The organism is Pseudosporangium ferrugineum, from assembly GCF_003002065.1.
Lineage (GTDB): Bacteria > Actinomycetota > Actinomycetes > Mycobacteriales > Micromonosporaceae > Actinoplanes > Actinoplanes ferrugineus_A.
Window position 1 is genome coordinate 1 of sequence record NZ_PVZG01000019.1, and the last position, 55,146, is coordinate 55,146.

The 55,146-nt window shown below is 74.8% G+C and carries 53 protein-coding genes and 1 pseudogene; 30 read left to right on the top strand and 24 right to left on the bottom strand.

Translation table 11 applies throughout. The features are described 5' to 3' along the window. Positions 1–298 precede the first annotated feature (298 nt). Together CLV70_RS30715 and CLV70_RS41370 are read left to right on the top strand one after the other, a co-directional pair. A complete protein-coding gene (locus CLV70_RS30715; RefSeq protein WP_106130123.1) occupies positions 299–676 on the top strand; it encodes a VOC family protein in 378 nt (125 codons plus the stop codon). Positions 677–700: 24 nt separating this feature from the next. Next, positions 701–955 carry a nuclear transport factor 2 family protein gene (locus tag CLV70_RS41370; protein WP_245908560.1) on the top strand — a complete coding sequence of 85 codons (255 nt, stop codon included), beginning with the start codon at positions 701–703 and terminating at the stop codon, positions 953–955. A 228-nt stretch (positions 956–1,183) separates the two neighbouring features. On the opposite strand, the gene CLV70_RS30725 is transcribed toward CLV70_RS41370, so the two are convergent. Then, the gene (locus CLV70_RS30725; protein WP_106130124.1) at positions 1,184–1,573 is read right to left on the bottom strand and encodes a winged helix-turn-helix transcriptional regulator; all 390 of its coding nucleotides are present in this window, start codon (positions 1,571–1,573) and stop codon (positions 1,184–1,186) included. Between the two features lie 58 nt (positions 1,574–1,631). Further along, positions 1,632–3,014 carry an amidohydrolase family protein gene (locus CLV70_RS30730; RefSeq protein ID WP_106130125.1) on the bottom strand — a complete coding sequence of 461 codons (1,383 nt, stop codon included), beginning with the start codon at positions 3,012–3,014 and terminating at the stop codon, positions 1,632–1,634. A gap of 63 nt (positions 3,015–3,077) precedes the next feature. On the opposite strand from CLV70_RS30730, the gene CLV70_RS30735 reads away from it, so the two are divergent. Next, positions 3,078–3,665: a TetR-like C-terminal domain-containing protein gene (locus CLV70_RS30735; protein WP_106130126.1), complete on the top strand. Its 588-nt coding sequence runs from the start codon at positions 3,078–3,080 to the stop codon at positions 3,663–3,665. Positions 3,666–3,829: 164 nt separating this feature from the next. After that, positions 3,830–4,294, top strand: coding sequence for a DIP1984 family protein (locus CLV70_RS30740; RefSeq protein ID WP_106130127.1), 465 nt, complete (start codon positions 3,830–3,832; stop codon positions 4,292–4,294). A 245-nt stretch (positions 4,295–4,539) separates the two neighbouring features. On the opposite strand, the gene CLV70_RS30745 is transcribed toward CLV70_RS30740, so the two are convergent. Further along, on the bottom strand, positions 4,540–5,538 hold the full coding sequence (locus tag CLV70_RS30745) for a GlxA family transcriptional regulator (protein ID WP_106130128.1): 999 nt from the start codon (positions 5,536–5,538) through the stop codon (positions 4,540–4,542). A 70-nt stretch (positions 5,539–5,608) separates the two neighbouring features. Between CLV70_RS30745 and CLV70_RS30750 the strand changes: the two genes are divergently transcribed. Beyond that, on the top strand, positions 5,609–6,295 hold the full coding sequence (locus CLV70_RS30750) for a DJ-1/PfpI family protein (protein WP_106130129.1): 687 nt from the start codon (positions 5,609–5,611) through the stop codon (positions 6,293–6,295). A 15-nt stretch (positions 6,296–6,310) separates the two neighbouring features. On the opposite strand, the gene CLV70_RS30755 is transcribed toward CLV70_RS30750, so the two are convergent. The 6 genes from CLV70_RS30755 to CLV70_RS30780 form a co-directional block, all read right to left on the bottom strand. Continuing rightward, positions 6,311–7,615, bottom strand: a complete 1,305-nt coding sequence (locus CLV70_RS30755; protein ID WP_106130130.1) for an enolase C-terminal domain-like protein — start codon at positions 7,613–7,615, stop codon at positions 6,311–6,313. Positions 7,616–7,658: 43 nt separating this feature from the next. Then, positions 7,659–8,540, bottom strand: coding sequence for an LLM class F420-dependent oxidoreductase (locus CLV70_RS30760; RefSeq protein WP_106130131.1), 882 nt, complete (start codon positions 8,538–8,540; stop codon positions 7,659–7,661). Positions 8,541–8,566: 26 nt separating this feature from the next. Further along, the gene (locus CLV70_RS30765; protein WP_106130132.1) at positions 8,567–9,127 is read right to left on the bottom strand and encodes a hypothetical protein; all 561 of its coding nucleotides are present in this window, start codon (positions 9,125–9,127) and stop codon (positions 8,567–8,569) included. 66 nt (positions 9,128–9,193) lie between these two features. Beyond that, positions 9,194–9,859, bottom strand: coding sequence for a DUF309 domain-containing protein (locus tag CLV70_RS30770; protein WP_106130133.1), 666 nt, complete (start codon positions 9,857–9,859; stop codon positions 9,194–9,196). Then, positions 9,856–12,117: a putative bifunctional diguanylate cyclase/phosphodiesterase gene (locus tag CLV70_RS30775; RefSeq protein ID WP_106130134.1), complete on the bottom strand. Its 2,262-nt coding sequence runs from the start codon at positions 12,115–12,117 to the stop codon at positions 9,856–9,858. The genes CLV70_RS30770 and CLV70_RS30775 overlap by 4 nt, the downstream gene beginning before the upstream one ends. Before the next feature lie 38 nt (positions 12,118–12,155). Beyond that, entirely contained in the window at positions 12,156–13,580 is a 1,425-nt protein-coding gene (locus CLV70_RS30780; RefSeq protein ID WP_106130135.1) for a pyridoxal phosphate-dependent decarboxylase family protein, read from the bottom strand. A gap of 45 nt (positions 13,581–13,625) precedes the next feature. On the opposite strand from CLV70_RS30780, the gene CLV70_RS30785 reads away from it, so the two are divergent. Continuing rightward, on the top strand, positions 13,626–14,459 hold the full coding sequence (locus tag CLV70_RS30785) for a patatin-like phospholipase family protein (protein WP_106130232.1): 834 nt from the start codon (positions 13,626–13,628) through the stop codon (positions 14,457–14,459). 8 nt (positions 14,460–14,467) lie between these two features. Here the strand turns inward: CLV70_RS30785 and CLV70_RS30790 are convergent, their stop codons facing one another. Beyond that, on the bottom strand, positions 14,468–14,986 hold the full coding sequence (locus CLV70_RS30790) for a DUF2231 domain-containing protein (protein ID WP_106130136.1): 519 nt from the start codon (positions 14,984–14,986) through the stop codon (positions 14,468–14,470). Between the two features lie 111 nt (positions 14,987–15,097). Between CLV70_RS30790 and CLV70_RS30795 the strand changes: the two genes are divergently transcribed. From CLV70_RS30795 to CLV70_RS30825, 7 genes are all read left to right on the top strand, one after another. Further along, on the top strand, positions 15,098–15,775 hold the full coding sequence (locus CLV70_RS30795; RefSeq protein WP_106130137.1) for a response regulator transcription factor: 678 nt from the start codon (positions 15,098–15,100) through the stop codon (positions 15,773–15,775). Next, positions 15,772–16,998 (top strand): sensor histidine kinase, encoded by a 1,227-nt coding sequence (locus tag CLV70_RS30800; protein ID WP_106130138.1) that lies wholly within the window; start codon positions 15,772–15,774, stop codon positions 16,996–16,998. Before CLV70_RS30795 ends, CLV70_RS30800 begins: the two co-directional genes overlap by 4 nt. Positions 16,999–17,022: 24 nt before the next feature. After that, on the top strand, positions 17,023–17,817 hold the full coding sequence (locus tag CLV70_RS30805; protein WP_106130139.1) for an SDR family oxidoreductase: 795 nt from the start codon (positions 17,023–17,025) through the stop codon (positions 17,815–17,817). Between the two features lie 28 nt (positions 17,818–17,845). Then, positions 17,846–19,009 carry a PIN domain-containing protein gene (locus CLV70_RS30810; RefSeq protein WP_106130140.1) on the top strand — a complete coding sequence of 388 codons (1,164 nt, stop codon included), beginning with the start codon at positions 17,846–17,848 and terminating at the stop codon, positions 19,007–19,009. A 122-nt stretch (positions 19,010–19,131) separates the two neighbouring features. Next, positions 19,132–20,391, top strand: a complete 1,260-nt coding sequence (locus CLV70_RS41840; protein WP_106130141.1) for an ABC transporter ATP-binding protein — start codon at positions 19,132–19,134, stop codon at positions 20,389–20,391. 26 nt (positions 20,392–20,417) lie between these two features. Beyond that, complete coding sequence (locus CLV70_RS30820; RefSeq protein ID WP_106130142.1) at positions 20,418–20,966, top strand: universal stress protein; 549 nt, start codon at positions 20,418–20,420, stop codon at positions 20,964–20,966. A 23-nt stretch (positions 20,967–20,989) separates the two neighbouring features. Then, positions 20,990–22,474, top strand: a complete 1,485-nt coding sequence (locus tag CLV70_RS30825; protein WP_106130143.1) for a carboxylate-amine ligase — start codon at positions 20,990–20,992, stop codon at positions 22,472–22,474. A 224-nt stretch (positions 22,475–22,698) separates the two neighbouring features. Here CLV70_RS30825 and CLV70_RS30830 read toward each other — a convergent pair whose 3' ends face one another. The 4 genes from CLV70_RS30830 to CLV70_RS30845 form a co-directional block, all read right to left on the bottom strand. Next, positions 22,699–23,592 carry a class I fructose-bisphosphate aldolase gene (locus tag CLV70_RS30830; protein ID WP_106130144.1) on the bottom strand — a complete coding sequence of 298 codons (894 nt, stop codon included), beginning with the start codon at positions 23,590–23,592 and terminating at the stop codon, positions 22,699–22,701. A 76-nt stretch (positions 23,593–23,668) separates the two neighbouring features. After that, entirely contained in the window at positions 23,669–24,472 is an 804-nt protein-coding gene (locus CLV70_RS30835; RefSeq protein ID WP_106130145.1) for an NADH-quinone oxidoreductase subunit B family protein, read from the bottom strand. Beyond that, positions 24,472–25,326: an FAD/NAD(P)-binding protein gene (locus CLV70_RS30840; RefSeq protein ID WP_106130146.1), complete on the bottom strand. Its 855-nt coding sequence runs from the start codon at positions 25,324–25,326 to the stop codon at positions 24,472–24,474. The genes CLV70_RS30835 and CLV70_RS30840 overlap by 1 nt, the downstream gene beginning before the upstream one ends. Beyond that, a complete protein-coding gene (locus tag CLV70_RS30845) occupies positions 25,326–26,465 on the bottom strand; it encodes a 4Fe-4S dicluster domain-containing protein (RefSeq protein ID WP_106130147.1) in 1,140 nt (379 codons plus the stop codon). Before CLV70_RS30845 ends, CLV70_RS30840 begins: the two co-directional genes overlap by 1 nt. Positions 26,466–26,672: 207 nt before the next feature. On the opposite strand from CLV70_RS30845, the gene CLV70_RS30850 reads away from it, so the two are divergent. From CLV70_RS30850 to CLV70_RS30885, 8 genes are all read left to right on the top strand, one after another. Beyond that, complete coding sequence (locus CLV70_RS30850; RefSeq protein ID WP_106130148.1) at positions 26,673–27,173, top strand: cyclic nucleotide-binding domain-containing protein; 501 nt, start codon at positions 26,673–26,675, stop codon at positions 27,171–27,173. Beyond that, the gene (locus CLV70_RS30855; RefSeq protein WP_106130149.1) at positions 27,170–28,468 is read left to right on the top strand and encodes a Ni/Fe hydrogenase subunit alpha; all 1,299 of its coding nucleotides are present in this window, start codon (positions 27,170–27,172) and stop codon (positions 28,466–28,468) included. Before CLV70_RS30850 ends, CLV70_RS30855 begins: the two co-directional genes overlap by 4 nt. Positions 28,469–28,470: 2 nt before the next feature. Beyond that, positions 28,471–28,953: a hydrogenase maturation protease gene (locus tag CLV70_RS30860; protein ID WP_106130150.1), complete on the top strand. Its 483-nt coding sequence runs from the start codon at positions 28,471–28,473 to the stop codon at positions 28,951–28,953. Then, positions 28,950–31,265: a carbamoyltransferase HypF gene (hypF, locus tag CLV70_RS30865; RefSeq protein ID WP_106130151.1), complete on the top strand. Its 2,316-nt coding sequence runs from the start codon at positions 28,950–28,952 to the stop codon at positions 31,263–31,265. Before CLV70_RS30860 ends, hypF begins: the two co-directional genes overlap by 4 nt. 5 nt (positions 31,266–31,270) lie before the next feature. Continuing rightward, positions 31,271–31,528: a HypC/HybG/HupF family hydrogenase formation chaperone gene (locus CLV70_RS30870; protein WP_106130152.1), complete on the top strand. Its 258-nt coding sequence runs from the start codon at positions 31,271–31,273 to the stop codon at positions 31,526–31,528. After that, positions 31,525–32,640 (top strand): hydrogenase formation protein HypD, encoded by a 1,116-nt coding sequence (hypD, locus tag CLV70_RS30875; protein ID WP_106130153.1) that lies wholly within the window; start codon positions 31,525–31,527, stop codon positions 32,638–32,640. The genes CLV70_RS30870 and hypD overlap by 4 nt, the downstream gene beginning before the upstream one ends. Next, the gene (gene hypE, locus CLV70_RS30880) at positions 32,637–33,698 is read left to right on the top strand and encodes a hydrogenase expression/formation protein HypE (RefSeq protein WP_106130154.1); all 1,062 of its coding nucleotides are present in this window, start codon (positions 32,637–32,639) and stop codon (positions 33,696–33,698) included. The genes hypD and hypE overlap by 4 nt, the downstream gene beginning before the upstream one ends. 88 nt (positions 33,699–33,786) lie before the next feature. Beyond that, positions 33,787–34,062 (top strand): hypothetical protein, encoded by a 276-nt coding sequence (locus CLV70_RS30885; protein WP_106130155.1) that lies wholly within the window; start codon positions 33,787–33,789, stop codon positions 34,060–34,062. 9 nt (positions 34,063–34,071) lie between these two features. Here CLV70_RS30885 and CLV70_RS30890 read toward each other — a convergent pair whose 3' ends face one another. The 6 genes from CLV70_RS30890 to CLV70_RS30915 form a co-directional block, all read right to left on the bottom strand. After that, positions 34,072–34,563: a universal stress protein gene (locus tag CLV70_RS30890; protein WP_106130156.1), complete on the bottom strand. Its 492-nt coding sequence runs from the start codon at positions 34,561–34,563 to the stop codon at positions 34,072–34,074. Between the two features lie 63 nt (positions 34,564–34,626). Further along, entirely contained in the window at positions 34,627–35,928 is a 1,302-nt protein-coding gene (locus tag CLV70_RS30895; RefSeq protein ID WP_146164215.1) for a GAF domain-containing protein, read from the bottom strand. Positions 35,929–36,018: 90 nt separating this feature from the next. Then, on the bottom strand, positions 36,019–36,819 hold the full coding sequence (locus CLV70_RS30900) for a sigma 54 modulation/S30EA ribosomal C-terminal domain-containing protein (RefSeq protein WP_146164216.1): 801 nt from the start codon (positions 36,817–36,819) through the stop codon (positions 36,019–36,021). A gap of 79 nt (positions 36,820–36,898) precedes the next feature. After that, complete coding sequence (locus tag CLV70_RS30905) at positions 36,899–37,474, bottom strand: universal stress protein (RefSeq protein ID WP_106130159.1); 576 nt, start codon at positions 37,472–37,474, stop codon at positions 36,899–36,901. A gap of 79 nt (positions 37,475–37,553) precedes the next feature. Beyond that, a complete protein-coding gene (locus tag CLV70_RS30910; protein ID WP_106130160.1) occupies positions 37,554–37,976 on the bottom strand; it encodes a YkvA family protein in 423 nt (140 codons plus the stop codon). A 70-nt stretch (positions 37,977–38,046) separates the two neighbouring features. Next, entirely contained in the window at positions 38,047–38,940 is an 894-nt protein-coding gene (locus CLV70_RS30915; RefSeq protein ID WP_106130161.1) for an AraC family transcriptional regulator, read from the bottom strand. Between the two features lie 120 nt (positions 38,941–39,060). On the opposite strand from CLV70_RS30915, the gene CLV70_RS40550 reads away from it, so the two are divergent. Next, a complete protein-coding gene (locus CLV70_RS40550) occupies positions 39,061–40,125 on the top strand; it encodes a hypothetical protein (RefSeq protein ID WP_106130162.1) in 1,065 nt (354 codons plus the stop codon). Here CLV70_RS40550 and CLV70_RS30925 read toward each other — a convergent pair. After that, complete coding sequence (locus tag CLV70_RS30925; protein WP_106130163.1) at positions 40,110–41,303, bottom strand: aminotransferase class V-fold PLP-dependent enzyme; 1,194 nt, start codon at positions 41,301–41,303, stop codon at positions 40,110–40,112. The genes CLV70_RS40550 and CLV70_RS30925 overlap by 16 nt on opposite strands. A 49-nt stretch (positions 41,304–41,352) precedes the next feature. Here CLV70_RS30925 and CLV70_RS30930 point away from each other — a divergent pair, with 49 nt between their 5' ends. Continuing rightward, entirely contained in the window at positions 41,353–42,900 is a 1,548-nt protein-coding gene (locus CLV70_RS30930) for an FAD-dependent oxidoreductase (RefSeq protein WP_211303952.1), read from the top strand. After that, entirely contained in the window at positions 42,897–43,247 is a 351-nt protein-coding gene (locus CLV70_RS30935; protein ID WP_106130165.1) for a 4Fe-4S dicluster domain-containing protein, read from the top strand. The genes CLV70_RS30930 and CLV70_RS30935 overlap by 4 nt, the downstream gene beginning before the upstream one ends. Here the strand turns inward: CLV70_RS30935 and CLV70_RS30940 are convergent. From CLV70_RS30940 to CLV70_RS30950, 3 genes and pseudogenes are all read right to left on the bottom strand, one after another. Next, positions 43,234–43,992, bottom strand: a pseudogene (locus CLV70_RS30940) (ABC transporter ATP-binding protein). The gene CLV70_RS30935 and the pseudogene CLV70_RS30940 overlap by 14 nt on opposite strands. Further along, complete coding sequence (locus tag CLV70_RS30945; RefSeq protein WP_106130166.1) at positions 43,965–44,786, bottom strand: ABC transporter permease; 822 nt, start codon at positions 44,784–44,786, stop codon at positions 43,965–43,967. The pseudogene CLV70_RS30940 and the gene CLV70_RS30945 overlap by 28 nt, the downstream one beginning before the upstream one ends. After that, a complete protein-coding gene (locus tag CLV70_RS30950) occupies positions 44,783–45,724 on the bottom strand; it encodes an aliphatic sulfonate ABC transporter substrate-binding protein (RefSeq protein WP_106130167.1) in 942 nt (313 codons plus the stop codon). The genes CLV70_RS30945 and CLV70_RS30950 overlap by 4 nt, the downstream gene beginning before the upstream one ends. Positions 45,725–45,770: 46 nt before the next feature. Between CLV70_RS30950 and CLV70_RS30955 the strand changes: the two genes are divergently transcribed. The 6 genes from CLV70_RS30955 (at position 45,771) to CLV70_RS30980 (ending at position 55,102) form a co-directional block, all read left to right on the top strand. Continuing rightward, on the top strand, positions 45,771–46,961 hold the full coding sequence (locus CLV70_RS30955; protein WP_106130168.1) for an LLM class flavin-dependent oxidoreductase: 1,191 nt from the start codon (positions 45,771–45,773) through the stop codon (positions 46,959–46,961). After that, the gene (locus tag CLV70_RS30960) at positions 46,918–48,258 is read left to right on the top strand and encodes an MBL fold metallo-hydrolase (RefSeq protein WP_106130169.1); all 1,341 of its coding nucleotides are present in this window, start codon (positions 46,918–46,920) and stop codon (positions 48,256–48,258) included. The genes CLV70_RS30955 and CLV70_RS30960 overlap by 44 nt, the downstream gene beginning before the upstream one ends. Positions 48,259–48,528: 270 nt before the next feature. Beyond that, entirely contained in the window at positions 48,529–50,766 is a 2,238-nt protein-coding gene (locus tag CLV70_RS30965) for a discoidin domain-containing protein (protein ID WP_106130170.1), read from the top strand. A gap of 73 nt (positions 50,767–50,839) precedes the next feature. Further along, entirely contained in the window at positions 50,840–51,922 is a 1,083-nt protein-coding gene (locus CLV70_RS30970) for a M20 family metallopeptidase (protein ID WP_106130171.1), read from the top strand. A gap of 68 nt (positions 51,923–51,990) precedes the next feature. Further along, a complete protein-coding gene (locus tag CLV70_RS30975; protein ID WP_106130172.1) occupies positions 51,991–52,896 on the top strand; it encodes a hypothetical protein in 906 nt (301 codons plus the stop codon). A gap of 55 nt (positions 52,897–52,951) precedes the next feature. Beyond that, entirely contained in the window at positions 52,952–55,102 is a 2,151-nt protein-coding gene (locus tag CLV70_RS30980; protein ID WP_106130173.1) for a tetratricopeptide repeat protein, read from the top strand. Positions 55,103–55,146 lie beyond the last annotated feature (44 nt).

Below are 55,146 nucleotides of genomic sequence, written 5' to 3' on the forward strand. Positions count from 1 at the left end.
ATTCGATGCCTCAAGCGGTATGTCGCCCGTGAGCTCTACCAACTCATCACCACAAACGATCTTGAACTCGCCGCTTGACATCCATAGGAGCATCCTCCGCGCCGTCCCGCGCCGGCCCCGCGCCGCCTGAGCCCCACGCGCCGCCTCGCGCTGCTTGAGCGCCACGCGCCGCCTCGCGCTGCTTGAGCCCCGCGCCGCCTGCCCCCCGGCGGCCCGGTCCTCGCGTGGGGCGGTCGCCGGTCAGGAACGTAGGTGATTGCGGTCAGGGACTGACCGCAATTGCGGGCAGGCTGACCGTATGACAGCGACCTGGAAGATCGAACTCATCCCCGTGCCGGTCACCGATGTGGACCGGGCCAAGGCGTTCTACGAGCGGATCGGCTTTCACGCCGACCACGACCACCGGGTGCGCGACGGCCTGCGGTTCGTGCAGCTCACCCCGCCCGGATCGGCCTGCTCGATCGTGATCGGCGAGGGGGTGACCGACAAGGTGCCGGGCAGCCAGCGGATCCAGGTCGTGGTGGCCGACGCCGCGGCCGCGCGCGCCGGCCTGCGGGAGGCCGGCGTCGACGCCTCCGACGTCGACGAGCAGCCGTGGGGCCGGTTCGTCCACTTCCGGGACCCCGACGGCAACGGCTGGGCCCTGCAGGCGATCGGGTCCCGGCCGAACGGCTGACCGGCTTCCCCGTACGCTGGCGGGGTGATCGATTTTCGCCGTGCGGTGGAAGCACGGGACCCCGACGCCATCGCCGCGACCCTGGCCGACGACGTGGTGTTCCGCAGTCCGGTGGCGTTCAAGCCCTACCCCGGCAAGCCGATCACCGCGGCGATCCTGCGCGGCGTCCTGCGGGTGTTCGAGGACTTCCGGTACGTCCGGGAGCTCGGCGGCGACGGCGGACGCGACCACGCGCTGGTCTTCGAGGCGCGGATCGGGGACGTCGCCGTCGAGGGCTGACTTCCTGCACCTCGACGAGAACGGCCTGATCGACGAGTTCACCGTGATGGTCCGCCCGCTGTCCGCCGCGCAGGCCCTGGCCGGGGCGATGGCCGCCCAGTTCGACCGGATCCAGCAGGAAGCCGTCCCCGGCCGGTAGGCCGCCGTGGTGGTCACCGGCCGCCCGGGTGACGAGCCACTCGCCCGTCTCCCCGTCCGGGGCATGCCGGCGACCGTGGCGAAATCCCGTCAGCCGGCGTCCTCGTCGAAGCGGCGGCGGGCGCCCTCGATGGCGGCGAGGTAGCGGTGCGTCCAGCCGCACATCGCGTCGACCGTGGCCTGCAGCGCCCGGCCCGGCTCGGTGAGGGAGTATTCGACGCGGGGCGGCACGGTCGGGTAGACCTTGCGTTCCACGAGGCCGTAGCGCTCGAGCATGCGCAGGTTCTGGGTGAGCATCTTGTGGCTGATGCCCTCGACCTGCGGGCGCAGCTCGCTGAAGCGCAGGGTGCGGTCGCCCAGCGCCTCGATGATCAGGAGCGCCCACTTGTTGGCGACATCCGAGAAGATCTCCCGCGCCAGGGAGTCGGCGCGCCGCAGGTCCGCGTCCTCCGGTGAGCCCGTGTACTGCTTCGTCGCCATCGAGCTCCGATCTCCCTGCCTCACCGACCTCACGAGAGTAGCGGCGATCGGGCGCGGGTCAGCGGCGTCCGGCCTCCTCCTTCCACGCGGTCAGCGTCGCGCCGTCGTGGTACCGGCCGCCGCGGACCACCCCGCCCACGGCGTGCAACCCGGCCACCGAGACGGTCGGGTCGCGGTCGAGCAGGACGAGGTCGGCCTCCTTGCCGGCCTCGACCGTGCCGGCGTCCCGCTCGCGGTGCAGGAAGCGGGCGGGGTCGCTGGTGGCGGCCCGCAGGATCCGCAGCGGGCTCAGCCCCGCCTCGGCGAGCAGGTCGAACTCGTCGTGCAGGGAGGCGCCGGCGACGACCCAGGCCGCGCCGACCGCGTCGGTGCCGGCCAGCAGCGGGGCGCCCTCCTCGTCGAGGATCCGTACGAGGCGCAGCTGAAGGGCGAACTGCTCGGCGAAGACGGCGCGGCGGCGTTCGTCGAACTTGCGGCGGAAGGCGGCGGCCGCGGCGGCCCAGGTCCTCCGCTCCTTCGCGGTGACGTAGCGCAGGTCGGGGTCGGCGGCGAACGCCGGGTCGTCGCAGAGCTGCTGGCCCCGGAGCCGGATCAGCGTCGGGCAGTTCCAGGTGTCGTTCGCGGCGAACTCGCGGGCCAGCTCGCGGGCCCTGCCCTCGTCGAAGCCGGCGATCGCGTCGCGGGTGGCGTCCAGGGTGGCGGAGCTGGTCAGCTGGGCCGGGTTGACCACGAGTCGCTGGAGCATCCGGTCGGCCACCCGGCCGGCGAACGGGATCCGGAACGGTGGCGCCGGGATCGGGCCGCGCCCCGGGGCCGGCTGTTCCTCGTGGCAGGAGCACCCGGCCAGCACGCCGAGTCCGGGGCCGAGGTGCTCGATCGACCGGAATCCGGCCGCCGAGGCCGCGCGGACGTCGATCCCGGCCGGCAGGTGGCCCGCCACCGGCAGGGACAGGCGGTCGGCCTCCGCCTGGACGGCGGCGTACACCTCGGGGGTGATCAGGGCCGCCTTGACGAAGTCGGCGCCGTCGCGCGCCTGGCGGCGTACCTCCGCCGCCGCCGTGCCGGGCCGGCCGGCGTTCAGCGGGGTGAGCACCGGGCCGGGGGTGGCGAGCAGGCGCGGCGTACGGTCGTCGTCCGCCGCCCGCCGGCGCCGGCGCAGCAGCCCGGGGGTGCCGCTCATCTGCCGGTATCCGGTGATCCCGAAGGCGAGCATCAGCCGCAGCTCCGGGGTGGGATCGCCCAGGTTGAGCGGATGCGCGTGCATGTCGGCGTACCCGGGCACGACGAAACGCCCCCGCCCGTCGACGTCCGGCGCCTCCCCGGCCGGCCCGCTCGTGGCACCGATCCCGGCGATCCGCCCGCCGTCGATGTGGACGTCCTGGTGCGGGGTGACCGAGCCGTCGCGGGGGTCGACGACGGCGACGTCGCAGATGCGGTACATCGGGGTACCTCCGAAAATAGTGAACAGATTTGTTCACTATAGACGGCCCGTCAGAATGGGGTCGTGAGCCCGCCACCCGCCACCCGCCGTCGCGGCCCCGCGCTGACCGAGGCGATCTACCTCGCCACGCTGGACCAGCTCGGCCGCACCGGCTTCGCCGAGCTGTCCTTCGACCGGATCGCGACGGCGGCCGGCACCGGCAAGGCGGCCCTCTACCGCCGCTGGTCCGGCCCGGACGCGCTGGTGCTGGCCGCGCTGACCGATCCGGCGACCGGCTTCGGGCAACCACCCACCCCACCGGGTACGGGCTCCCTGCGCGCCGACCTGATCACGCTGCTGAGCGGGTTCGTCCGCGCCCTCGGCGAGCCGCGCGGGCGGGCGCTGCGGCCGCTGATGGCGTACCGGCACCAGCATCCGGAGCTGTTCGCGCAGGTGTGGGAGTCGGTGGTCCGGCCGGCCCACGAGGTGCTGATGGAGGTGCTGCGCGAGGCGGCGGCGCGGGGCGAGGCCGACCCGGCGCGGGTCACCTGGCGCAGCGCCGAGGTCGGGCCGCGGATGCTGCTCGTGGAGGCGTGGCGCGCGGACTCGATCGGCGACGACGAGGTGATCGCCGTGGTCGACGAGATCCTCGTCCCGCTGGTCGCGCCCTGAGCCGCGTCGCGCCCTGAGCCGCGTCGCGCCCTGAGCCGCGGTGCGGCCGGGGCGGCGGTGCGGCCGGTGCGGCGTCGCGGCAGGGGCCGGCGTCGCGGCCGGGGCGGCGGTGGCGTGCGGAAAATCGGGGGCGGGGGCGATCTTGGGTGGCCATACTGGTGCGCATGAAACTTGCCGAGGCTCTCGCGTTGCGCGCCGATGCGTCCCGGCGCGTCGAGCAGTTGCGTTCCCGGATCACCGGCAGCGCGCGCTATCAGGAGGGTGAGGCGCCGGCCGAGGACGCCGCGTCGCTGGTGGGCGAGGCGGCCGAGGTGCTCGACCAGCTGGAGACGCTGATCCGGCGGATCAACCGGACGAACGCCGCCACCCCGGCCGAGGGCGGCACCCTCACCGACGCGCTCGCCCGGCGCGACGTGCTGCGGCTGCGGCACAGCCTGATCACCTCGGCGGCCGACGCGGCCGCCGGCGACGGTCAGCGGGGCTACCGGCAGCTGCGGTCCGAGCTGAAGATGATCCCGGCGCTGCCGGTGGCCGACCTGCGCCGCCGGGCCGACGACCTGGCCCGGCAGGTGCGGGAGGTCGACACGCTGATCCAGCGGCTGAACTGGGAGACCGAGCTGATCGACTGAGGGATGCGGAGCAGGTAGCCGACGTGGAGGCGTGCACGAACCCGAGGGCCGGCGGGTGATCCGGCCCACTCGTGGCGCGCCGGGGGCAGGCGCGGGGGTTCGATTCCCCGACGCACAACGCATGCCCAGCACAGGACACAGGTGACGGCGCACGGGGCACGGCACACCACCGGGTGCAGATCCACGTCGGCGAGGGCGGGTAAGGGGAACTCCGCATCCCTCGGGCGCGCCGGTGCCGGATTCGGTCACCCGTGCGGGGAGACGCGGGCCGGCTTGGGGGTCCGGGACGAGAAGGTGCGGCGGTAGTCGGTCGGGGTGGTGCCTGTCGCGAGCCGGAAGTGGTGGCGGAAGTTCGCCGGGGTGCCCAGGCCGCAGGCCCGGCCGATGTGGTCGATGCCGGCGTCGGTCGTCTCGAGCAGTTCGCGGGCGCGGCTGATCCGGGCGGCCGTGAGCCACTTGACCGGGCTGACCCCGAGCTGGGCGGTGAACCGCCGGGCGAACGTACGCTCGGCGACCGCGGCGTGCGCGGCCAGCTCGGCGACCGTCAGCGGGGTGTCGAGGCGGCGCAGCGCCCACTCCAGGGTCGCGCTCAGCTCGGTGCGGTCCGGCGGCGCGGGCGGGTGGGGAACGTACTGGGCCTGGCCGCCCTCGCGGTGCGGCGCGGCCACGATGCCGCGGGCGATCGCCGTGGCCGTGGCCGCGCCGCAGTCCCGGCGCAGCAGGTGCAGGCAGAGGTCGATGCCGCTGGCCACCCCGGCCGAGGTGAGCAGGGAGCCGGCGTCGACGTAGAGCACGCCGGGGTCCACCTCGATGCGCGGATGCCGGCGGGCCAGCTCGTCGGTGAGCAGCCAGTGGGTGGTCGCGCGCTTGCCGTCGAGCAGGCCGGTGGAGGCCAGGGCGAACGCGCCCGTGCAGATCGTGGCGATCCGCGCGCCCCGGGAGTGCGCCTCGAGCAGCGCGTCCCGTACGTCCGGGGTGGCGTCCGGCGGGGTGTCCCGCTCCGAGCCCCGGTGGGCCGGCACGATCACCGTGTCCGCCGTGACGACCTCGTCGAGGCCGTGGGGCGCGGTGAGCGACCAGCCGTAGAGGGTCTCGACCGGCCCGGCGGACCGGCCGCACAGGATGACGTCGTAGCGGCGGTCGTGGAGGCCGAAGGTCTGGAACGGCATGCCGACCTCCATCGGCTGCACACCGTCGAGGGCGAGCACCGCGACGCGATGGCGCCGCCGGGACGAACCGGTCATGGCTGAATTTTATCGATGAGGGGCATTCCTGCTACTCGTCGCGGCGGGGCGGGCCGCGAAGGATGGGGGCATGACTGATACCCGGCCCTACCGCATCACCGTGCTCCTGTTCGACGGCGTCGAGGAGTTGGACTTCATCGGTCCGTGGGAGACGCTCCGGATCTGGCAGACGGTGGCGACCCGTCCGGTCAGCGTGCGTACGGCTAGCCTCGACGGGGCGCCCGTACGCTGCGCCCTGGGGTTGAGGGTCACCCCGGACGGCGCGATCGACGACGAGCCCCTGCCCGACCTCGTCGTGCACCCCGGCGGCCCGGGCATCGACAGGCTCCACGCCGACCGGGCCCATCTGGCCCGGATGCGGGCCCTCGCGGAGCACGGCACCGTGATGACCTCGGTCTGCAACGGCGCGATGGTCTACGCCGCGGCCGGGTTGCTCGACGGCCGGGCCGCCACCTCCCACTGGCTCGTCCTCGACGAGCTGGCCGCGCGGCACCCGGAGGTCGAGGTCGTCCGCGACCGGCGCTGGGTGGACACCGGCCCGGTGGTGACCAGCGCGGGCATCACCGCCGGCATCGACGTGGCACTGCACCTGATCGACCGGCTGGAGAACACCGGCACGGCCCGGGCGGTGGCCGGCGTGCTCGAGCACCCGTGGGACCCGCGGGTGGACCGCGTCGCGGCGACCAGCCCGGAGAACCGCCGGCACGCGCTCACCACCATCGTCCCGCTGATGCAGGCGGCCCGCCGGACCGATTGACCGGCTCGGCCAGGGTCACCCCGGCTTCCCGGAGCGGGCCCACACCGGCCCGTCCGGGAACCGGAACTCCGCGACGGACGCGGGCCGCATGGTGGCGCTGTAACCGGGCTCCCGCGGCAGGACGTAGCGACCGCCGCGGGTGCGTACCGGATCGGTGAAGTGCTCGTGCAGGTGGTCCACGTACTCGACCATGCGGCCGTCCAGGCTGGTGCCGACCCGCAGGTAGTCGAAGGCGAACAGGTGCTGCACCAGCTCGCACAGGCCGACCCCGCCGGCGTGCGGGCAGACCGGTACGCCGTACTTCGCCGCCAGCAGCAGCTCGGCGAGCACCTCGGGGATGCCGCCGACCCGGCAGGCGTCGATCTGCACGACGCGGACCGCCCCGGCCTGGAGCAGCTGCTTGACGATGACGCGGTTGGCCGCGACCTCGCCGGTGACGACCCGGATCGGCGCGACCGCCCGCTGGATGCGCGCGTGACCGAGCACGTCGTCGGGGTGCGTCGGCTCCTCGATCCAGTACGGGTCCGCCTCGGCCAGCGCGGCCGTCCGGGCGATCGCCTCGTCGACCTCCCACACCTGGTTGGCGTCCATCATCAGCAGCGCGTCCGGCCCGATCTCGGCGCGGATGATCCGGGCCCGGCGCAGGTCGTCGGCCGGCTCCCCGCCCACCTTCATCTTCATCGCCCGCCAGCCGTCCGCGTACGCCGACCGGGCCAGCTCGCGCACCTTGTCGTCGGGGTAACCGAGCCAGCCCACGCTGGTCGTGTACGACGGCAGCCCGTCCCGCTCGAGCTCGGCGCGCCGCGCGTCCAGCCCGTCGCGGCCCCGGTCGAGGATCGCCGCCGCGTCGGCCGGGGTGAGCGCGTCGGTGATGTGGCGGAAGTCGACGCAGCCGACCAGCTTGCCGGTGGGCAGGTCGGCGAGCAGTTGCCACAGCGGCTTGCCGGCCTCCTTGGCGTGCAGGTCCCAGACCGCGTTCACCACCGCGCCGGTGGCCAGGTGGATGACGCCCTTCTCGGGGCCGAGCCAGCGCAGCTGGACGTCCGCGCTGAGCGAGCGGGCGAAACCCACCGGGTCGGCCCACAGGTCGGCGAGCGGCCGGCCCTCGACGTGGTGGGCCAGCGCGCGGACGGCGGCGCAGGTCAGCTCGTTGCCGCGCCCGTTGGTGAAGGTGAATCCGGCGCCGGTCAGCGGGCCGTCGGTGGCGAGCTCGACGTACGTGGCCGAGTAGTCGCCGCGGTTGACGGCGTCCGAGCCGTCGCCGGCCGCCGCGGTGGGGAAGCGCACGTCGTGTACCCGTACGCCGGTGATCCGGGTCATCGACAGAAATCTAGACACGTCGATGACCCGGCGTCAACGCCGCTCAGGCGAACTGGGGGATGACCTCACTGGCGAAGCGCAGCATCGGCTCGTGGTCGTACGCCACCCGCGGCACGTACACGATCACGTAGTCGGCCCCGGCCTCGACCATGCGCTCGACGCGCCCGATCGTGTCGGCGGTGGACTCGTTCAGGTCGAGCTCGAGCCCGGTCGACTTGATGATCCGGTCGTAGTCGCGGCCCAGGGCGTCGCAGTGCCCGCGCAGCACGCCGAGCTTGCGGCGGATCAGGTCGGGGTCGCCGCCGCCCACGTTGCAGGCGTCGGCGTACTGGGCGACCAGCTTGAGGGTCACCTTCTCGCCGCCGCCGCCGAGCCAGAACGAGGGGTGCGGCTTGCGGACGCCCTTCGGCTCGTTGATCGGCCCGTCGATGGAGTAGTGGCGGCCGGTGAACACCGGCCGCTCCTCGGTCCACATCCTGTGCACGATCTCGACGGCCTCGCGGAACTCGCCCATCCGCTGCGGGACTTCCGTCCACTCGTAGCCGTACGCCTTCCACTCGTGCTCGTACCAGCCGGCGCCGAGCCCGGCGTACAGCCGCCCGTGGCTCGCGACGTCGACCGTGGAGGCGATCTTGGCGTAGAGGGAGGGCTGCCGGTAGCCGTTGCAGCCCACCATCTGCCCGATGTTGATCCGGCTGGTGTCGCGGGCCAGCGTCGACGTCACGGTCCAGCACTCGAAGACGGTGTTGACCGTCGGCTCGGGCACGGTGTGGAAGTGGTCGTACACCCACACCGAGTCCCACGGGCCGGCGTCGGCCGCCTTCGCGACGGCCGTCATCGCCTCGTACTGCTCCACCGGGTCGGCGATCTCGACCAGGTCCATCTTCCAGCCCTGCGGCACGAAAACCCCGAAGCGCACACTCATACGGGCAACGTACCTGATCTTGAGGGTTACTTCTTCCTGGCCGCGACCTCGCGCTCGCAGTCCGGCGTCAGGCGCAGGCCCTTGCTGATGGACGTGTTGTCGTTCTGCGGGCCGCCGAACGACATGTTGATTCCGTCGTCGGCGATCTCGACGAGCTTGACGCCCTTGTCCTTCAGGCACTTCAGGACGTCCCGGGCGAAGTCCTTGGCCTCGGGGTTGGCCGGGTCCTTCTCCCACGGGGGCAGCGGCAGGTACTGCGGGTCACAGACCCGCGCGGCCGCCTCCTGCTTGGCGATCTCCGCCTGCGTCGGCCGCCGGTTGCCGATCTCCTTCTTCGACTTGGCGCCCTCCTTGCTCAGGCACTCGTCGTAGATCCGGTACCAGCCCTCCATCTCCTCCTGCGTGGTGTCCAGCCGCTCCCGGGGCCGCTTGCCGGCCGCCGTGGCCGACGGCGCCGGGGTGCCGCCGGGGCTGGCCAGCGTCGCCACCTCGGACTTCCCGCTGTCCTGCGACTCGGAGCCGCAGGCCGCGGCGGCGGCGAGCAGACCCGCCAGCATCAGCATCTGTCCCATGCGCTTGACGACCATGTTTGACCTCTCCTCGGCGTTATGTCCGTGCGAGAGGCAGCATCCCGGGACGATGTGTGGAAGCTGTCAGGAGCTCCGGTCACGCTCGCCGATGTACGCGAGCAGCTCCCGGTCCGTGCCGTGCAACCGGTCGACCTCCTCGCCCGCGTCGCAGCTGAGCAGCGCGACCACCACCGCATCGGCGGAGCGGCCGAGCACCCGCCAGGTGGCGCCCGAGTCCTCCCAGCGGCGCAGCAGGTCCAGCTGGGCCGAGCCGGTCAGCGGCCCCGGGTCGGCGTCCCGCTCGCCGAACGGCGCGCCGTCGCCGATCCGTGCGGCCGCCGCCCGCGCCCACGCCGCGAGCCGTTCCACCGCGACGCCGTGCGGCGGGTCGGCGGCGTACGGCTCGATCCGGCCGGCGGCGCGCCGCAGCAGCCGGGCCGCGCCGACGCTGTTGCCCCGGCGGGCGTGGGTGAGCCCCACCGCGAGCTGCGCCAGGCCCTGCCAGAGGTCGCGCTCCGGCCCGCCGGCCGCCTTCCACGCCGCCTCCAGCACCTCGTGGGCGTGGAACGGCCGGCCCGCGGCCAGCAGCCGCTCCGCCTCGCGCAGCGACTCGGCCGGCGGCAGGACCACGTCCTCCGGGGTGGTCGGCACGCCGGTCACGCCGTGCGGGAGGGGCCGGCCCAGGCCGTCCCGGGGACGCGCGTTGCGGGGACGCCCGGCGGCGTCACGGTCCCGCGCACTCGTAGTCATACCCGCGATTCTGCCCCGGCCGGGGCCACGGTGCGATCGCGGTCGCCGGGGGCGCCCGCCCGGAAGTCCGGCCGGGCCACCGGCCTGCCGAAGTGGTAGCCCTGGGCGAACCGGTAGCCGAGGCGTTGCAGCTCCGCGGCCTGCTCGCTGGTCTCCACGCCCTCGGCGACGGCGGTCAGCCCGAGGCCGTCCGCCACCTGGATCAGCGCGGTGGCGATCACCGCGTGCCGGCCCGCCATGGTGATGTTGTCGACGAAACTCTTGTCGACCTTCAGCACGTCGACCGGCACGGTCTGCAGCAGCCCGAGCGACGAGTGGCCGGTGCCGAAGTCGTCGAGGGCGATCCGTACGCCCAGCGCCCGCAGCTCGTGCAGCGTGGCGATGGCCTGGCCGCCCTCGAAGACGGCGGTCTCGGTGACCTCGACGGTGAGCCGGGTGGCGCTCAGGCCGCTCTCCCGCAGGGCCGCGCCGACGACGGCGGCGAAGCCGCGCTGGGCGAGCTGCCGGGCGGAGGCGTTGACGGTGATCCGCTCCGGTGCGTCCCGGCCCAGCTCGGCGACCCATCGGGCGCCCTGCCGGCAGGCCTCGCGCAGGATCCAGGCGCCCAGCTCGACGATCAGCCCGTTGCGCTCCGCGGCCGGGATGAACTCGGCCGGCCCGACCGTGCCGCGGTCCGGGTGCTCCCACCGGACCAGCGTCTCCACGTCGTAGATCCGGCCGTGCGGCAGCTCCACGATCGGCTGGTAGACGAGCCGGAACTGCCCGGCGTCCAGGGCGGTCCGCAGCTCGGCGCCGAGCTGCGCCTCCTCGCCGGCGCGGTCGTCGAGCTCGGGCACGTACCGGCGGAACGGCTCGCGGCTCTCCTTGGCCGCGTCGACGGCCAGGTCGGCGCGGCGCATCAGCTCCTGCGCGTCGGCGGCCCCCTCCGGCCCGGCGAGGCCGATGCCGGCGCTGACCAGCAGCTCGTGCCCGCCGCTGCGCAGCGGCTCCTGGAGGGCCGCGGTGAGCCGCCGCGCCAGGTCGAGGGCGGCGCCGGGGGCCGGGTCGGTGAGCAGCAGCGCGAATTCGTCGCCGCCCATCCGGGCAACCAGCGTCTCCCGGCCGGCCACGGCGACCAGGCGCCGGGCCACGGCGACGAGCAGCTCGTCGCCGACCGAGTGGCCCAGCTGGTCGTTGACCGCCCGGAACCCGTCGAGGTCGAGCAGGACGACGTGCGGCCGGCCGCCGGACAGGGCGGTGCCCAGCGCGCGCTCGAACCGGCGGCGGTTGGCGAGCCGGGTCAGGTCGTCGTGCATCGCCAGGTCCTCGAGCTGACGGGACTGCCGCTTCACCTGGTCCATGAAGCCGGCCATCCGCAGCAGCACCAGCAGGAACAGCACGACGGCGCCCACCGCGATGGCCGCCCGGTCGCCGCTGTTGCCGCCGATCGCCGGCACCAGCAGGGCCGCCGGGGCGAGCAGGGCACTGACCGCGGGCAGGGCGATCCGCGCGGCGCTGATCCGGCCCTCCGGCGGCCCGTCGGCGGAGGCGCCGGCCGTGCGCATCGACGGGTGCAGCGCCGCCGCGGCCCAGACCACGTACGACAACAGGAACGCGGCGTCGAACCCGGTGGTCCCCGCGTCGGAGTAGAGGCTCAGCACCGAGAAGCCGACGTCGCCGACGAGCAGCAGCACCACCGCCAGGCCGAGCATGCGGATGCTGGGCGTGCTCTGCGCCGCGCTGAAGAACAGCCGGGCGAGCACGGCCAGCAGCATCGCGTCGGCCGCCGGATAGGCCACGCTGATCACCCGCTCCAGCGGGGACACGGTGGCGTCGGCGGCGATCGGCTCGATCACGAACACCCAGAAGACCAGGCCGAGCCCGACGGCCACGATGGCGGCGTCGACGAGGCCGGCCCGGTCGCGCGCGGCGGTCCGCCGCACGAGCAGGACCAGACCGATCAGGAGCATCGGGTACGCGCTGAGATAGAACCCGTCCGCCGGCGACGGGTACGGCTCCTGGCGCAAGCCGTACAGGTAGTACTCGTAGACGACGTCGCCGAGGACCCAGACGGCCTGCCCGGCGGCGAACCAGTACCACATCGCCGGGCGCCGGGGCCGGTGCAGCCGTACGGCCAGCAGGATGAGCAGGGCGGACACCAGGCCGATGGCGTTGTAGCCCAGGTTGCGGGCCAGGCTCCCCTCGGGCAGCAGGAAGTAGCAGCCGGTGGCCGGCGCACCGGCCGCGAGCCACAGCCACCACAGTCGTCCGTGCCGCACGTCCTGTTATCGGCGGTGCGGGAGCCGACTTGAGCGCCTCAGACCGTGGCGGAGAGCTCTCTCACCACGTCGACCAGCAGGTCGATGTCCGCCTCGGTGGTGCGCCAGTTGACGATCGCCGGGCGCAGGGCGACGCGGCCGTCGTACACCGTGGTGCCGGCGAAGACCCGGCCGTCGGCCAGCAGGGCCGCGCCGACCCGGCGGTTCAGGTCGTCGAGGTCGCCCTCGGCGACGCCGGGCGGGCGTACCCGGAAGCACACGATGCACAGCGGCACCTCGGCCAGCCGCTCGAGGTCGGGGGCCTCGTCGACCGCGCGGGCGAGGCGCTGCGCCAGGCCGGCGTGGCGCTCCACCATCGCCCGGTGGCCCGAGCGCCCGTACGCGGCCAGCGTCGCCCAGATCGGCAGCGCCCGGGCCCGGCGGGACGACTCCGGCCCGTACAGCCCGTAGCCGCCGCCCGGGTCCTGCGGGCCGGGCAGGTAGGCGGCGCCCGGCATGCCGAACGCCGCACCGAGCCGCTGCGGCTCGCGGATCAGCGCGAAGCCGCTCTCGTACGGGACGTTGAGCCACTTGTGCGCGTCCGCGGCGACGGAATCGGCCCGCTCGATGCCGCGGGTCAGGTGCGAGGTGGCCGGCGACAGCGCGGCGAACAGCCCGAACGCGCCGTCCACGTGCAGCCAGGCGCCGTGGTCGCGGGCCAGGCCGGCGAGGTCGTCGAGCGGGTCGAAGTCCCCGGCGTTGACCTCCCCGGCGTTGGCGATGATCACCGCCGGGGCGCCGCCGAGCGCGTCCAGCCCGCGCGCCATCGCGGCCAGGTCGACGCGTCCGGCGCCGTCGCGCGCGCAGACCCGCACCGTGTCCCGGCCGTGGCCGAGCATCTGCAGCGCCTTGCGGGCGCTGGCGTGCACGTAGCCGGAGGAGAACACCGGCATGCGGGGCAGGCCGGCGAGCCCGTCGCGTACGGTGTCGGCGCCCTGCCTCTCTCCCCACCAGTGCGTCGCGCAGCCGAGCGACGTGAAGTTGGCGAACGTCGCGCTCGCCACCAGGGCGCCGCCCCATCCCGGCGGCAACCCGAACAGCTCCCGCAGCCAGTCCAGCGCGATCGTCTCGACGTCGTTGCCGAACGCGGAGGAGGCACGGGCGAAGCTGTTCTGGTCCAGCAGCGACGCCGTCCAGTCGGCGGCGAGCGCGGCCGGGGTGGCGCCGCCGGTGACGAAGTGGAAGAAGCGCGGCCCGGACGACGCCGTGGCCGCCGCCGTGCCGGCCTCGAGGAGGCGGGCGACGGCGGGCAGCGTGCCCAGCCCCCGCTCGGGAAGGGGCCCGCCGAGGGTGGCCGTCAGCCCCGCCGCCGCGGCGTCGTGGACCTTCCGGCCGGCCAGGGAGTCGAGGTACGGTCCGGCGGCGGCGGTGACCCGGCGCAGCGCGTCGGCCGCCACGTCCCGGTCGTCGAGCGGATCGGCCATGCCGCCAGCCTGCCAGAGACGGGGCCGGGCTGGCATCCTGACCGGGTGAATGCGCAGCCAGGCGACGACGAACCGGTACGGATCGGGCTGGCCCTCGGCGGCGGGGCGGTGCGCGGCGCCGCCCACGTCGGCGTCCTCGACGTGCTCGACGCGGCCGGCCTCGCCCCCGCCGTGATCGCCGGGACCAGCGCCGGCGCCCTGATCGGCGCCCTCTACGCGGCCGGCACCGGCCCGTCCGAGATCAGCAAGGTGGCCCAGGCGCTGCGCTGGTCGCGGCTCATCCGCCCGGCCCGCACCCGGCGCGCCCTGTTCGCCATCGCCCGCCTCGGCGCGTTCCTCGACGACCTGCTCGGCGGGCGGGACTTCGACGCCCTGGACCTGCCGTTCGCGGCCGTGGCCTGCGAGCTGACCACCGGCGACCGGGTGGTCCTGCGCGACGGCCCGGTCGCCTCCGCGGTGCTGGCCAGCGCCGCGATCCCCGGGGTCTTCCCGCCGGTGGAACGCGACGGCCGGCTGCTCGTCGACGGCAGCCTGGTCGACATCGTGCCGGCCGGGCTGGCCCGCGAGATGGGCGCCGACGTGGTGGTCGCGGTCGACGTCTCGGGACCCCTGCCGCGCCGGCCCCCGGCGACCCTGCTGCACATCATGGTGGCGGTCAGCACCCTGCCACCCGGCGGCGGCCGGCTGGGCGCGGACGCCGACCTCACCCTGGCGCCCGCCGTGGACGAGTACGCGTTCTGGGAGCTGTCACGCATCACCGAGTTCGAGGACGCCGGACGGGCCGCGGCCGAGGACGCGGTGCCGCTGATCCGCTCCCTCGTGGCGACGGCCGCGGCGCGGCGGGCCTGGGAGCGTACGGTCGCGCCCCCGCCGCAGTGAGCCGCCGGTCAGTCGCTGCCCTCTCCCTCGGCGTCGCCGCGCGCGGGGGTCGAGCTGACCGTGTCCGACCAGGCCGACTTGGCCCCGGAGTCGCCGATGCGGTAGACGTCGTAGACCGCCAGGCCCGCGACGACCACGGCCAGCGCGGCGATGGTCCGGGTGACCGCGGCGGACGACGGCGCCAGGAAGGTCCGGGCCCGGCCGGCCGCCTCCCGCTGGCGCCACCAGATCAGCATCGCCAGGACGGCCACCGGGGCGGCCACCAGGATGGCGGTGTCGCCGAGCTCTGCGTGCTTCTCGATCAGGGCGGTCTCCGGCAGGCGCTCCTCCAGCCACTCCCCGGCGCTGGTGGTGAACGGCACGATGACCAGCACCAGCACGGACAGCACGGCGTTGGGGCCGGCCAGGCGCCGCCGCACCGAGGGCCGTACGGCGGTGAGCACGAGCAGCAGGGCGGCGAGCGGCAGCAGCACGACGACGGCGTGCACGAACAGGATGTGTGCCGGCAGCCCGTTGATGGTCCCCATGACATTCCTTCCGACGGCGAGATCGCGGCAAACGGTAGGTAGCGAATCTTGGAGTTCTCCAAGGTGCGCCGGGGACGCTGGCGGCCGACCCGTTCTGCGAGAGTGAGGGCCATGACGGACGCTGCCGGTCCCGCGGCGAAGGTGCTGGTGGTCGAGGACGACCGCGAGCTCGGCCCGCTGCTGCTGCGCCTCTTCCGCGGCGCCGGGTACGAGCCGGAGCTGGCCCCGGACGGCCAGGCGGGGCTGCACCTGGCGCTGACCCGCCGCTACGACGCGCTGATCGTCGACCGGGGCCTGCCCGCGATCGAGGGCCTCGACCTGCTGGCCCGGCTCCGCAGGTCCGGCGTCGCCGTGCCGGCGCTCGTGCTGACCGCGCTCGGCACCGTCGCCGACCGGGTCGCGGGCCTCGACAGCGGCGCCGAGGACTATCTGGTGAAGCCGTTCGAGGTGGAGGAGCTGCTGGCCCGGGTCCGGGCCCTGGTGCGCCGTGGCGCGGGGGCGGCGGAGCGGCTGGCGGTCGGCGCCGGGACGTTCGACCTGATCTCGCGGACGGTGACCGGGGAGGACGGCTCGGTCGTGGCCCTCTCCGGGCGCGAGAGCGACCTGCTGCGGCTGCTGGCCCGCAACCCGTCGCGCGCGTTCACCCGCGAGCAGATCGCCGCCCAGGTCTTCCCCGACGCGTCGAGCGTGGCCCTGGTCGACACCTACGTGCACTACCTGCGGCGCAAACTCGGCACGACCGCGATCTCCACCGTACGCGGTGTCGGGTACCGGCTCGGGCCGGCATGAGGAGCGGCGCGGGGACCGATCCGGACCGGGAGCTGCTGACCCGGGCCCGCCGGGTCATCGCCGTGCAGACCGCCGGGGCGATCACCGTCAGCCTGCTGGTGCTCGGCGCGCTCGTGCTGCTGGTGGTCACCCACAGCCAGAACTCCGCCGCGGAGAAGCTGCTGACGCGGACGGCCGCGGCCGCCGAGGACGTCGACGATCCGCCGCCCGACGTGTGGGTCTTCCTCCGGGACGCCGGCGGCCGGATCGCCGCGACCGAGCGCGCCCCGCGGGGCTTCCCCGACCGGGCCTCGCTCGACCGGGTCGCCGCCGGCGGCGCGGCCGAGACGTACGACGCCGACGGCCCCGAGGGCGGCTACCTGGTCCGGACCCGGAAGCGGGGCACGGCGACGGTGCAGGTCGTGATGAGCCGGCACGAGCAGCACGACGAGCGGGAGCGGTTGCTCGCCGCCCTGATCGCCGGGGAGCTCGTCGGCCTGCTCGTCGCGCTGCTGTCGGCGGCGCTGCTCGCCCGCCGCGCGACGGCACCGCTGGCCGACGCCCTGGCCCGGCAGCGGCAGTTCGTCGCCGACGCCAGCCACGAGCTGCGTACCCCGCTGACCCAGCTGCACACCCGGGCCCAGTTGCTGCGGATGGACCTGCGCCACGGCGCCACGGACGCCACCGCCGACGTCGACGCCCTGGTGGCCGGCACCCGGCACCTCGGCGAGGTCGTCGAGGACCTGCTGCTCTCCACCCAGCTGGAGCGGCGCGACGACGCCCGCGTGCCGGTCGACCTGGCCGCCGTGGCCGCCGACGTCCTCGCCGAGCAGGCGGACCGGGCCCGCGAGCAGGACGTGGAGCTGACGTTGCGGACCGGCGGCGGGCCGCCGGTCGTGCCCGGCCACCGCACCGCGCTGCGCCGGGTGCTCACCGCCCTGGTCGACAACGCCCTGAGCCACACCCCGCCCGGCGGGCACGTCAGCATCGGCCTGGACCGCTCGGACGCCGTCGTCACGGTCGTCGTGCGCGACGACGGCGCCGGCTTCGACCCGGCCGACGCCGAGCGGCTGTTCGCCCGCTTCGCCCGCGGCGGCCACGGCGACCAGCGGCGCTTCGGGCTGGGGCTCGCGCTCGCCCGCGAGGTCGTCGCCGGGCACGGCGGGTCCATCGAGGCGCAGGGCAGCCCGGGGGAGGGCGCCGCCTTCACGATCCGGCTCCCCGCGGTCGCCGCCGGGACGTGACGGCGGCACCGGTATGGTGCGGCGATGGTGCGTACCGCGTTGGTCACCGGAGCGTCGATGGGTATCGGGCGGGCGACCGCGGCCGTGCTGGCGGCGCGGGGCTACCGCGTTCTGGGCACCACCCGCGACCCCGCCTCGGCGCCGCCGCTGCCGGAGGTGGAGTACGTTCCCCTCGACCTCGGCTCGGAGGACTCCGTCGAGGCGCTCGCCGCGACGCTGGCCGGGGTCGACGTGCTCGTCAACAACGCCGGGGAGAGTCAGTCCGGGCCCTTCGAGGAACTCCCCGCGGACGCGCTGCGGCGGCTGTTCCAGGTCAACGTGCTCGGTCCCGTACGCCTGACCCAGCTGGCCCTGCCCGGCATGCGCGAGCGCGGCTACGGCCGGGTGGTCATGGTCGGATCGATGCTCGCGTCGTTCCCGCTGGCGTACCGGTCGTCGTACGTCGCCACCAAGGCCGCCCTCGAGGCGTTCGGCACCGCCGCCCGGCACGAGATGTCGCCGTTCGGGGTGTGGCTGACCACGGTCGAGCCGGGTTCGATCAACACCGGCATCAGCACCCGCCGTACCCGGTACGTGGCCGGCGACTCCCCGCACCTCCGGGACTTCGAGACCATGCTGACGGCGCTCGACCGCAACGAGCGGGCCGGGGTGGCCGCCGAGCGCGTCGCCGGGGTCGTCGCCGCCGCGGTGCAGGCGTCCCGCCCCCGCCCCCGGTACGCCGTCGGCAGCAACGCCCCGCTCGTCTTCGCCCTGCGCCGCGTGCTGCCGGCCACCGCCGTCGAGCGCCTCGTCCACCGCCGCCACGGCCTGCGCCGCTGACCCGGCCGCCGGGCGTAGGGTGAGCGGCGTGGATCAAGAAGATCGCATCGCCCTGTTCCTCGACTACGAGAATCTGGCCATCGGCGCCCGCGATCACCTCGGCGGCCTGCGCTTCGAGCTGCGCCCGGTCGCCGACGCGTTGGCCGAGCGGGGACGGGTCGTGGTCCGCCGGGCGTACGCGGACTGGTCCTACTTCGACGAGGACCGGCGGATGCTCACCCGCTCGCACGTCGAGCTGATCGACATGCCGCAGCGGATGGGCGCGTCGCGCAAGAACGCCGCCGACATCAAGATGGTCGTCGACGCGCTGGAGCTGGCGTTCGAGCGGCCGTACATCTCGACGTTCGTCCTGTGCACGGGCGACAGCGACTTCACCCCACTGGTCCACAAGCTGCGCGAGCTCAACAAGCGGGTGATCGGCGTCGGCGTCGAGCAGACGACGTCGGCGATGCTGCCGCCGGCCTGCGACGAGTTCCTCTACTACGACCGGCTCGAGGGCGTCGAGGTGCCACCGGCCCGGTCCCGGCGGTCCCGTTCCACCCCGCCGCCTCCGCCGGCCGCCGAGGTGCCGCCCCGGCCGGTCACCCCGGCCCCCGCGCCGGCCGCCCCCGAGCCGGTGCCGCAGGAACCGTCGCTGGCGCCGTCGTTCTCGTCGTCGCGCGAGGCGGAGCCGGAGCCGGCCGCCGACGCGCCGGCCCGGGACATGGACTCGCTCGCGGCGCTCGTCGCGCAGACCGTGGCGGGCCTGCAGCGCAGCTCCGGCGGCGCGGTCACGTCCTCGACGCTCAAGCGCACCCTGCTGCGCAAGGATCCCACGTTCAACGAGGCCGACTGGGGCTTCCGTGCCTTCGGCGAGCTGCTGCGCCACCTCGCCGGGACCAACGTGGTCGAGCTGAGCGAACGCGCGGCCAAGGGCGACCCGGAGGTGACCCTGCCCGAGCACGGCGACCGCGAGGCCGCGTTCGGCCTGCTGCGCACGGTCGTCGCCGACCTCGCCGGCCGGGACGGCCCGGTGGCCCTCTCCGGCCTCAAGAACCAGCTGCGCAAGGTCGCCCCGGACTTCACCGAGAAGCGGCTCGGCTACCGCTCCTTCCTCCAGTTCTGCAAGGCCGCGGCCACTGCCGGCGCGGTCGACCTGACCTGGAACCCCGACGCCGACGACTACCTCCTCACCACCGCCGGCGCGGCCTGACGCCGGGGACGTACGTCCCGGTCCGCGCTGCCCGCGGCCTCTGTCCGGGCACGCCCCCGGCGGGTTCTGCTGAGGGTGCGGGCCCCGGCGCGCCGGCGGGCGCGCGTACGGAAGGAGGCGCCATGTCCGTGGTGCGGCTGGACCACCTGACGAAGGTCTTCCCCGGCGGGACGGCGGCGGTCGACGACCTGAGTCTCACCACCGCCGACGGCGAGTTCCTGGTGCTGGTCGGGCCGTCCGGCTGCGGGAAGTCGACGGTGCTGCGCATGATCGCCGGGCTGGAGGAGGCGACCTCGGGCGACGTCTACATCGACCGCGAGAGGGTGACCGACTGGGCACCGAAGGAGCGGGACATCGCCATGGTGTTCCAGAACTACGCCCTCTACCCGCACATGACGGTGCGGCAGAACATGGGATTCGCGCTGCGGCTGCGGCACGTCGAGACGGCGCGGGCGCGCCGGCAGGTGGCGGAGACCGCGAATCTGTTGGGGCTGCGGGACCTGCTGGACCGCAAGCCCAAGGCGCTGTCCGGCGGGCAGCGCCAACGGGTCGCGATGGGCCGGGCCATGGTCCGCCGGCCGCGGGTGTTCCTGCTGGACGAGCCGCTGTCCAACCTCGACGCCAAGCTGCGCGTCTCCATGCGCGCCGAGCTGGCCCGGCTGCACCAGCGCTACCGGGTCACGACCGTGTACGTCACGCACGATCAGATCGAGGCCATGACGCTCGGCGACCGCATCGCCGTGCTGGACCAGGGGCGGCTGCAGCAGATCGGCACGCCCGACCAGCTCTACCGGGCACCGGCGAACCGGTTCGTCGCCGGGTTCATGGGATCGCCGAGCATGAACTTCGCCACCGTGACGCCGAGCCGGGGCGAGCCGGTGACGGTGACCCTGGGCGGGGTGGAGCTCGAGATCCCGGACGCGCTGCGCCGCTGGCCGGGGCTCCGCGCGCACCTCGGCTCCCCGGTCGTGATGGGGCTGCGGCCGGCGGCGATCACCCTGGCCGGCGCCGCGTCCGGCTCCGCCGTCGAGGTCGTCCCGCTCGGCGTGGAGGCGCTGGGGGACGAGAAGCACCTGCTCTTCGAGGCGCCCGGCGAGGGCACGGCGGGCGACCGGACGGACGCCGGGGAGCTGCCGGTCACCGTGGACGACCCGCAGGGCGGCAGGTTGTGGACCGCCAAGGTGGCGCAGGACGCCGACCTGGCGATCGGCCGGCCGGTCCGGCTCGCGCTGGACCTGGGCGCGGCGTACTTCTTCGATGCCGGGAGCGGGCTGGCCGTCCCGGAGGCCGGGGCCGGCGACGAGCCGGGGGCGGGACCACCGTCCCCCGGGATGGGGCCGGACGACCCGCGTGCGCGGGCGGTGACCGCGGCAGAGTGGTGAGGAGGACATGAACAAGGGGAGGCGTCGTGTCCAGCACAACACTCGTGCGGCAGTTCGATGTGCGTCCGGCTCTGTCGGTGCCGGGACTGCCCGCACTGGTCGTCCGCCGCACCGGGTTCACCCCCGGTGCGGGCCCGGTGATCGTGGCCGTTGACGCGGACGGTCAGGCGGCGGGACTTCTGCGGTACGGCCGGACGGTCGCGGCGGAGCTGGGCGTGGCCCTGCGGGTGGTGTACGTGTGGACCGCGTGCCGGCCCCCGCACTGCCCGGGCCATCGCAGCTGCCACGACACCCTCGGCGACGCGGAACGGCTCCTCAACGGGCTGCTCGACCGGCATCTGCCGCTCGGCGCCGGGGTGGACGTCGAACGCGAGGTGCTGCGCAGCACGGAGGCCGCCCCCGCCCTCGAGGCCCTCAGCAGGCACGCGGGCCTGCTCGTCGTCGGCTCCTCCAGCGACCTCCCGGCTCCCGGGCGGTCGCTGGGCTCGACGACCAGGGCGCTGCTGCGCAGGGCCGGGTGTCCACTCGCGGTGATCCCGTACCGGGCCTCGGGAGCGACGCGGTCCGGATGGTGACCTGAGCCCTCGGGAGGCTCGTCATGACGGCTGTTCCGACGATCGGGGTCGAGGAGGAGTATCTCCTGCTCGACCCGGCGACGGGCGGCCCGGTGCCGGCCGCGCCGCGGGTGCTGCGCCGCACGGAGCACCTGTCCTGGCCCCGCGCCGAGCTGATGCAGTACCAGATCGAGGCGGCCACCGGGGTGTGCGCCGGGCTCGACGAGGTGCGGGACCAGCTGTGGCGGATGCGGGGCCGGCTGAGTGAGGCGGCGGCCGGCGAGGGTTGCCGCCTGGTCGCGAGCGGCATCTCACCGTACGCCGGACCGGGGCTGGAGTCGGTCACCGCCCTGCCGCGCTACCAGGAGCTGGCCCGGCGGTATCCGGCGATGACGGCCTGCGCCGGGACCTGCGCCTGTCACGTGCACGTCGCCGTGCCGTCGCGGGACGCCGCCGTCCGCGCCCTTGCCCGGCTCCGGCCGTGGCTGGCGTGCCTGCTCGCCGTCGCCGCGAACTCGCCGATCACCGCCGGCCGTCCCGCCGGATGGCAGAGCCGCCGGTACGCGATGGTGTCCCGGTGGCCGACCGGGCGGGCCCCCGGGCTGTGGCGGGACAGCGCCGAGTACGACGCTGCCGTCCGGGACCTGATCGGCCGCGCCGAGGCGCTGGACGAGGGCAGCGTCTACTTCCTCGCCCGGCTCTCACCGCGCTACCCGACGGTGGAGGTCCGGGTGGCCGACATCTGCCCGGACGTGGACACCGCCGTTCTGCTCGCCGGCCTGGTCCGCGGGCTGGTGATGACGGCCCTGGACGAATTGCCGGAACCCGGCGGCTCCTCCTTCGTGGACCGTGGCCTGGTCGCCGCGGCGCGCGGCGGCCTCGCCGGTACGGGCGTCGATCCCCGGTCCGGGCTGGCGGTGCCGCAGCGGTGCCTGCTCGACCGGCTGCGCGCCCACGTCGACCGGGCGCTGCGCGACGCGGGGGACGCGGAGACCGTCGACCGCGGCCTCGCGCTGCTGGCGGAGCGGGGGACCGGCGCCGACCGGCAGCTGCGGTACTGGCGGGCCGACCCCCGTCCCGCCGGGTTCATCCGGGCACTGGCCCGGACGACGCTGACCGCACCGGACGCCGGGCAGGGCGCGCACCTCGCGGCTCTGGCCGTACAGTTGCAGACCTTGCATGATCTGGGGGTTGCTTTCGGGGTTCCCGGGGAGCTGGTGGCGGCGCAGGCGCGGGAGTTGGCGGCCGTCCGCGACGCGCTCCGCCGCTACGGTCGGGCCGTCCCGGCCGGACCGGGTCGTTTCGCCGACGCCGGTGACCAGCGGCGGTTCGACCACCTGCTCCGCCAGGGTGCCACGGACCGCTCCGCCGCCCTGGACGTTCTGCACCAGACGCTCGCCGGGATCCTCGCGGTCGTGGACGCGGCCCTGCCCCGGCCGGACGCGGCCGGCGTGCGGGAGATGTACCTGGACCTGTACGCGGCGACCCTGCGCCAGAGCCGCCGGCTGCTGAGCACGCTCGACCGCTGAGGCCTGGTGACGGCCGTGGGGGTGACCGTCACCAGGGCTTGAGGGGCGGGGGTCCGAAGTGGAGCCGCCCGGTTCACGGGCCCATCGACCCTGCACGGGCGGGGGCGGACGGAGCACGATGAGGGTGAACCCACCGGCACCGGGGTGAAAGTCCCGGGCGAGGGGGACGGCGATGTCTCCCTCGCAGGGCTCGAGAAGCGCCCGCCGGTGGGTCCGCCGTGTCCCTACGGCGCCGGGTACTTCGCGAGGATCTCGCGCAGCCGTTCGACGAAGCGCAGGGACTCGTCGTGTTCGCGCTGCCAGACGTTGCGCCCGAAGATCAGGCCGGTGGCGCCCGCCGCCATGGACTCCTGCGCCTTGCCCAGCATCGCCTCGTCGCCCGCCCGGGAGCCGCCCGAGATGAGGACCATCGTGCGGTTGGCGGCGCGCACGACGGCGTCGATCGCCTCCTGGCTGCTGAAGTCGGCGGTGTACGGCGACGGCACATCGGTCTGCTTCTCCGGATGCGGGAAGTTGACCTTGACCACGTCGGCGCCGAGTTCGCTGGCGGTACGGGCCGCGTAGTGCACGGCGTAGAACGAGTCCTTGCCGCCCTTGTGCTCGATGGCCTCCCCGCGTGGGTAGGCCCACACGATCAGCGGCATCCCGAGCCGCTGCGCGTCCTGGCGTACGGTGCGGTACTGCGCGAAGTCGGCGTCCTGCGCCGGGCTGCCGACGTAGAGCGTGTAGCCGACGGCGTCCGCGCCCAGGCGTACGGCGTCCTCGACCGAGGCGTGCAGCGGCGACAGCGCCCGGGTGTCCGAGGGGATGTCGGTCTTGCCGTTGAGCTTCAGCACCAGCGGCACCTCGCCGGCGAAGTCCCAGAAGAACTTCTCCGCGAGCCCCACCTGGACGGCGATGCCGTTGAATCCGCCCTCGACCGCGAGCTTGATGATGTAGCGGGGGTCGGCGGCGATCGGGTCGGCGAAGAAGTCCCGGGGCCCGTGCTCCAGGCCCTGGTCGTACGGCAGGAACAGCGCCGTACCGTTGCCCAGTCCGTGCTTGTGGAGGATGCGGTGCAGGCGCGCCTTTTTCCCCGCGCTCAACCCGCACTCCGACAGCCGCAGCCGCGTTGTCATGGCGGCCTCCTTTCCTTCGTTCCACCCTGGTCCCGCGCGGGCCGCCGGTCCCAGAGGCGAACGGCCCGGCCGGGACCTACGCCCGGTCGTCCGGCCTCCCGGCCGGTCCGGCGGTCACCTCGGACAGCGCGATGAAGACCGGGTCGGCGGTGTGGAAGGTGCGGTACATCCGGCGTACGTCCTCGTCGGACAGGCCGGTGGCGCGCAGCAGGGCGGCCTCGGCGGCGGCGTTCGGCGTCTCCATCGGCCCGAAGCAGCCGTAGCAGCCCCGCCGGTACGCCGGGCACAGCGCGCCGCATCCGGCACGGGTGACCGGTCCGAGGCAGGGCGTGCCGTGCGCGACGGCGACGCAGACGTTGCCGCGCTGTTTGCACTGGAAGCAGACGCTGTGCGCCGGCACGTCCGGGCGCCGGCCCAGGAGCAGCGCGGTGATGACCTCCAGGAGCTGCCCGCGGTCGATGGGGCAGCCGTGCAGCTCGTGGTCGACGTCCACGTGGGCGGCGATCGGGGTGGAGGTGGCCAGCGCCGAGACGTACTCCGGGCGGGCGTACACCAGGGACCGGAACTCGTCCACGTCGGCGAAGTTGCGCAACGCCTGCACCCCGCCGGCGGTGGCGCAGGCGCCGATGGTCACCAGCGTCCGGGACATCTTCCGGACGTCGCGGATGCGCCGCGCGTCCGCCGCCGTGGTGATCGACCCCTCCACCAGCGACACGTCGTACGGGCCCGGCTCGACGTGCCGGGACGCCTCGAGGAAGTGCGCGACGCGGACCCGGCCGGCGACGGCGAGCAGCTCGTCCTCGCAGTCGAGCAGGCTGAGCTGGCACCCGTCGCAGGACGCGAACTTCCACACCGCGAGGGTGGGTACGGTCGTCGTCATCACAGCTCCCTCACGGTCAGCAGGTGTGCGACCCGCTCGTACGCGACGACCGGGCCGTCGCGGCAGACCAGCAGCGGCCCGAGCTGGCAGTGCCCGCACCAGCCGCACCCGCAGCGCATGCTGCGTTCGAGCGAGATCTGGACGCGCGCCGGGGCGACGCCCGCGCGGATCAGTGCCTCGGCGGTGAACCGCATCATGATCTCGGGACCGCAGACGAAGGCCACGGCGTGGCCCGCGTCGAAGCGGGCCTGGGGTAGGAGGGAGGGCACCACGCCGACGTGCCCGTCCCAGTCGCCGGCGGGGCGGTCGACGGTCACGGCGACCTGCGCCCCCGCGCCGGCCCAGCGCCGCAGGTCGTCGCGGAAGACCAGGTCAGCCGGGGTGCGGGCACCGACCAGCAGCGCCACGTCGCCGAAGCGGGACCGGTCGGCCAGCACGGCGTGCACCAGCGGGCGCACCGGCGCCAGCCCGATGCCGCCGGCCACGATCACGACGTCCCGCCCGGCGGCGGCGGCGAGGTCCCACGCGGTGCCGTACGGGCCGCGTACCCCGATCACCGCCCCCGGCGCGGCGCCGCAGAGGGCCCGGGTGACCGCCCCGACCGCGCGGACGGTGTGGACGAGCCGGCGGGTCCGGCCACCGGCCACGGCGACGGCGCTCAGCGAGATCGGGACCTCGCCGATGCCGTACGCGGTCAGCATGGCGAACTGACCGGGCGCGAAGGCGTCCAGCGGCCCGTCGTCGTTGGCCAGCTCCATCGTGACCGTGTCCGCGGTCTCGGCGCGCCGCGCCACGACCCGGTACGGCACCGGGAACGCCGGTCCGGGCACCACGGCGTGCGCCACGGTGTCCATCAGCCCGCTCCCGCCGCCGCCAGGGCGTCGATCTCCCGGGTGAGGTCGATGCCGGCCGGGCACCACGCGATGCACCGCCCGCAGCCGACGCAGCCCGACGAGCCGAACTGCTCGTGCCACGTGCCCAGCTTGTGGGTGAGCCACTGCCGGTAGCGGGCCCGCCCGCTGGTGCGCACGCTGCCGCCGTGCAGGTAGGAGAAGTCCAGGTCGAAGCAGGAGTCCCAGCGCCGCCAGCGCTCGGCGTGGTCGCCGGTCAGGTCGGTGACGTCCTCGGGCGTCGTGCAGAAGCACGTGGGACAGACCATGGTGCAGTTGCCGCAGGTCAGGCAGCGGGCGGCCACGTCGTCCCAGTGCGGCGACCCGCGGGCCTCCGCCAGCAGATCCGGCAATGACCCGGGGCGCATGGTCCGGCCCATCCGCCCGGCCGCCGCACCGACGGCCTCCCGGGCCCGCTCGACGATGCCCTCGTCCGCCGGCCGCGCAGGCAACCCGGCGAGGATCTCGGCGCCCTCGCCGGTGCCGGCCCGGACCACGAACAGGTGCTCCCCGCCGTCCACCAGCTCGGTCAGGGCCAGGTCGAAGCCGTCGTCCGTGCCGGGCCCGGTGCCCATCGAGGAGCAGAAGCACACCGCGCCGGGTTCGGTGCACTCCACCGCGATGATCAGGTTGCCGTCGCGGCGCCCGGTGTAGACCGGGTCGGCCTGGCGCCCGCCGGTCAGCACCCGGTCCAGCACCTTGATCGCGGCCAGGTCGCACGGGCGCACGCCGAGCAGCGCGTACCTGCGCTCCCGGGCCGGCTCCCCGCCCGCCATCGACCCGTCCGGGGTGCGGTCCGCCGACCACACCAGGGCCCGGGGCGGGTGCAGCACGTTCTTCCACGACTGGGGGCCGGCCGAGTGGCCGAACGCGGCCCGGTCGTCCCGGGCCCGCAGGCGGTACCGGCCGGCGTCGGTGTCGACCCCGACGCCGTACGGGAGGTCGGCCGCCGAGGTCAGCTCGGCGATGACGACCGCTCCGTCCCGGACGGTGGGTCCCATGACGGTGAACCCGCGTGCCCGCAGGGCGTCGACGAGGGCCTCCAGCGCCGTCGCGTCGAGCAGCGCGGGAGGGGGTGTCCGCGGTCGCGTCCCGGATGCCATCGAGCCCCTCCCGTTCGTGGATGGACGTCAGCACCAGCCTCCGCCGCGCCGGGCGTCCCCGGCAGGGCCGATGGTCCCGAGGGCACCGGAGGACGCCGGCGGTCCGCGGCGCAAGGGTCCTCCGGGCATCGTTACGGTGCCATCGGCCCCGCTCAGCGCCGGTGATTGCTCGTAGAGTGAAGGCATCGGCGGCCTCGGGGAGGCGTCATGTCGGATCGGCGGCACGGCGACGGCATCACCGGCATCGCGCTGCCCGCCCGGCCGTTCTTCGCCGGGCTCGCAGCGGACCATGCGGCGGCCCTGCGCGCGGTGGCCGCCCCGGCGTCCTACCGGGCGGGAGCGCGGATCTTCGCCGAGGGCGGCCGCGCGGACCGGTTCTGGCTGCTGGAGGCCGGCAGCGTGGCCCTCGACCTGCAGGTGCCGGGGCGCGGCGCCGTCGTGCTCGAGACGCTGCCGGCGGGCACGGTGCTGGGCTGGTCGTGGCTGCAACCGCCGTACCGCTGGCATTTCGGCGCGGTCGCCCGGTCCGCCGTGGAGAGCCTGCGGTTCGACGCCCCCGCGGTCCTGCGTCTTTGCGAGAGCGAACCCTCCTTCGGGTACGCCGTGATGAAGCTGTTCGTCCCCGTGGTCATCGACCGGCTGCAAGCGGGCCGCCTGCGCCTCCTCGACCTGTACGGGCCGCCCGGCCGGCGGGAGGCACGGCCATGACGCACCGGTCGGAACGGGTCCTGGACGTGCGGGCCCTGGCCCGGGTCGAGGGCGAGGGCGCGATGCACGTCCGCGTGCGCGGCGGCGCGGTCGAGGACGTCCGGCTGGAGATCTACGAGCCGCCGCGGTTCTTCGAGGCGTTCCTGCGCGGCCGCGGGCACACCGAGCCGCCGGACATCACCGCCCGCATCTGCGGCATCTGCCCGGTCGCGTACCAGATGAGCGCGTGCGCGGCGATCGAGGACGCCTGCGGGGTCACCGTGGACCGGCGGGTGGCGGCGCTGCGGCGGCTGCTGTACTGCGGCGAGTGGATCGAGAGCCACACCCTGCACATCTACCTCCTGCACGCCCCCGACTTCCTCGGCTACGCCGGTGCCCTCGACATGGCGCAGGACCACCGCGACCTGGTGGAGCGCGGCCTGGCCCTGAAGAAGGCGGGCAACGAGATCGTCGAGGTGCTCGGCGGGCGCCCGATCCACCCGGTCAACGTCCGGGTCGGCGGGTTCTACCGGGTGCCGCGGCCGGAGGAGCTGCGGCCGCTGCGGGAGCACCTGCGGCGCGCGCTCGACCTCGCCGTGGCGACGGTGGAGTGGGTGGCGGCCTTCGAGTTCCCGGACTTCCACCACGACCACGAGATGCTGGCCCTGGTCACCCCCGGCCGGTACGCCATCGAGTCGGGCACCGTGGCCACGACCGGCGGCCTGTCGTTCACACCCCGGCAGTTCGAGGACCACATCGTCGAGGAGCAGGTGCCGCACTCCACGGCGCTGCACGCCCACCTGGCCGGGCGGGGCCACTACCTGGTCGGTCCCGCCGCGCGGTACGCGCTGAACCGGCAGTGGCTGACCCCGGTCGCCCGGGAGGCCGCCGCCGCGGCGGGGCTCGGCGCGGACTGCCGCAACCCCTACCGCAGCATCGTGGTGCGGGCGGTCGAGAACGTCCTGGCGATCGAGGAGGCGCTGCGGCTCATCGACGCGTACGAGCCGCCGCCGCGCCCCTTCACCGAGGTGCCCCCGCGGGCCGGGGTCGGCTTCGGCGCCACCGAGGCGCCCCGCGGCATCCTCTTCCACCGGTACGGCCTCACGGCGGACGGTGCCATCGCCTCCGCCCGCATCGTCCCGCCCACCTCCCAGAACCAGGCGGCCGTGGAGGACGACCTGCGCCGCTTCGTCGGTGCCCGGCTGCACCTGGACCAGGACCGGCTCACCCACGACTGCGAGCAGGCGATCCGCAACTACGACCCGTGCATCTCCTGCGCGACGCACTTCCTCGACCTCGTCGTGGACCGGGGCTGACGATGACCGGCCCGCGCCGGCGCGTCGTCGTCGGCATCGGCAACGAGTACCGCCGCGACGACGGTTTCGGACCGCTGGTGATCGCCGAGCTGGCCGCCCTGCGATCCACCGATCCCGCGCTGCGGGACGTCGAGCTGTGCGTCAGCGACGGCGAACCGGCCGGGCTGCTGATGACGTGGACCGGCGCCGCGATCGCCGTCGTGGTGGACGCCGTCCGGGTCGCGGGCGAGCCGCCCGGGCTGCGGCACGAGATGCGCCTGGACGCCGGGGGAACGGTGACCGCGCATCCGGCGGCCACGTCGCACGCGGTGGACTTCGGTGACACCGTGGCGCTGGGCCGGGTGCTCGGCCGGCTGCCCGGCCGTCTCGTGGTGCTGGCCGTCTGCGGCACGGACTTCCGCTTCGGCACCCGGCCCGGCCCGGAGGTGGCCGCCGCCGTCCGGCCCGTCGCCCTGCGCGCCCGCGAACTGGTGGCCGGGCCGTGAGGGCCCCCGCCGGGTCCACCGGCTGGCTGGTCCGGGTCAGCGGGACGGTGCAGGGCGTGGGCTTCCGGCCGTACGTCCACCGGATCGCCACCGGGCTCGGCCTGGACGGCCGGGTCCGCAACGTCGGCGGCGACGTCCTCATCGAGGTCACGGCGGCGCCCGCGGCGGTCACCGAGCTCGTCCGCGTCCTGCGCGACCGGCCACCGCCGCACGCGGTCGTCGGCGAGGTCACCGTGCGGGAGCTCCCGTCGCTGCCGCCCCGCCCCGGCTTCACCGTGGAGGTGAGCGACAGCGGTGCGGGGACGGCGGAGCGCGGGTTCGCCGGCCTGCCCGCCGACCTGGCCACCTGCGACGACTGCCTGCGGGAGCTGTTCGACCCGGCCGACCGCCGGTACCGCTACCCGTTCCTCAACTGCACCGCCTGCGGCCCGCGCGCGACTATCATCGACGCGCTGCCGTACGACCGGGCCCGCACCGCCATGGCGGGCTTCCCGCTGTGCCCCGCCTGCGCCCGGGAGTACCACGACCCGGCCGACCGGCGCTTCCACGCCGAGCCGATCGCGTGCCCGGACTGCGGGCCGCGCCTGGCGTGGAGCAGCGGCCCGGCCCGGGAGCAGGGTGAGGAGGCGCTGGCGGCGGCGGTCACCGCGCTGACGCACGGCCGCATCGTGGCGCTCAAGGGCCTCGGCGGCTACCAGCTGGTCTGCGACGCCACCGACCCGGCGGCGGTCGGGGCGCTGCGCCGGCGCAAGCACCGCCCGCGCAAGCCGCTGGCGGTCATGGTCGCGGACGTCGCCGGGGCCGCCCGGCTGGCCCGCCTCGGCCGGGCCGACACCGAGCTGCTGACCTCGCCGGCGCGCCCGATCGTGCTGGTCCCGGCGCTGGCCACGGGTGGCCTCGCCGACGCCGTGCACCCGGGCACCGCGCGGACGGGGGTGTTCCTGCCGTCGACGCCCCTGCACCATCTGCTGCTGCGCGCGGTGGCCGGCCCGCTCGTGGTGACCAGCGGCAACCTGTCCGGCGAGCCGATCGCCGTCGACGACGAGCAGGCCCGGCGGTCGCTGGCCCCGGTCGCCGACGGCATGCTGTGGCACGACCGCCCGATCCGGGCCCGGTACGACGACTCCGTCGTCCGCGTCGCCGGGGGCGCCCGCCGCACCCTGCGCCGGGCGCGCGGTTACGCCCCGTCGGCGGTGCCGTTGCCGGTCCCCGCGCCCCGGCCGGTGCTCGCCGTCGGCGCCCAGCTCAAGCACACCTTCGCCCTGGCCCGCGGCGGCCTGGCCCTGATCGGGCCGCACGGCGGCGACCTCGGTGACGCGGACGCCCTCGCCGCGTTCACCGCCGCCCGCGAGCAGCTGTGCCGGCTGCACCGCTTCACCCCGGAGCTGGTCGCGCACGACCGTCATCCCGGCTATCTGTCCACCGCGTACGCCGTGGAGGCCGTGCCCGCCGAGCGGCGGATCGCCGTGCAGCACCACCACGCGCACGTCGCCGCCTGCGCCGCGGAGAACGGTGTCGAGCCGCCGTTCCTCGGCGTCGCGTACGACGGGCTCGGGTGGGGCGACGACGGGACGTTCTGGGGCGGGGAGCTGCTGCTGGCCACGTACACCGGATATCGCCGGCTGGGCCGCTTCGGGCACGCGCCGATGCCGGGCGGCGCGGCGGCCGTGCGCCGTCCCGCCCGGATGGCCCTCGGATATCTGTACGGCGGCGAGTTCGCGGTGACCGGCGTCCGGCCCGCCGCGGCGCTGCCCGGCACCGGCGCCGAGGAGCGGAGGGTGGTGCGGCGGATGGTGGAGCGGCGGCTCAACTGCCCGCAGGCGTCCAGCGCGGGCCGCCTCTTCGACGCCGCGGCGGCCCTGCTGGGCCTGTGCGACGACGCGAGCTACGAGGGCGAGGCGGCGGTGCTGCTGGAGGCGGCGGCCACCACGGCCGGGTCCGGCACCCCGTTGCCCTGGCGGCTGCGCACGGCCGGCGGCCTGTGCGTCTACGACTGGGGGGTGACGCTGGCCGCCCTGGCCGGGGCGTACGCGGCGGGGGAGCCGGTGGCGGCGCTCGCGGCCGGCTTCCACCGTACCGTCGTGGACGTCACCACGCGGATGTGCGTGCGCGCGGCCGAGCGCACCGGGGTGAGCGTGGTGTGCCTGTCCGGCGGCTGCCTGCAGAACGGCATCCTGGCCGCCGAACTGCCCGCGGCGCTCGAGGCGGCCGGGCTCGGCGCCCGGCTCGGTGGCGAGGTGCCGGCCGGCGACGGCGGGATCAGCTACGGCCAGGCCGTCGTGGCGGCGGCCACGACGGCCGCGAAGGGGTGAGGCGGATGTGTCTGGGCATCCCGGGACGGGTCACCACGACCGACCGCGATGACGGCCTGCTGATGGGCACCGTGGACTTCGGCGGTGTCCGCAAGCGGGTCTGCCTGGAGTACCTCCCGGACGTCCGGCCCGGCGAGTACGTGATCGTGCACGTCGGCTTCGCGATCACCATGGTCGACGCCGCCGAGGCGGAACGGACCCTGCGGGTGCTCCGGGCCATGGGCGACGCGGTGGCCGCCGAGCTGGGGGAGCGGCTGCCGTGAGGTACCTCGACGAGTACCGGGACCCGCGGCTCGCCGCGGTCCTGCTGGAGCGGCTGCGCGGCGTGGCCACCCGGCCGTGGCGCCTGATGGAGGTCTGCGGCGGCCAGACGCACACCATCGTGCGCCAGGGCATCGACGAGCTCCTGCCGGCCGGCATCCGCATGATCCACGGGCCCGGCTGCCCGGTCTGTGTCACGCCGCTGGAGACTCTGGACCGCGCGATGGCGATCGCCGCCCGGCCGGGCACGCTGTTCACCAGCTTCGGCGACATGCTGCGGGTCCCCGGCTCGCACACCGACCTGCTGGCGCTGCGCGCCCGCGGCTGCGACGTCCGGGTCGTGTACTCGCCGATGGACGCGGTCGAGCTCGCCCGGCGCCATCCCGACCGGCACGTGGTCTTCCTCGCCGTCGGGTTCGAGACGACCGCCCCGGCGAACGCGATGGCCGTCCTGCGCGCCGCCGGCCTCGGACTGGCGAACTTCAGCCTGCTGGTCAGCCACGTCCTGGTCCCGCCCGCGATGACGGCCGTCCTGGACGCCCCCGGCTGCCGGGTGCAGGCGTTCCTGGCGGCCGGGCACGTCTGCGCCGTGATGGGCTGGACGCAGTACCTGCCGCTGGTGGCGCGCTACCGCGTGCCGGTGGTCGTCACCGGATTCGAACCCCTGGACCTGCTGGAGGGCATCCTGATGGCCGTCACCCAGCTCGAGCAGGGCCGCGCCGAGGTGGAGAACCAGTACGCCCGGGCCGTGCGGCGCGAGGGCAACACGGCGGCGCAGGAGGCGGTGCGCCGGGTGTTCCGCGTCGCCGATCAGGCCTGGCGCGGTGTGGGCACCATCGCGGGCAGCGGCCTCGTGCTGGCCGAGGAGTACGCCGCGTTCGACGCCGCCCGCCGGTTCGACGTGGGGCGGCTGGTGGTGCGCGAGCGGGCCGAGTGCATCGCGGGTGCCGTCCTCACCGGGACGAAGGTGCCGACCGACTGCGGGGCGTACGGCACCGCGTGCACGCCGCGTACCCCGCTCGGCGCCCCCATGGTGTCCAGTGAGGGAACCTGCGCGGCCTACTACTCGGCGGGCCGTTCCGCCGCCCCCGAGGACGAGGGAGCCGTGCCGTGAACGCCGCTGACCCGACGGACGGCGGCTGCCCGGTGCCCGGCCGGGAACGCTCGCGGGTGCTGCTCGGGCACGGCTCCGGGGGCCGGCTGTCCGCGGAGCTGATCGGCGAGGTCCTCCTGCCGGCCCTGGGCGCCGCCGCCGGCGACGGGCCGCTGGAGGACGCCGCGGTGGTCACCTCCGCGGGGCCGGCCCTGGCGCTCAGCACCGACGCGTACGTGGTCAGCCCGCTGTTCTTCGCCGGCGGCGACATCGGCTGCCTGGCCGTGCACGGGACGGTCAACGACCTGGCCATGCGGGCCGCGATGCCGCTCGCCCTGTGCCTCGCGTACGTGATCGAGGAGGGTTTCCCGATCGAGGACCTGCGCCGGGTGGCCGCCTCCGCCGGTGCCGCCGCCCGCGCTGCCGGCGTTCCGGTCGTCACCGGCGACACCAAAGTGGTCGGCCGGGGGGCCGCGGACGGGCTCTTCGTGGTCTCCACCGGCCTCGGCCGGCGGCTGGACGGCGCCGCGCCGTCGGCGGCGGGGGCCGCACCCGGCGACGCCGTGCTGCTGTCGGGAACGCTCGGCAACCACGGCATCACCGTGCTCAGCACCCGCGAGGGCCTCGGCTTCGAGGCGGATCTGCGGTCCGACACCCGGCCGCTGCACCGGCTGGTCGAGGCGATGGTGACGGCGGGCGGCGATGCCCTGCACGCCCTGCGCGATCCGACCCGCGGCGGCCTGGCCTCGGCGGTCAACGAGATCGCCGGTGCCTCCGGCGTCGGCATCGAGATCGAGGAGACGGCGCTGCCGGTGCCCGGGCCGGTGCGGGCGGCCTGCGAGCTGCTGGGCCTCGACGTCGCGCACGTCGCCAACGAGGGCTGTCTCGTCGCCTTCGTCGCACCGGACCGGGCGGAGCGCGTCCTGGCCGCCATGCGGGCGCGTCCGGAGGGCCGCGACGCGGTCCGCATCGGCACCGTCCGGGACCGGGAACCCGGGACGGTGTGGCTCCGCACCGCCGTCGGGTCCCGCCGCGTGCTCGACATGCTCGTCGGCGAGCAGCTGCCGCGCATCTGCTGAGCCGCGGGCCGGAGGCCACCGCGCACCGGGACGTCCGGCCCTCCCGGCGACGGCGGGTGCGTGGCGAGGATGGAGTCGGGAGGCGGTCGTGATGCTCGCGTTTCTGCTGATCACGTTCATGGCGTCGCTGGTGGTGTGGGCGTCCGGCCTGGCGGTCCAGGAATGGCGGCGTGGCCTGCAACCGCCCGCGGCCGGGGAAGCGGAGCCCGCCGCCGCGGCGGCACCTCCGGAGTCGCTCGAGGGTGTGCTGGTGCGGCAGGTGCTCGATCACGAGATCACGCCCGGGCAGTACCGCGTGGCCATGCACCGGCTCGCCGATCGCGACGCGGACCGGCACCCGCTGCCGGACCTGCCGGCCGGGTGAGCCGGCGGGTCATCGGCGGCCGTCGCCGTCCTCGTGCCACGGCACGAGCAGCACGGGGCACGCGGCGTGGACCGCCACGTCCTGGCTGACCGTGCCGAGCAGGAAGGGCGTGCGGGGCGGTCCGCTGCGGGTGCCCAGCACCAGCAGGGACGCCTCCCGCGCGTACGTGAGCAGCACCGTGGCGGGGTCGCCCACGGCGGTGCGGACGTCGGCGCCGGGGCCCGCGGGGCCGAGCAGGCCGGCCAGCCGGTCCCGCAGCCGGGTCCGGGCGCGGGCCAGCCGGTCGCGGCGTTCGCCGGTGCGCCGCAGCGCGACGGTGGGCAGCGTCGCGGGGATCAGCGGCTCGCCGCCGACGTCCAGCACCTGGACGATGCGCAGGCCGGTGCCCAGGCGCGTGGCGTGGTCCGCCGCCGCGGCGACGACGCACCGGTCGTGGTGGCGGCCGTCCACGCCGGCGACCACCGGGCCGTGCGGCGGCTGGTGTCGCTGCGTGTGATCCATGTCTCAAGCGTGGGTGGCGGCCCGGCCCCGTGCCAGGTGCGAAGGTCCCGTTCCGGCGCCGCACTACTCGGGATGCAGCGCGTACACGGTGTCGCGGATGTCGCGGATCACCGCGTCGACCTCGTCGATCTGGTCCTGGAGCCGGTCGCGTGCCTCGCCGGCCTTCAGCCGGCCGGCCGCCGCCTGGAGGGCGAGGCCGTGCCGGAACAGCCGCTGGATCACCCGTCCGCGCAGGTCGGCGGCGATGTGGTCGCGGGTCTCCAGCAGCCGGAGGCGTTCCTCGTCGTGGCGGGCGTCGGCCAGGCGCAGCACCAGGCCGGCCTGTCCGGCGGCGGAGCTGAGGATGTCGTGGTCGAGCTCGTCGAACGGGCCGTCGTCGGGCCGGCGGGAGACCAGCAGGACGCCGGCGAGGCGGCGGTCGGCGAGCATGGGGGCGGCGAGGCAGGCGCCGACCGTGGCGTCCTCGCGGGCCGGCCAGCCCTGCGGCAGGCGCGAGCGGTCGCCGGTCACGGGGGCGCCGGACCGGGCGGCGTCGCCGATGATCGAGTCCTCCGGTCGCAGCAGGGTGCCGGCGTACCCGCCGTACATGCCGACGGCGACGGCCACCCGCAGCGTGCTGTCGTCGCCGGCCGGCACCGCCGCGGCCGCTCCGGCACCGCCCAGCGTCTCCAGGGCGCTCGTCACGAACCGCAGCAGGGCGACCTCCGGGCCGGCGTCGGCCAGCAGCGCCGCGGTGGCGTCCACCATCGCGCTCTGCCAGGCCTGCCGGCGGCGCCCCTGGGCGAGCAGCGTGGCGTTCTCGATCGACACGCCGGCCGCCGCCGCCAGCGCGACCACGAGTTCCTCGTCGTCGGCGGTGAAGGGGGCACCCCGCTCCTTGTCGGTCAGGTACAGGTTGCCGAAGACCCTGTCGCCGGCGCGGACCGGCACGCCCAGGAACGAGGCCATCGGGGGATGCCCGGCCGGGAAGCCGACCGAGGCGGGGTGGGCGCCGATGTCGGTCAGCCGCACCGGCCGCGGATCGTCCACCAGGACGCCGAGCATGCCCTTGCCGGCGGGCAGGTGGCCGATGCGGCGGGTGGTCTCCTCGTCCACGCCGGAGTGGATGAACCGGATCAGGCGCCCGTGCGACACCACGCCGAGGGCGGCGTAGCGCGCCTGGACCAGCATTCTGGCGGCTTCGACGATGTGGCGCAGCACCGTGTCGAGGTCGTCGGCCCGGGCGACGGCCAGGTACGCCCGCAGCAGCCCGCGCAGCCGGCCCTGGCTCGCCTGCACCTCCCGGGCGCTGGCCACGAGTTGCTCGAGGATCTCGTCGAACCGTAGCCGGGTCGCGTGGGGAAGGACAACTCGTCCACCGGGCACACCTCCGCCTCGCCGCTCCAGGGTGCCGTCCCGGCCAGTCTGGCACCGTCCACGCCCCCGGTGAAGCCCCTGGGACGGGGCGGGATTTCCTCATCCCAGTGAGGTGAGCAGGCCCAGATGACCGTCGAACCGTTGATAGAGCACCGCCGCCCGTCCGGAGCCGACGCCCGTGAAAGGCAGGAAGGGTGCCCCGGAGGCCGCCAGCGCCCGGACCGCCTCGGGAAGCGTGTGCGCGGGAAGGCACAACGGTGGGCCCGCGACCGGTACGCCCTCGGTAGCGGCGCCCAGCAGGCGCGGCTGGTCGGCGACGACGCGAAAACCGGCACAGTCGGCCCGCGTGACGACGGCGTTCTGCCCGCTGGACTCGTCGGTGAACAGGTGGAAGTCGTAGTCGCGCAGATCCATCGTCAGGGCCGCGGCGCCGAGGTCCTGCACCGCCGGCGGGCAGGTCTTGTGCCGGGCCACCCGGCGGGCGTTCCCGCCGACCCGCAGCGCCGGCGGGATGACGTGCCGGGCCCGCAGCTCCCACGGTTCGCCGATGAAGCAGGGCCGTCCCGCCTCGCACCCCGCCAGCCGCTGCCGGAGGCGCCGGACCCGGGGGTCGAGCCGGGACAGGGCCAGCCGTACGGCGTCGGCGACCGTTCCGGCTGTCGCCTGAGCGCGCACCATGCGTCCGCACAGCTCCGCGTTCACCTGGGCGGCGGAGACGGCCCGCCGGTCACCGCCGCGATACCCGGCGAGCTTGATCCGCAGGTGGCCGGCCCCGGACTCCCGCCACCGCGCCTCCGCGACGGCGTGGCGCACGCACGCCAGGTCCGGCAGGGTGACCGGTCCCCGCACCCGGATGTCCACGTCCTGCTCCGGCACGGTCGCCGTTCTGAACCCTGGCATCGGCAGCCTCCCTCGGGGACCTACCCTGCGTCACCGCTTGATCACCTACAAGGGGTCGAAGGTCCCGTCGGGGGCGGCGTCACCCGGCCGGTTCCGCCGGCGTCAGCACGGCGAGCGGGCAGTACGTCCGGCCGACCAGGCCGCCGGCCGTCGAGCCCACCGCGTCGCCGCGGCCGCCCGGCGCGCGGGCCGCCAGCACGATCAGGCCCGCGGAGCGGCTGAGCTCGACGAGGGCCGGCACCGGGGTGTCGCCGCACAGGATCTCCCGCTCGGCGGCGTCCGCCTCGGCCGCGCTCAGATGGTCGTAGAGCACCTGGGAGAGGAGCTGATCGGCGTCGGACATCCGGTCGTGCCGCCGGAACCGGGCACCGTCGCGGGGCGCGCGGCGGATCCAGACGTGCACGGCCCGCAGCGGGACCCGCAGGCGCAGCGCCTCGCCGGCGGCGTAGCGCAGGATCGGGCGGGGGTTCTCGTCGTCGTCGATCGCCGCCACGACCGGGTCGCCCGGGTTGCCGGGGCCGAGGCCGGGCACCAGCAGCCCGTGCTCCGAGATCAGCAGGTCGCCCCCGGAGGGCCGGCGCGCGCGCAGGAGGGCGCGGACGGTGCCGGCGAGGGCGTCGGCGCCGATCGGGGAGGCGGAAGAGGGCGTCCTCATCGCTCACCGTCCCTGTGTCGTGGCGGCCGGTAACGCAAGCATTGCCACGGGGGACGCGTGCGCCCAGGGCCGATGGTCGCTACCGGGGGGACGAGCGTCCCGGCGCACCACCCCGCCGCGGAGTGATCAGGCGTTCGATCAGGCGGGGCTCGCCCGGCCAGGCCGCGAGCAGCACCTCCCGGGGCACCCGGCGGGCCGCGTACCGCAGGGCGAGCGCCACCACCACGATGTCGTCGAGCGGGCCGATCACCGGGACGAACTCGGGGATCAGGTCGATCGGGCTGGCCACCCAGACGCCGGCGAGGACGATCGCGATCCGTGCGCTCCGGGGCACCCGCGGGTCCTTGCGCAGCCTCCGGACCGTGGTCACGCAGTCGGGGATGAAGGCGGCCAGGTCGCGCAGCAGGCCGGGGGGCAGGCGGCGGGCGAGGATCAGCAGGACCGCCCAGCTCGCCACGAGGCACAGCGCGGCGATGCCCAGTCCGATGATCCAGTCGCGCATCCGCCGGCCCGTCGCCTCGTCGCCTCGTCGCCTCGTCGGCTCCGCCGCTGTGGGAGCAGGATAGCCGGGGTCACACCACGGCGGGGCCGGCCTCCCGCAGCCGGGTCGCGTCCCGGCTGGGCGGCGCCCCGAACTGGCGGCGGTACTCCCGGCTGAACTGCGAGGGGCTGTCGTAGCCCACCCGTGACGCCACCCCGGTGATGTCGTGCGGGTGGGTCGCGAGCAGCAGCCGCGCCTCCTGCAGCCGGATCTGCTTCTGGAACTGGATCGGGCTCATCGCGGTGACCGCCTGGAAGTTGCGGTAGAACGCGGACACGCTCATGCCCGACAACTGCGCCACGTCCTCCACCCGGAACGACTCCGCGTAGTGCTCGCGGATCCACCGGACGGCCCGGGCGACGTGGGTGAGGCTGCTGTCGGCCAGGCCGAGCTGGCGTACCGAAGCGCCCTGCTCGCCGGTGACGACCCGCCACAGGATCTCGCGCTTGACCATCGGCGCCAGGACGGCGAGGTCGCGCGGCCGGTCGAACAGGCGCAGCAGCCGGACGACGGCGTCGATCAGCTCGGCGGGCGCGTCGCTGACGGTCATCCCGGACGGCGTCGCGGGGCCGGCGGGCGGCAGATCGCCGGGCCCCGCCTGGAGCAGCAGCTCCGCGACGGCCGGCGGGTGCAGGGTCAGCCCGAAGCCGAGCGCCGGGCGGTCCGGGCCCGCCTCGAGGAACCGGCCCGTGACCGGCAGGTCGACCGACGCGACGAGGTACTGCCCGGCGCCGTACTCGTAGATCCGGTCGCCGAGGGCGATCCGTTTCGCGCCCTGCGCGATGAGGGCGAGCACGGTGCCCGTCATCGACGGCGCCTCCGGTTCGGTCCGTTCGACCCGCGAGATGTGGACGCCCTCGACGGGAGTGCTCAGGTCGGGCCGCGCGTGGCGGTCCAGCAGGGCGCGCAGCTCGGTCAGATCCATGCCCACGATCCTCCACCTCGCGGGAGGATCGTGCAAGACTCACCCACCCTCGCGGGTTGGCACGTATCCGGGCCCGTCCGGCGTCGTTGGGCGTGTGGACGAGCGGACCCGAGGAGTCACGTGCTGGATGTCGATCACATAGTCGCCGCCCTGGCCGCGCTGGGGACCGGCGCGGGCGAGGCGGCCGCGGGTGCCGCGGGCCGCCGGCTCGTGGAGCGGATCATGCCCCGCTTCGCCGGGCGGCCGGAGCGCGAGGCCCTCCTGGAGCCGCAGGTCCACGACGCGCAGTGGCGTGCCCTCATGCGCCGGGCCCTCATCGACTCCCGGGCGGCCGAGGACAAGGAGGTCCGGGCCGCTGCCGAGAGGGTGCTCCACCTGACCGCCGTCACCGGGTCGTCGGCGCACTCCATCGGCGGCGACGGGACCGTCGTCTCCCAGATCGGCACCGTCGGCACCCTGACGATCGGCGGCCCGGGTCGCTGGAGGACGGCCCTGGCCGTCGCCGCCGCCGTGCTGATCCTCCTGCTCGCCGTCGGGGCACTGTGGTTCGGGCTGAACCTCACGCCCGACGGCGGGGTGCCGCCGGCGCAGGGCGCCTCCCCGGCCGCGGGCGCCGGGCCGTCGCACCCGCCCTCCTCGGCGGCCCCGCCGTCGTCGCCGGCCGTCCGGCCCGCGGCACCGGACCTGCCGGGCGGGGCGGTTCCGGCCCCGGGCGCCCCGGCGCGGCCCGGGCCCGCCCGCCACGACGATCCGCCGCCCGCGACGAGGCGGCCGACGACGCCGCCGGCCCCCGCGGTCACCACCACGCCGCCCACCTCCGGCAAGGCATTGGACGTGAGCGGCGACCGATGGCTCGACATCGACACCTCGCCGCCGTCGGTCACCGTCGCCGGCGGGTCGACGGACGGCGTGGAGGACGTCGACGTGCAGGTCGGCCCCAACAACCTCTACCCGCACAACGGTGCCGGGATCTGGGTCAAGCAGCCCGCCGGGTCCTGCACCGCGCAGTGGCGGCAGTACGGGTCCTACGACGAACTGCCCCTGAGCCAGGAACTCGAGGGCAGGCCCGGCACGCCGATCGCCGTCTGCCTGTACGCCACCTCCGGGAACTCGTACCTGCTGACGATCTCGACGAAGCGGGTGGACGGCGGGGCGCCGTACCGGATCGGCTACGCCCGCGACTGAAGGACGGCCAGCAGCCGGTCGACGTGTTCCTCGCGGGTGCCGATGCCCACGCTGGCCCGCAGGGCGGCCCCCGGGGGCGTGGCGCCGAGGCGGTCCGCCGCCTCGCGCAGGAGCCGGCGGGTGAGCGGGTGGGCGCAGAACAGCCCGGTGCGTACGCCGATCGCGTGGTCGCGGCCCAGGGTGGTGCTCAGCTCGTCCGGGTCCGCCCCGGGGACCGCGAACGACACGATGCCCACGCGCGGGGCGTCCGCGGCGAACAGCCGTAGCTCCTCGACGTGCGGCAGGGCGGCGATGCCGTCCCGCAGGCGCGCGACCAGCCGATGCTCGGCGTGGAGGTCCGCCCCGGCGAGGGCCCGCAACGCGGTGGCCAGGGCCACCGCGCCGATCAGGTTGGGCGTGCCGGCCTCGTGGCGGGCCGGGCCGTCGTGCCACCGTACGGCGAAATCCGCCGCCACCTCCGCGGTCGCGCCCCCGCCGGCCAGGTAGGGCGGCGCCGCGTCGAGCCAGTCGGCGCGCCCCGCGAGCACCCCCGCGCCGAACGGTGCGTAGAGCTTGTGGCCGGACACCGCCACGTAGTCGGCGCCGAGCGCCCCGAGGTCCACCGGGGAGTGCGGGGCCAGCTGGGCGGCGTCGACGGCGATCCGGGCGCCGTGGCGGTGGGCGACCGCGGCGAGTTCCCGGACGGGCCACAGCTCGCCGGTGACGTTGCTGGCCGCGGTGACCGCCACGAGCACCGGGCCGCGCAGCGCGGACAGCGTCTCGTCGAGCGCGGCGACGGCCTGCTCCGGCGAGCGCGGTACGCCGATCCGCAGCGGACTGCGCCACGGCAGCAGGTTGGCGTGATGTTCGACGTCGAAGGTGACCACCGTGGTGCCCGCGGGCAGGACGTGCGCGAGCAGGTTGAGGGCGTCGGTGGTGTTGCGGGTGAACACGACCGCGTCGCCGGGACCGCAGCCCAGGTGTTCGGCCACCGTCTCGCGGGCCTGCTCGTACGCCAGGGTGCTGCGCCGGGCCAGCGCGCCGGCGCCGCGGTGCACGCTGCCGTACCAGGGGAGCAGGTCGGACACGGCCGCGGCGACCACGTCGAGGCACGGGGCGGTCGCCGCGATGTCGAGGTTGGCGAAGTCGGTGCTGCTGCCGTCGGGGAGTTTGACCTCTGCGGGACTCAGGACGTTCATGCGCCGACGCTAATTGCTGTAATGCCTATATGCAAGATAGGTTATCCGGGTGAGCGAACTCGACCTGGACGCGGACGTGCTGGTCCTCGGCGGTGGCCTGGCCGCGACCTGGGCGGCGCTGTCGGCGGCGGACGCGGGCGCCACGGTCGTGCTCGCGGACAAGGGCTACTGCGGCACCAGCGGCGTCACCGCGACGGCCGGCGTCTCGCACTGGCTGGTCCCGCCGGAGCGGCGGGCGGCGGCGATGGCCGAGCGCCGGTCGATCGCGGCCGGGCTCGCCGACGACGCCTGGATGGCCCGGGTGCTCGACGAGACCTGGCGCCGGCTGCACGCGTACGACCTGCCGTTCCCGGCCGCGGTGAACGGGCGGCGGCCGTACCGGACGATCCGGGGCCCCGAATACCTGCGGGCCATGCGCCGGCTGGTCAAGCGGGCCGGCGTGCGGATCCTCGACCACCATCCCGCCCTCGAGCTGCTCGCCGACGCCGACGGCCGGGTGCGCGGGGCCGCGGGCGTCCGCCGTCAGCACGGCGGCGGCCGGTGGCGGGTCCGGGCCGGCGGGGTGGTGCTGGCGACCGGCGGCTGCGCGTTCCGCTCGCACCTGCTCGGCGCGCGCGGCAACACCGGCGACGGGCTGCTGATGGCGGCGGAGGCCGGTGCCGAGCTGTCCGGCATGGAGCTGTCCGCCTACTACACCCCGGCGCCCGCCTTCTCCACGATCACCCGCTCGATGTCGTACCTCTTCGGCACGTACGTCGACAGCGCCGGCCGCGAGCTGGACCTGCCGCCCGCCGAGGGGCGCGTCGAGGCCCTCGCCCGGGCCCTGCTGGAGGGGCCGGTGCGGGTGCGCCTGGACCGCATGCCGGTCGCGATCCGCGAGCGCCTGCGCCGGGTCCAGCCGAACTTCATGATCCCGTTCGACCGCCGGGGCATCGACCCGTTCCGCGACCTCTTCGAGGTCACCCTGCGCGGCGAGGGCACCGTCCGCGGCGTCGGCGGCGTCCGGGTGGCCGGGCCGGACTGCGCGACGACCGTGCCGGGGCTGTGGGTCGCGGGCGACGCCGCCAGCCGGGAGCCGATCGCCGGGGCGGTCTCCGGCGGGGGAGCGCAGAACTCCGCCTGGGCCGTGTCCACCGGCACCTGGGCGGGTGCGGCCGCCGCCCGGGCGGTACCCGAGCCGCGGCACCGGCTGCGCCCGCTCGGCCGGGCCGGGATGCGCCCGGTGGCCGCCACCAGCGCCCTGTCGGCGGAGGAGGTGGCCGCCGCGGTCCGGGACGAGCTCAACCCGTACGAGAAGAACCTGTTCCGGACGGACGCGGGCCTGCGCGCCTCGCTGGACGTGCTCGACGCGCTGTGGCCGGCGGTCCGCGGCGGCCTGCGCGGCTCCCCGGTCGCGATCCGTGAGGCGGCGGCCCTGGTGGCGGCCGGTCGCTGGGCCTACCGGGCGGCGCTGCACCGCCCGGAGAGCCGCGGCATGCACCGGCGCACCGACCGTCCGGGCCCGGACCCGGCCCTGACCACCGGGCTGCACATCGGCGGCCTGGATCGCATCTGGCACCGGTACGCGCCGGTGCCCCGGGAGGCGGTGGCCCGATGATCGAGCTGATCCTGGCGGACCGGTGCACGCGGTGCGACATCTGCGTGCGGGTCTGCCCGACGAACGTCTTCGACGCGGCGGCGGGCGAGGTCCCGGTGATCGCGCGGCAGGGCGACTGCCAGACGTGCTTCCTGTGCGAGCTGCACTGCCCGGTCGACGCGCTCTACGTGGACCCGGACTGCGAGAACCCGCGCCCGGCCGACCCCGCCGCGATCGCCGCGACCGACTGGCCGGGGCAGTACCGGCGCGACTCGGGCTGGGGCCGGTGGCGGGGCCGGCACGCCGACGAGAGCTGGCGCATGGACGGCATCTTCGCGATCGCCCGCGAGCAGCTCAGCGACGGCTGAGCGGCGGACCCGCCGGCCTCGCCGCCGGGGCCGGCACGCCGAGGCGGTCCAGGAGCCGGCGCCGCAGCGGGCCGAAGCCGGGCTGGTCCGGGTCCCGCGGCCGGTCCAGCCCGACGACCAGTTCCTCGGCGATGCGCCCGCCCTCCAGCACCAGCGCCCGGTCCGCGAGCAGCAGCGCCTCCTCGACGTCGTGCGTCACCAGCAGCGCCGCGAACCCGTGGCGCTCGCGCAGCCGGCCGAAGAGGTCCTGCATCCGCAGCCGGGTCAGCGCGTCCAGCGCACCGAACGGCTCGTCGAGCAGCAGCACCCGCGGCTCGCGGACCAGGGCGCGGGCGAACGCCACCCGCTGCGACTGGCCGCCGGACAGCTCCGCCGGCCACGCCCGGGCGCGGTCCGCCAGGCCGACCTCGGCCAGGGCCGCCGCGATCCGCGCCCCGGCGTCGCGGCCGGTCACCCCGAGGCCGACGTTGTCCGCCACCCGCTTCCACGGCATCAGCCGGTGCTCCTAGAACACCACCGCGTGCTCGCGGGGCACCGACACCTCCCCGGTGGCGTCCGGGTCGAGGCCGGCCAGAATGCGCAGCAGGGTGCTCTTGCCCGAGCCGCTGCCGCCCAGCAGCGCGACCACCTCGCCCGGCGCGACGGCGAGGCCGGCGCCGTCGAGGACCACCGTGGCGCCGAAGGCTCGGCGTACGCCGGCGGCCCGCACCACCGCCGTCACGCCGCCCGCAGCCCGCGCCGCCACTGCAGGGCCCTCCGTTCCAGCGCGCGCAGCAGCAGGTCGGACAGCAGGCCGAGGCCGGCGTACACGAAGAGGCCGACGACCACGACGTCGGTCCGGCCGAATTCCCGGGCCTCCATCATCAGGAAGCCGATGCCGTTCTGGGTGTTGGTCTGCTCGCCGACCACCAGGCTCAGCCAGGCGGCGCCGATCGCCAGGCGCAGGCCCAGGAACAGCGACGGCAGGGAGCCGGGCAGGATCACGTGCCGCAGCCGCGCCCAGGTGCCCAGGCCGCAGGTGCGGGCCGCCTCGACCAGCCGCTCGTCGATGTCGCGGATCCCGGCGTACACATTGAAGTAGAGCGGGAAGAAGACGCCCAGCGCGACCAGGGTGATCTTCATCGGCTCGCCGATGCCGACCCAGATGATCAGCAGCGGGACCAGTGCGAGGTGCGGCAGCATCCGGGCCATCTGCACGGGCGGGTCGATGGCGTCGTCGCCGAGGCGCAGCAGGCCGGCCACGGCGCCCAGGATCAGCGCGAGGACGCCGCCGATGAGCAGCCCGGCCGCGGCGCGGGTGAGCGAGTCCGCGAGGTGGGCGCCGAGCGTGCCGTCGGCGGCCAGGTCCCCGCCGGTCCGCAGCACGGTGCTCGGCGCGGGCAGCTTGTCGGGGGAGAGGACGCCGCCGCGCGACAGCGCCTCCCACCCGGCGAGGATGACGAGCGGGCTGACCGCGCGCTGCCAGCGCGGCCGGCGCCGGGCGGGCCGGGCCGCGACGGCCGGTGCCGCGGTGGCCGGCGGGCTCGCCAGGGCGGTCACCGCAACTCCGCGGAGAACCGAGGGTCGATGCGGGCCCGCATGTCGACGCTGCCGGGGATCAGTTCCAGCCGGGTGAAGCCGTCCGCGATGGCCTGGAGCTCGTCGCCGATCGCCGGCGTCAGCGGCGCCAGCGGCTGGGCGCTGCGGGCCAGGGCCCGCGCGGTGACCTGCTCGTCGATCTTCAGCTCCGGGGCCAGGACCCGGGCGCGTTCGCCCGGGTGGGCGATCCCCCAGGCGGTGGTCTCCTGGTACGCGCCCAGAAACGCCTTCAGCTGCGCGGATTTCTTCTCCAGCGCCCCGGGCGCCACCAGGATGTACTCCCGGTTGTCGGCCAGCCCGGTGGCATCGGCGAGCACCTGCACCCCCGGCTGCTCGGCCAGCGCGAAGTACGGGTCCCAGATGATCCACGCGTCGATCTGATCGTTGTCGAAGGCCGGACGCCCCTCGGCCGGCTTGAGGTACTTCACCGTGAGGTCGGCCGGCGTCATGCGGTTGGCCTCGAGCAGCTTCACCAGCAGCCAGTGCACGTTGGAGCCCTTGTTGAGCGCCACCGTCCGCCCGCGCAGGTCGGCGAACCCGCGGAAGCCCCTGGCCTTCTTCACCAGCACCGCCTCGCCCTCGGGCACCGGCGCGCTGGTGCCGGCGATGGCGAACGGCACCCTGGCCGCGGCGGCGAAGATCGGCGGCGCCTCGCCGGTCTGGCCGAGGTCGATCGCCCCGGCCTTGAGCGCCTCGGTCACCGCCGGACCGCTCTCGAACAGCGACCAGGTCGCGCCGGGGTACGCCGCCCGCGCCTTGACCAGGCTCAGCCCGCCGAACCGCTGGTAGCCGATCCGCAGCCCCGCCCCGCCCGCGGCAGCCTCGTCATCGCCGCACCCGGTCAGCGCCGCGGAGGCCGCCACCGCCAGGCCGCCCAGGATCAGTTGTCGTCGATGCATGGCCGCACTCTATCTAACCGATAGGAGATATGGGTAGTCTGGCGGCATGGGTGCCCTCGACTTCCACTGGTTCCTGCCCACCAACGGCGACAGCCGGGACATCGTCGGCGGCGGTCACGGCGTACCGGTCGGCTCGGCCGGGGGCGTCCGCCCGCTCACCATCGGCTACCTCGGGCAGATCGCCCGCAGCGCCGAACAGCTCGGCTTCGCCGGCGCCCTCACCCCCACGGGCGCCTGGTGCGAGGACGCATGGCTGACCACCGCCATGCTCACCGAGGTCACCGAGCGCCTCAAGTTCCTGGTCGCGTTCCGCCCCGGGCTCCTCTCGCCCACCCTGGCCGCGCAGATGGCGTCGACCTTCCAGCGGCTGTCCGGCAACCGGCTGCTGCTCAACGTCGTCACCGGCGGCGAGTCCGGCGAACAGCGCGCCTACGGCGACTTCCTGGACAAGGACGCCCGGTACGCCCGCACGGACGAGTTCCTCACCGTCGTCCGCGCGCTGTGGCGCGGCGAGACCGTCGACCACCACGGCACCCACCTGCGCGTGGAGGGCGCCCAGCTCAGCCGCCTGCCCGACCCGGTCCCCGAGATCTACTTCGGCGGCTCGTCGGCGGCGGCCGGCCCGGTCGCGGCCGCCCACAGCGACGTCTACCTCACCTGGGGCGAGCCGCCCGCGCAGGTCGAGAAGAAGCTCGACTGGATCCGCGGCCTCAACCCCGGCCTGCGCTTCGGCATCCGGCTGCACGTCATCGCCCGCGACACCGCCGAGGCGGCGTGGGCCGAGGCCGAACGGCTGCTGCGGCACGTCTCCCCGGCCGACATCGCGGCCGTGCAGGCGGGCCTGCGCCGCAGCGAGTCCGAGGGCCAGCGCCGCATGCTCGACCTGCACGGCGGCTCCCGCGACGGCCTCGTCGTGGCGCCGAACCTGTGGGCCGGCGTCGGCCTGGTCCGCGGCGGCGCGGGCACCGCCCTGGTCGGCAGCCACACCGAGATCGCCGACCGCATCGCCGAGTACGCGGACCTCGGCATCACCGAGTTCATCCTGTCCGGCTACCCGCACCTCGAGGAGGCGTACTGGTTCGGCGAGGGCGTGCTGCCCGAGCTGGCCCGCCGCGGCCTCTGGCGGCACCCGGACGGCTCCGGACCGCAGCAGGCGAGCATCCCGTTCGCCGGTGTCCCCCTGGGAGGAAACGATGACGCTCGGAACCGCCGTGGTGGAGACCTCGTCCCTCGGTGACCGCACCTACCTCGTGCACGACGGCGAGGTCGCGGTCGTCGTCGACCCGCAACGCGACCTCGACCGCGTCCTGACCCTGGCCGGCCGTCTCGGCGTCCGGATCACCCACGTCGCCGAGACGCACCTGCACAACGACTACGTCTCCGGCGGCCTCGCGCTCAGCCGGCTCACCGGGGCGTCCTACCTGGTCGCGGCCGCCGAGGAGGTGGCCTTCGCCCGCGTCCCGGTCTCGGACGGCGACCGCATCCCGGTGTCCGACCGCCTGTCGCTCACGGCCGTGGCCACTCCCGGTCACACCTTCCACCACCTTTCGTACGCCGTGAGCTACGACGACGCCGTCGCGGGGGTCTGCACCGGCGGCTCCCTGCTCTTCGGTACGACCGGACGCACCGACCTGCTCGGCGCCGGCCACGCCCGCACGCTCGCGCACCACCAGCACGCCTCGGCGCGCCGCCTCGCGGACCTGCTCCCGGACGGCACGCCGGTCTGGCCCACCCACGGCTTCGGCAGCTTCTGCTCGGCGGCGCCGACCGACGCCGGTACCTCCACGATCGGCCGGGAGAAGCGGGTCAACCCGGTGCTGCGCCTGCACGCCGACGCGTACGCCGACCAGCTCCTGGCCGGCCTGGGCGCGTACCCCGCGTACTACGCGCACATGGGCGCCCGCAACGCGCAGGGCGCGGACCTCATCGACCTGTCCCCGGTCCGGCGGGCCGGTGCGGACGAGCTGCGGGCCCGGATCGAGGCGGGGGAGTGGGTGGTGGACCTGCGGTCGCGCAAGGCGTACGCGTACCGCCACCTGGCCGGGACGCTCAGCTTCGGCCTGGACGGCCCGCTGGCCACCTGGCTCGGCTGGACGCTGCCGCCCGGGACCCCGCTCACCCTGCTGGGCGACTCCCCGCGGCAGGTCGCGGCGGCCCAGCGCGAACTCGCCCGGATCGGCATCGACCGCCCGGCCGCCGCGGCCACCGGCACCCCCGAGGACTGGTCCTCGTCCCCGGCCGAACTGCTCGAGACCCGGCGGGCCACCTTCGCCGGCCTGGCCGCGGAGCGCCCGGCGGTGGTCCTGGACGTCCGGGCGGACGACGAATGGCGCGCCGGGCACCTCGCCGGCGCCGTCCACATCCCGCTGCCGCAGCTGACCTCGCGCCTGGACGAGGTGCCGGCCGGCACGGTGTGGGTGCACTGCGCGGCGGGCTACCGCGCGGCGTCGGCCGCGAGCCTGCTGGCGCGCGCCGGGCGGGACGCGGTGGCCGTCGACGACGACTGGGTGAACGCGTCGGCCGCCGGCCTCTGACTCCGCCTCCGGGCCGGGATAACAATTTTTCCGGCTCCTTTTCTGCGATATCCGCTATTCGGTTCGGTCGATTTCGCCATTCGCGGGGTGCGGTCGGGCAATGCCCCGGTGCCGGGCGGGAATCTCGGGTTGCCAAATTGTTGACGCGCGCGCAACAGCGAAGTAACAATCAGCGGAGAGCGCTCTCTCCGCTCGGTAACCCCGGTCACCCGCCCCGCCGTGCGCCCGTCCCCATCGGACGCACGGTCATCCCCGTCCGAAGGCAGGAACATGACATCCCCGACCCTGACCTCCCCTCCGCCACGCAAGCGCAGACGCCGGCAGATCGTGCTGAGCACCGTGCTCGCCACCGCCCTCGGCCTCACCGTCGCCTCGGTCGCCACCAACGCCAGCGCCGCGGACACCCCGCTGTCGCAGGGCAAGCCGGCCACCGCGTCGTCCGTCGAGAACGCCACCTTCACCGCCGCCGCCGCGGTGGACGGTGACGCCGGCACCCGGTGGTCCAGCACGTTCGCCGACCCGCAGTGGCTGCAGGTCGACCTGGGCAGCACCCAGTCGATCAGCCAGGTCGTGCTGAACTGGGAGGCCGCGTACGCCTCCGCCTTCACCATCCAGACGTCGGCGAACGGCACTTCCTGGACGAACATCACCCCGGTGACGGCGGGCCAGGCCGGCGTCCAGACGCTGAACGTCACCGGCAGCGGCCGGTACGTGCGGATGAACGGCACCACCCGGGCCACCCCGTACGGCTACTCGCTGTGGGAGTTCCAGGTCTTCGGCGGCGGCAGCAGCCCGTCCCCGAGCACGCCGGGCCTGCCGACCTCCGACAACCCCGACTTCGGCCCCAACGTACGGATCTTCGACCCGTCGACGTCGGCGGCGACCATCCAGTCCGCCGTGGACCAGGCGTTCAACGCGCAGCTGCGCAGCCCGACCGCCCAGTTCGGCACCCAGCGCCACGTGTTCCTCTTCAAGCCCGGCACGTACGGCCGGGTGTGGGCCAACGTCGGCTTCTACACCACGCTCGCCGGCCTCGGCATCAACCCCGACGACGTGACGATCAACGGCGCGGTGAACGTCGACTCCGGCTGGAACTACGGCGACGAGAAGAACGCCACCCAGAACTTCTGGCGCAGCATGGAGAACCTCTCGATCGTGCCCGAGGGCGGCACGAACCGCTGGGCCGTCTCCCAGGCCGCCCCGATGCGGCGGGTGCACATCCGCGGCAACCTGACCCTGGCGCCGTCGAACCAGGACAACGGCCAGGGCTACTCCAGCGGCGGCTACCTGACCGACTCCGTGGTCGACGGCACCGTGTCGTCCGGCTCGCAGCAGCAGTGGTACACCCGCGACAGCCGCATCGGCCGCTGGGAGGGCGGCGTCTGGAACATGGTCTACTCCGGCGTCCAGGGCGCCCCGGCCAACGCGTTCCCGAACCCGCCGCACACCACGCTGGCGACCACCCCGGTCACCCGCGAGAAGCCCTACCTGTACGTCGACAGCGCCGGCCGCTACCGCGTGTTCGTGCCCGCCCTGCGGCGCAACTCCGCCGGGGCCACCTGGCCGAACACCGCGGGCACGTCGATCCCGATGCGCGAGTTCTACGTCGCCAAGCCCGGTGACAGCGCGGCCCGGATCAACTCCGCCCTCGCCCAGGGCCTGAACCTGTTCTTCACCCCGGGCACGTACTCGCTGAACGAGACCATCCGGGTCACCCGCGCCAACACGGTCGTGACCGGCATCGGCTTCCCGACCCTGATCCCGAACAACGGCGTCGAGGCCCTGAACGTCGCCGACGTCGACGGGGTGAAGGTCAGCGGCCTGACCTTCGACGCCGGGACGACGAACAGCCCGACGCTGATGAGCGTGGGCCGGGCCGGCGTCCACACCGATCACGCCGCCAACCCGATCAGCCTCCAGGACGTCTTCTTCCGCATCGGCAGCAGCGTCCAGGGCAAGGCCACCACCACCCTCGCCGTGCACAGCGACGACACGATCATCGACCACATGTGGGCCTGGCGGGCCGACCACGGCGGCGCACCCACCGGCTGGACGGTGAACACCGGCGACACCGGCCTCATCGTGAACGGCGACGACGTCCTCGCCACCGGCCTGTTCGTCGAGCACTACCAGAAGTACGAGGTGATCTGGAACGGCAACCGCGGCCGGACGATCTTCTTCCAGAACGAGAAGCCGTACGACGTGCCCAACCAGGCGGCCTGGATGGGCCCCCGCGGCAACGGCTACGCGGCCTACAAGGTCGCCGACTCGGTCACCGACCACGAACTCTGGGGCGGCGGCGTCTACTCCTTCTTCAACGTCAACCCGAGCGTCCGGGTGGACCGGGGCTTCGAGGTGCCCAACCGCTCCGGCGTCCGCCTCCGCAGCATCCTGACCGTCTCCCTCGGCGACGTCGGCACCATCGCCAACGTCGTCAACGACACCGGCGGCCCGGTGCCCAACCCGGCCGGCAACACCGTCCCGCGCAACGTGGTGGCGTACCCCTGAACCGAGCCTGAGTGAAAGGCGGCCACCGGTGCGATCGCACCGGTGGCCGCCGCTCGTCCGGTAGCGTGCGGGGATGGAGGAGCTGCTCGCCGCCGCTGTGCGGCTGATCGCGATCCGGTCCACCGCCGACCGGCCCGGGCAGCTCGCCGAGGCCCTCGATCTCGTGCTCGCCCGGGTGGGCCCCGGCTTCACCGTCGAGCGTTTCTCCTCGCGGGGAAAACCCAGTGCCCTGGTGTACGCCGGGAGCACCCGCCCGCACTTCCGGGTGATCCTCAACGCGCACCTCGACGTCGTGCCCGCCCCGGACGGGCAGTTCCGGCCCGAGATCCGCGACGGCCGGCTCTACGGGCGCGGCGCCCAGGACATGAAGGTGGCGGCGCTGGTGATGGCCGACGTGTTCCGGGAGCTCGCGCCGCTCATGCCGTACGCGATGGGCCTGCAGCTCGTCACCGACGAGGAGGTCGGCGGCCACGACGGCACGGCGCACCAGCTCGAGCGGGGGGTGACGGCCGGCTTCGTGGTGATCGGCGAGCAGAGCAACCTGCGCGTGGTCACCGAATCCCGGGGCATCCTTCAGGTACGCCTGCACGCCACCGGCACCGCCGCGCACGCCGCCTACCCGTGGCTCGGCGACAACGCCCTGCTGCACCTGCTCGCGGCGATCGACCGGATCCTCGCCCGCCACCCCGTCCCCGAGCGGGAGGTGTGGGCGACGACGGTGAACGTGGCCCGCATCGCGACCCCCGACGCGGCGATCAACCAGGTGCCGGCCGCGGCGACGGCGTGGCTGGACATCCGTTTCCCGCCCGAGGACCGCGCGTACGCGGGCCGCACCGCCGGCGAGATCGCCCGGGACCTCCGCGACCTCTCGGGCGCCGAGGTCACTGTGGACAGTCTCGGACCGCCGCACCGGGCCGACCCCGGCAGCGGCGACGTGCTCTCGCTGCAGGCAGCCGCGCGCGAGGCCGGCCGTCCGGGCGACCTCCTGCGCAAGCACGGCGCCGCCGACGGCCGCTTCTACTCGGCACGGTCCATGGACGCCGTCATCTTCGGCCCCGGCGGCGACGGCCAGCACGGCCCCGGCGAGTACGCCGACCTCTCCACGGTGGGGCCGTACCGCGCGGCGCTCGTCGCCTTCCTGCGTGGCCTGCGCTGACATAACCCGTTGCGCGGACATCGATGCCGTCCACTAGCCTGATGGCGCCGGGAGACGGGGGGCAACTCATGGAGGCCGACGAGGGCGACGCCGGGGACGACGCTTCCGCCGCGGAACGTCCCTCCACGCGTGACGGTTTTCTCCAGCGTCTCGAGCGGCAGCCCGGCCTGACCGCCCTCGTCGCCCTGGCGAGCTTCGCCGCCCTGTTCGTCGGCGTCCTGGCCGCCGTGCCCGACTGGCGCGACATGCTCACCGGTGGCGAGAAGTCAGCGGCCGTCCAGCCGCTGCGGCCGGGGCCGTCGTCGACCTACTCCGCCGACACGTCGACGGTCAGCGCCCTCGACCTGGTCGTGCGCGACCCCGTCCCCCTCCCGGACCCGGCGTCGCCGGACGCCGCCCCCGGCCCGGACGCCACGCTCGGCCCGCCCACGGTCGAGATCACCGTCCACAACCGCGGCGCCAGGCGCACGGTGATCACCCGGGTGGCGGTCACGGTCGAGGACACCGCCGTGATCTCCCAGTGCGCCTCCCAGGGCAACACCGTGGCGGTGTCCGCGTCCTACGACGTCGTCCTGCCCCCGCGCCCGTCCGTCGGCGACGTGTTCCGCGTACCGGTCAGCCAGCAGCAGGAGGCCGACGAGGCCGACCGCTTCGCCCTGCGCTTCGGCACCTCCGAACGCGCCACCCGGACCGCGGTGCACCTCTACCGCCTGCGCTTCGACCTGGAAGCCGACGGCAGCAAGACCAGAATCCCCGCCGGTACGGCCGTCGTCACCGTGCCGGACTCCATCAGCGACGGCGACGGCTACTTCTGGAACGACGATCACGAGAGCGGCCGGCTCGACCTCAGCCGCGTCGCCACCGAGGAGACCGTCGCCTGCCTGAAGGGCAACAGCACCACCCTCAAGCGGATCCTCGGCACCGACGCCGAACTCTCACCCGACCTCGCCGAGGCGAAACCCCACCTCCGCTGACCCGGCCGCACAAGATCCAGGACGGTCAATTGCCTCATTTCCTACCCTGGGGGACATGGACCCGAGCCTGCTGTGGACCATCGTCGGTTCTGTCGCCGGAGTCGCCAGCGCCGTCGTGACGGTGTTCCTGTGGGCGGTGGACCGCCGGAGCCGCCGACCGCGGATCGGGCACCGGCCGCCGCCCGTGCCGGAGCTCGGCGGCGTCCCCCCGCGGCTCCCCGAGTCTGTCCCGCCGCTCGTCGGGCGTGATGACGAGCTGGCCGATCTCGACCGCCTCCTGTCCCCGGACAGGTCGCCGGGCGCCGTGGCAATCATCAGCGGTGCTGCCGGCGTCGGCAAGACAGCATTGGCGCGGCACTGGGTCAGGGCGAACGCCGGCCGGTTCCCGGACGGGCTGATCCACGTCGACCTCAAGGGTTTCGGGCAGGACGTCGCCCCGCTGGACCCGTCGGCGGTTCTGGTCCATCAGCTCCGGACCCTGGGAGTGCCGGCCGAACGCATCCCGGCCCGTCTCGCGGCCCGCTCGCTCCTCTTCCAGGAACTGCTGTCCAGGCGTCGTGTCCTCGTCCTTCTGGACAATGCGCGGGACGACGACCAGGTCCGTCCGCTGCTGCCCAGGTCGCTCACCTCGGTCACGATCATCACCAGCCGCCGGTCCCTCGACGGCCTGGCGGTGCACGACGGTGCGCAGCAGGTGACACTGGACGTCCTGGGCGCCGCGGACGCGCGGACCTTGCTCCTCGGCCGCATCGGCCGTGCGGACCTCGCCATCGAGGCCGGGCACATCGATCGTCTGCTCGGGCAGTGCGGCGGCCTTCCGATCGCGCTGGCCATCGTCGCCGCCCGGGTACGCCGGCATCGTGGCGCGTCGGCCGAACTGGTCGACGAGATCGAGCACGAGCGCCTGAACGTCCTGCATCTCAGCGAGCCCGAAGCGAGCTTCCGGGCCGCCATGTCCCCGTCCTACCGGGCGTTGAGCGCTCCGGCCGCACGGCTGTTCCGGCTGTTCGGCGCCGCATCGTGCTTCGACCTTGACTGGCGCGGCGCCGCCACGCTGCTGGGCACGGCGAAGGCCGGTGCTCAGGCCGCCCTGAGCGAGCTGGCGAGTCTCTCCCTCCTGCCCGAGCGGACCCCCGGCCGTTTCAGCGCCCACGATCTCGTCCGCGACTACGCGGCGGAGATCGCGGGCACCTCCGCGACGGCGACGGTACGCCCGGCGGTCCGCCGCCTTGCCGATCACTACCTGCGAAGCGGTCTGGCGGCCGACCGGGTGCTGAACCCGCCACGGCGGCCGATATCCCCGGCGGTGCCGTCGACGGCACGGTGGGCGGTCGTCCCGGCGGAAACGGATCACGAGGCCGCTCGGCGATGGTTCGATGCCGAGCACGAGAACATCGTCGCGATGATCGGCCGCTGCGCCGCCGGCGGCGTCCACGACATGGTCTGGCAGCTCGCCTGGACGTTGATGACGTACTACGACCGGCAGGGGCGATGGCACGAGCAGGTCAGCACCCAGTGGCTGGCGCTGCGTGCCGCCCGCGCGACGGGGGACCGCGAGGCGGTCGCGTGCGTGCACCGGCTCCTGGGACAGGGGTACGGCTGGCTGGGTCGCCACGCCGAGGCGGTCGAGCACTGCACCAAGGCGCTCGTCCTCTACGAGTCCCTGGACGACAGCCCCGGCCGTGCCCGCACCCACTACACGCTCGGATGGGAGTTCGGCGAGCGGCACCACGAGTACGCCGCGGGCCTCGACCATGCCACGCGCGCCCTTGCCCTCTACGTCGAGCTGGGCGATGCGGCCTGGGAGGCGCGCACCCTGAACTCGGTCGGCTGGTATCAGGCTCACCTCCAGATGTACGACGAGGCGCTGGCAACGTGCGACAAGGCGATCCGGGTGTTCCGTACGCTGGCCCGGCCGGACCGGCACGGCGAGGCCGACACGCTCGACGGGCTCGGCTACATCCATCACCGGCTCGGCAACCATGCCTCGGCCCGGCAGTTCTACGAGGAAGCGCTGGCCCTCTGGCGCTACCAGCGGAACACCTTCTACGAGGCGGACACCCTGCTGCATCTCGGCGACGTTCTCCTGGCCGACGGTGACCCGCCGGGCGCCGCGGAGCTCTGGCGGCAGGCGCTGGCCATCCTCGAGCGGATCGGCCATGGGGAAGCCGCGGCGGTGAAGCGGAAACTGGCCGCCCTCGGGTGACCCGGCCCCGGCCGGTGCGGGTGGTGCCGATCGGCCGTCGCCCT

What these genes read in the sequence shown, in the direction of transcription:
- CLV70_RS30750 (WP_106130129.1), top strand. Translation starts at nt 5,609, where the DNA reads ATGACTGATACCCGGCCCTACCGCATCACCGTGCTCCTGTTCGACGGC.
- CLV70_RS30740 (WP_106130127.1), top strand. Translation starts at nt 3,830, where the DNA reads ATGAAACTTGCCGAGGCTCTCGCGTTGCGCGCCGATGCGTCCCGGCGC.
- CLV70_RS30910 (WP_106130160.1), bottom strand. Translation starts at nt 37,976, where the DNA reads ATGCGCGACTGGATCATCGGACTGGGCATCGCCGCGCTGTGCCTCGTG.
- CLV70_RS30825 (WP_106130143.1), top strand. Translation starts at nt 20,990, where the DNA reads ATGACGGCTGTTCCGACGATCGGGGTCGAGGAGGAGTATCTCCTGCTC.
- CLV70_RS30800 (WP_106130138.1), top strand. Translation starts at nt 15,772, where the DNA reads ATGAGGAGCGGCGCGGGGACCGATCCGGACCGGGAGCTGCTGACCCGG.
- CLV70_RS30855 (WP_106130149.1), top strand. Translation starts at nt 27,170, where the DNA reads ATGACGCACCGGTCGGAACGGGTCCTGGACGTGCGGGCCCTGGCCCGG.
- CLV70_RS30970 (WP_106130171.1), top strand. Translation starts at nt 50,840, where the DNA reads ATGGAGGAGCTGCTCGCCGCCGCTGTGCGGCTGATCGCGATCCGGTCC.
- CLV70_RS30770 (WP_106130133.1), bottom strand. Translation starts at nt 9,859, where the DNA reads ATGACTACGAGTGCGCGGGACCGTGACGCCGCCGGGCGTCCCCGCAAC.
- CLV70_RS30890 (WP_106130156.1), bottom strand. Translation starts at nt 34,563, where the DNA reads ATGGATCACACGCAGCGACACCAGCCGCCGCACGGCCCGGTGGTCGCC.
- CLV70_RS30975 (WP_106130172.1), top strand. Translation starts at nt 51,991, where the DNA reads ATGGAGGCCGACGAGGGCGACGCCGGGGACGACGCTTCCGCCGCGGAA.
- CLV70_RS30965 (WP_106130170.1), top strand. Translation starts at nt 48,529, where the DNA reads ATGACATCCCCGACCCTGACCTCCCCTCCGCCACGCAAGCGCAGACGC.
- CLV70_RS30730 (WP_106130125.1), bottom strand. Translation starts at nt 3,014, where the DNA reads ATGTACCGCATCTGCGACGTCGCCGTCGTCGACCCCCGCGACGGCTCG.
- CLV70_RS30980 (WP_106130173.1), top strand. Translation starts at nt 52,952, where the DNA reads ATGGACCCGAGCCTGCTGTGGACCATCGTCGGTTCTGTCGCCGGAGTC.
- CLV70_RS30790 (WP_106130136.1), bottom strand. Translation starts at nt 14,986, where the DNA reads ATGGGGACCATCAACGGGCTGCCGGCACACATCCTGTTCGTGCACGCC.
- CLV70_RS30760 (WP_106130131.1), bottom strand. Translation starts at nt 8,540, where the DNA reads ATGAGTGTGCGCTTCGGGGTTTTCGTGCCGCAGGGCTGGAAGATGGAC.
- CLV70_RS30780 (WP_106130135.1), bottom strand. Translation starts at nt 13,580, where the DNA reads ATGGCCGATCCGCTCGACGACCGGGACGTGGCGGCCGACGCGCTGCGC.
- CLV70_RS30830 (WP_106130144.1), bottom strand. Translation starts at nt 23,592, where the DNA reads ATGACAACGCGGCTGCGGCTGTCGGAGTGCGGGTTGAGCGCGGGGAAA.
- CLV70_RS30755 (WP_106130130.1), bottom strand. Translation starts at nt 7,615, where the DNA reads ATGACCCGGATCACCGGCGTACGGGTACACGACGTGCGCTTCCCCACC.
- CLV70_RS30765 (WP_106130132.1), bottom strand. Translation starts at nt 9,127, where the DNA reads ATGGTCGTCAAGCGCATGGGACAGATGCTGATGCTGGCGGGTCTGCTC.
- CLV70_RS30795 (WP_106130137.1), top strand. Translation starts at nt 15,098, where the DNA reads ATGACGGACGCTGCCGGTCCCGCGGCGAAGGTGCTGGTGGTCGAGGAC.
- CLV70_RS30955 (WP_106130168.1), top strand. Translation starts at nt 45,771, where the DNA reads ATGGGTGCCCTCGACTTCCACTGGTTCCTGCCCACCAACGGCGACAGC.
- CLV70_RS30870 (WP_106130152.1), top strand. Translation starts at nt 31,271, where the DNA reads ATGTGTCTGGGCATCCCGGGACGGGTCACCACGACCGACCGCGATGAC.
- CLV70_RS41840 (WP_106130141.1), top strand. Translation starts at nt 19,132, where the DNA reads ATGTCCGTGGTGCGGCTGGACCACCTGACGAAGGTCTTCCCCGGCGGG.
- CLV70_RS30805 (WP_106130139.1), top strand. Translation starts at nt 17,023, where the DNA reads ATGGTGCGTACCGCGTTGGTCACCGGAGCGTCGATGGGTATCGGGCGG.
- CLV70_RS30915 (WP_106130161.1), bottom strand. Translation starts at nt 38,940, where the DNA reads ATGGATCTGACCGAGCTGCGCGCCCTGCTGGACCGCCACGCGCGGCCC.
- CLV70_RS30960 (WP_106130169.1), top strand. Translation starts at nt 46,918, where the DNA reads ATGACGCTCGGAACCGCCGTGGTGGAGACCTCGTCCCTCGGTGACCGC.
- CLV70_RS30935 (WP_106130165.1), top strand. Translation starts at nt 42,897, where the DNA reads ATGATCGAGCTGATCCTGGCGGACCGGTGCACGCGGTGCGACATCTGC.
- CLV70_RS30840 (WP_106130146.1), bottom strand. Translation starts at nt 25,326, where the DNA reads ATGGACACCGTGGCGCACGCCGTGGTGCCCGGACCGGCGTTCCCGGTG.
- CLV70_RS30845 (WP_106130147.1), bottom strand. Translation starts at nt 26,465, where the DNA reads ATGGCATCCGGGACGCGACCGCGGACACCCCCTCCCGCGCTGCTCGAC.
- CLV70_RS30925 (WP_106130163.1), bottom strand. Translation starts at nt 41,303, where the DNA reads ATGAACGTCCTGAGTCCCGCAGAGGTCAAACTCCCCGACGGCAGCAGC.
- CLV70_RS30905 (WP_106130159.1), bottom strand. Translation starts at nt 37,474, where the DNA reads ATGAGGACGCCCTCTTCCGCCTCCCCGATCGGCGCCGACGCCCTCGCC.
- CLV70_RS30835 (WP_106130145.1), bottom strand. Translation starts at nt 24,472, where the DNA reads ATGACGACGACCGTACCCACCCTCGCGGTGTGGAAGTTCGCGTCCTGC.
- CLV70_RS30715 (WP_106130123.1), top strand. Translation starts at nt 299, where the DNA reads ATGACAGCGACCTGGAAGATCGAACTCATCCCCGTGCCGGTCACCGAT.
- CLV70_RS30725 (WP_106130124.1), bottom strand. Translation starts at nt 1,573, where the DNA reads ATGGCGACGAAGCAGTACACGGGCTCACCGGAGGACGCGGACCTGCGG.
- CLV70_RS30745 (WP_106130128.1), bottom strand. Translation starts at nt 5,538, where the DNA reads ATGACCGGTTCGTCCCGGCGGCGCCATCGCGTCGCGGTGCTCGCCCTC.
- CLV70_RS30900 (WP_146164216.1), bottom strand. Translation starts at nt 36,819, where the DNA reads ATGCCAGGGTTCAGAACGGCGACCGTGCCGGAGCAGGACGTGGACATC.
- CLV70_RS30860 (WP_106130150.1), top strand. Translation starts at nt 28,471, where the DNA reads ATGACCGGCCCGCGCCGGCGCGTCGTCGTCGGCATCGGCAACGAGTAC.
- CLV70_RS30850 (WP_106130148.1), top strand. Translation starts at nt 26,673, where the DNA reads ATGTCGGATCGGCGGCACGGCGACGGCATCACCGGCATCGCGCTGCCC.
- CLV70_RS30950 (WP_106130167.1), bottom strand. Translation starts at nt 45,724, where the DNA reads ATGCATCGACGACAACTGATCCTGGGCGGCCTGGCGGTGGCGGCCTCC.